Annotated in this window: 75 protein-coding genes (1 of these 75 running past the window's edge); 15 read left to right on the forward strand and 60 right to left on the reverse strand. The window is 55.5% G+C overall.

Annotated features, from left to right (window positions below):
• The first annotated feature begins 352 nt into the window (after window positions 1-352).
• A complete protein-coding gene (locus tag F3J41_RS16710) occupies window positions 353-907 on the forward strand; it encodes a gamma carbonic anhydrase family protein (RefSeq protein WP_150360726.1) in 555 nt (184 codons plus the stop codon).
• Here F3J41_RS16710 and F3J41_RS16715 read toward each other — a convergent pair.
• Genes F3J41_RS16715 through dprA form a run of 6 tightly spaced genes read right to left on the reverse strand, consistent with a single transcriptional unit; the run spans window position 883 to window position 4,669 of the window.
• Entirely contained in the window at window positions 883-1,131 is a 249-nt protein-coding gene (locus F3J41_RS16715) for a DUF1488 domain-containing protein (RefSeq protein WP_058759902.1), read from the reverse strand. The two genes, F3J41_RS16710 and F3J41_RS16715, sit on opposite strands and share 25 nt — an antisense overlap.
• Entirely contained in the window at window positions 1,128-1,946 is an 819-nt protein-coding gene (gene aroE / locus F3J41_RS16720) for a shikimate dehydrogenase (protein WP_058759901.1), read from the reverse strand. The genes F3J41_RS16715 and aroE overlap by 4 nt, the downstream gene beginning before the upstream one ends.
• A 2-nt stretch (window positions 1,947-1,948) precedes the next feature.
• Window positions 1,949-2,524, reverse strand: coding sequence for an L-threonylcarbamoyladenylate synthase type 1 TsaC (gene tsaC / locus F3J41_RS16725; RefSeq protein ID WP_166711838.1), 576 nt, complete (start codon window positions 2,522-2,524; stop codon window positions 1,949-1,951).
• A gap of 2 nt (window positions 2,525-2,526) precedes the next feature.
• Window positions 2,527-3,075 carry a type I DNA topoisomerase gene (locus F3J41_RS16730; RefSeq protein ID WP_166711840.1) on the reverse strand — a complete coding sequence of 183 codons (549 nt, stop codon included), beginning with the start codon at window positions 3,073-3,075 and terminating at the stop codon, window positions 2,527-2,529.
• A 24-nt stretch (window positions 3,076-3,099) separates the two neighbouring features.
• Window positions 3,100-3,573, reverse strand: coding sequence for a DUF494 family protein Smg (gene smg, locus F3J41_RS16735; protein WP_031279836.1), 474 nt, complete (start codon window positions 3,571-3,573; stop codon window positions 3,100-3,102).
• Window positions 3,545-4,669: a DNA-protecting protein DprA gene (gene dprA, locus F3J41_RS16740; RefSeq protein ID WP_166711842.1), complete on the reverse strand. Its 1,125-nt coding sequence runs from the start codon at window positions 4,667-4,669 to the stop codon at window positions 3,545-3,547. Before dprA ends, smg begins: the two co-directional genes overlap by 29 nt.
• A 115-nt stretch (window positions 4,670-4,784) precedes the next feature.
• On the opposite strand from dprA, the gene def reads away from it, so the two are divergent.
• From def to mscL, 5 genes are all read left to right on the forward strand, one after another.
• On the forward strand, window positions 4,785-5,297 hold the full coding sequence (gene def, locus F3J41_RS16745; RefSeq protein ID WP_021508231.1) for a peptide deformylase: 513 nt from the start codon (window positions 4,785-4,787) through the stop codon (window positions 5,295-5,297).
• Window positions 5,298-5,318: 21 nt separating this feature from the next.
• A complete protein-coding gene (gene fmt / locus F3J41_RS16750) occupies window positions 5,319-6,263 on the forward strand; it encodes a methionyl-tRNA formyltransferase (protein WP_166711844.1) in 945 nt (314 codons plus the stop codon).
• A 45-nt stretch (window positions 6,264-6,308) separates the two neighbouring features.
• Window positions 6,309-7,595 (forward strand): 16S rRNA (cytosine(967)-C(5))-methyltransferase RsmB, encoded by a 1,287-nt coding sequence (gene rsmB, locus F3J41_RS16755; protein ID WP_059011750.1) that lies wholly within the window; start codon window positions 6,309-6,311, stop codon window positions 7,593-7,595.
• 31 nt (window positions 7,596-7,626) lie between these two features.
• Window positions 7,627-9,003, forward strand: a complete 1,377-nt coding sequence (gene trkA / locus F3J41_RS16760; protein ID WP_021508228.1) for a Trk system potassium transporter TrkA — start codon at window positions 7,627-7,629, stop codon at window positions 9,001-9,003.
• A gap of 108 nt (window positions 9,004-9,111) precedes the next feature.
• Window positions 9,112-9,522: a large-conductance mechanosensitive channel protein MscL gene (gene mscL / locus F3J41_RS16765; RefSeq protein ID WP_021508227.1), complete on the forward strand. Its 411-nt coding sequence runs from the start codon at window positions 9,112-9,114 to the stop codon at window positions 9,520-9,522.
• A 19-nt stretch (window positions 9,523-9,541) separates the two neighbouring features.
• On the opposite strand, the gene F3J41_RS16770 is transcribed toward mscL, so the two are convergent.
• The 42 genes from F3J41_RS16770 to fkpA all read right to left on the reverse strand — a co-directional run bounded on the left by F3J41_RS16770 (window position 9,542) and on the right by fkpA (window position 32,956).
• Window positions 9,542-9,760, reverse strand: a complete 219-nt coding sequence (locus F3J41_RS16770; protein WP_021508226.1) for an alternative ribosome-rescue factor A — start codon at window positions 9,758-9,760, stop codon at window positions 9,542-9,544.
• A 50-nt stretch (window positions 9,761-9,810) separates the two neighbouring features.
• A complete protein-coding gene (zntR, locus tag F3J41_RS16775; RefSeq protein ID WP_166711846.1) occupies window positions 9,811-10,248 on the reverse strand; it encodes a Zn(2+)-responsive transcriptional regulator in 438 nt (145 codons plus the stop codon).
• 1 nt (window position 10,249) lies between these two features.
• Complete coding sequence (locus tag F3J41_RS16780; protein ID WP_166711847.1) at window positions 10,250-10,621, reverse strand: DUF1992 domain-containing protein; 372 nt, start codon at window positions 10,619-10,621, stop codon at window positions 10,250-10,252.
• A gap of 111 nt (window positions 10,622-10,732) precedes the next feature.
• Window positions 10,733-11,119, reverse strand: coding sequence for a 50S ribosomal protein L17 (gene rplQ / locus F3J41_RS16785; RefSeq protein WP_003850180.1), 387 nt, complete (start codon window positions 11,117-11,119; stop codon window positions 10,733-10,735).
• Between the two features lie 40 nt (window positions 11,120-11,159).
• Window positions 11,160-12,149 carry a DNA-directed RNA polymerase subunit alpha gene (gene rpoA, locus F3J41_RS16790; RefSeq protein WP_007891688.1) on the reverse strand — a complete coding sequence of 330 codons (990 nt, stop codon included), beginning with the start codon at window positions 12,147-12,149 and terminating at the stop codon, window positions 11,160-11,162.
• A 25-nt stretch (window positions 12,150-12,174) separates the two neighbouring features.
• On the reverse strand, window positions 12,175-12,795 hold the full coding sequence (gene rpsD / locus F3J41_RS16795; RefSeq protein WP_010618555.1) for a 30S ribosomal protein S4: 621 nt from the start codon (window positions 12,793-12,795) through the stop codon (window positions 12,175-12,177).
• Between the two features lie 33 nt (window positions 12,796-12,828).
• Window positions 12,829-13,218, reverse strand: a complete 390-nt coding sequence (rpsK, locus tag F3J41_RS16800; protein ID WP_004160563.1) for a 30S ribosomal protein S11 — start codon at window positions 13,216-13,218, stop codon at window positions 12,829-12,831.
• 16 nt (window positions 13,219-13,234) lie between these two features.
• Entirely contained in the window at window positions 13,235-13,591 is a 357-nt protein-coding gene (gene rpsM, locus F3J41_RS16805) for a 30S ribosomal protein S13 (protein ID WP_021508223.1), read from the reverse strand.
• A 146-nt stretch (window positions 13,592-13,737) separates the two neighbouring features.
• On the reverse strand, window positions 13,738-13,854 hold the full coding sequence (gene rpmJ / locus F3J41_RS16810; RefSeq protein ID WP_071813610.1) for a 50S ribosomal protein L36: 117 nt from the start codon (window positions 13,852-13,854) through the stop codon (window positions 13,738-13,740).
• 32 nt (window positions 13,855-13,886) lie between these two features.
• Window positions 13,887-15,218, reverse strand: coding sequence for a preprotein translocase subunit SecY (gene secY / locus F3J41_RS16815; protein WP_021508222.1), 1,332 nt, complete (start codon window positions 15,216-15,218; stop codon window positions 13,887-13,889).
• 7 nt (window positions 15,219-15,225) lie between these two features.
• Window positions 15,226-15,660: a 50S ribosomal protein L15 gene (rplO, locus tag F3J41_RS16820; RefSeq protein WP_021508221.1), complete on the reverse strand. Its 435-nt coding sequence runs from the start codon at window positions 15,658-15,660 to the stop codon at window positions 15,226-15,228.
• Window positions 15,661-15,663: 3 nt separating this feature from the next.
• On the reverse strand, window positions 15,664-15,843 hold the full coding sequence (gene rpmD / locus F3J41_RS16825; protein ID WP_013510758.1) for a 50S ribosomal protein L30: 180 nt from the start codon (window positions 15,841-15,843) through the stop codon (window positions 15,664-15,666).
• A gap of 5 nt (window positions 15,844-15,848) precedes the next feature.
• Window positions 15,849-16,349, reverse strand: a complete 501-nt coding sequence (gene rpsE, locus F3J41_RS16830) for a 30S ribosomal protein S5 (protein ID WP_010618560.1) — start codon at window positions 16,347-16,349, stop codon at window positions 15,849-15,851.
• Between the two features lie 14 nt (window positions 16,350-16,363).
• Complete coding sequence (gene rplR / locus F3J41_RS16835) at window positions 16,364-16,717, reverse strand: 50S ribosomal protein L18 (protein WP_013510760.1); 354 nt, start codon at window positions 16,715-16,717, stop codon at window positions 16,364-16,366.
• 9 nt (window positions 16,718-16,726) lie between these two features.
• Window positions 16,727-17,260: a 50S ribosomal protein L6 gene (gene rplF, locus F3J41_RS16840; RefSeq protein WP_007891676.1), complete on the reverse strand. Its 534-nt coding sequence runs from the start codon at window positions 17,258-17,260 to the stop codon at window positions 16,727-16,729.
• A gap of 12 nt (window positions 17,261-17,272) precedes the next feature.
• Complete coding sequence (gene rpsH, locus F3J41_RS16845; protein WP_021508220.1) at window positions 17,273-17,665, reverse strand: 30S ribosomal protein S8; 393 nt, start codon at window positions 17,663-17,665, stop codon at window positions 17,273-17,275.
• 32 nt (window positions 17,666-17,697) lie between these two features.
• A complete protein-coding gene (gene rpsN, locus F3J41_RS16850; protein ID WP_010618564.1) occupies window positions 17,698-18,003 on the reverse strand; it encodes a 30S ribosomal protein S14 in 306 nt (101 codons plus the stop codon).
• Window positions 18,004-18,017: 14 nt separating this feature from the next.
• Window positions 18,018-18,557 (reverse strand): 50S ribosomal protein L5, encoded by a 540-nt coding sequence (gene rplE / locus F3J41_RS16855; RefSeq protein WP_013510763.1) that lies wholly within the window; start codon window positions 18,555-18,557, stop codon window positions 18,018-18,020.
• Between the two features lie 14 nt (window positions 18,558-18,571).
• A complete protein-coding gene (gene rplX / locus F3J41_RS16860) occupies window positions 18,572-18,886 on the reverse strand; it encodes a 50S ribosomal protein L24 (RefSeq protein WP_021508218.1) in 315 nt (104 codons plus the stop codon).
• A gap of 10 nt (window positions 18,887-18,896) precedes the next feature.
• A complete protein-coding gene (gene rplN / locus F3J41_RS16865; protein WP_006120590.1) occupies window positions 18,897-19,268 on the reverse strand; it encodes a 50S ribosomal protein L14 in 372 nt (123 codons plus the stop codon).
• Window positions 19,269-19,436: 168 nt separating this feature from the next.
• The gene (rpsQ, locus tag F3J41_RS16870) at window positions 19,437-19,691 is read right to left on the reverse strand and encodes a 30S ribosomal protein S17 (RefSeq protein WP_010618568.1); all 255 of its coding nucleotides are present in this window, start codon (window positions 19,689-19,691) and stop codon (window positions 19,437-19,439) included.
• On the reverse strand, window positions 19,691-19,879 hold the full coding sequence (gene rpmC / locus F3J41_RS16875) for a 50S ribosomal protein L29 (protein WP_021508217.1): 189 nt from the start codon (window positions 19,877-19,879) through the stop codon (window positions 19,691-19,693). The genes rpsQ and rpmC overlap by 1 nt, the downstream gene beginning before the upstream one ends.
• Window positions 19,879-20,289: a 50S ribosomal protein L16 gene (gene rplP, locus F3J41_RS16880; protein WP_002438716.1), complete on the reverse strand. Its 411-nt coding sequence runs from the start codon at window positions 20,287-20,289 to the stop codon at window positions 19,879-19,881. Before rplP ends, rpmC begins: the two co-directional genes overlap by 1 nt.
• 12 nt (window positions 20,290-20,301) lie before the next feature.
• Complete coding sequence (rpsC, locus tag F3J41_RS16885; protein ID WP_021508216.1) at window positions 20,302-21,000, reverse strand: 30S ribosomal protein S3; 699 nt, start codon at window positions 20,998-21,000, stop codon at window positions 20,302-20,304.
• 17 nt (window positions 21,001-21,017) lie between these two features.
• Entirely contained in the window at window positions 21,018-21,350 is a 333-nt protein-coding gene (rplV, locus tag F3J41_RS16890) for a 50S ribosomal protein L22 (protein ID WP_007891659.1), read from the reverse strand.
• Between the two features lie 13 nt (window positions 21,351-21,363).
• A complete protein-coding gene (rpsS, locus tag F3J41_RS16895) occupies window positions 21,364-21,642 on the reverse strand; it encodes a 30S ribosomal protein S19 (protein ID WP_001138115.1) in 279 nt (92 codons plus the stop codon).
• A 16-nt stretch (window positions 21,643-21,658) separates the two neighbouring features.
• Entirely contained in the window at window positions 21,659-22,480 is an 822-nt protein-coding gene (gene rplB / locus F3J41_RS16900; RefSeq protein WP_010618573.1) for a 50S ribosomal protein L2, read from the reverse strand.
• 17 nt (window positions 22,481-22,497) lie between these two features.
• Window positions 22,498-22,800, reverse strand: coding sequence for a 50S ribosomal protein L23 (rplW, locus tag F3J41_RS16905; RefSeq protein ID WP_010618574.1), 303 nt, complete (start codon window positions 22,798-22,800; stop codon window positions 22,498-22,500).
• Window positions 22,797-23,402, reverse strand: a complete 606-nt coding sequence (rplD, locus tag F3J41_RS16910) for a 50S ribosomal protein L4 (RefSeq protein ID WP_021508215.1) — start codon at window positions 23,400-23,402, stop codon at window positions 22,797-22,799. The genes rplW and rplD overlap by 4 nt, the downstream gene beginning before the upstream one ends.
• A gap of 10 nt (window positions 23,403-23,412) precedes the next feature.
• The gene (gene rplC, locus F3J41_RS16915; protein WP_021508214.1) at window positions 23,413-24,039 is read right to left on the reverse strand and encodes a 50S ribosomal protein L3; all 627 of its coding nucleotides are present in this window, start codon (window positions 24,037-24,039) and stop codon (window positions 23,413-23,415) included.
• Window positions 24,040-24,071: 32 nt separating this feature from the next.
• A complete protein-coding gene (gene rpsJ / locus F3J41_RS16920) occupies window positions 24,072-24,383 on the reverse strand; it encodes a 30S ribosomal protein S10 (protein ID WP_006120582.1) in 312 nt (103 codons plus the stop codon).
• Window positions 24,384-24,689: 306 nt separating this feature from the next.
• Window positions 24,690-25,172: a bacterioferritin gene (bfr, locus tag F3J41_RS16925; RefSeq protein WP_058770982.1), complete on the reverse strand. Its 483-nt coding sequence runs from the start codon at window positions 25,170-25,172 to the stop codon at window positions 24,690-24,692.
• Window positions 25,173-25,275: 103 nt separating this feature from the next.
• The gene (bfd, locus tag F3J41_RS16930; protein WP_021508212.1) at window positions 25,276-25,470 is read right to left on the reverse strand and encodes a bacterioferritin-associated ferredoxin; all 195 of its coding nucleotides are present in this window, start codon (window positions 25,468-25,470) and stop codon (window positions 25,276-25,278) included.
• Window positions 25,471-25,646: 176 nt separating this feature from the next.
• Window positions 25,647-26,831, reverse strand: coding sequence for an elongation factor Tu (gene tuf, locus F3J41_RS16935; RefSeq protein WP_058770981.1), 1,185 nt, complete (start codon window positions 26,829-26,831; stop codon window positions 25,647-25,649).
• A 69-nt stretch (window positions 26,832-26,900) separates the two neighbouring features.
• A complete protein-coding gene (fusA, locus tag F3J41_RS16940; RefSeq protein ID WP_021507461.1) occupies window positions 26,901-29,015 on the reverse strand; it encodes an elongation factor G in 2,115 nt (704 codons plus the stop codon).
• Window positions 29,016-29,108: 93 nt separating this feature from the next.
• The gene (gene rpsG, locus F3J41_RS16945; RefSeq protein WP_007886246.1) at window positions 29,109-29,579 is read right to left on the reverse strand and encodes a 30S ribosomal protein S7; all 471 of its coding nucleotides are present in this window, start codon (window positions 29,577-29,579) and stop codon (window positions 29,109-29,111) included.
• Window positions 29,580-29,675: 96 nt separating this feature from the next.
• The gene (gene rpsL, locus F3J41_RS16950) at window positions 29,676-30,050 is read right to left on the reverse strand and encodes a 30S ribosomal protein S12 (protein ID WP_010616440.1); all 375 of its coding nucleotides are present in this window, start codon (window positions 30,048-30,050) and stop codon (window positions 29,676-29,678) included.
• A 124-nt stretch (window positions 30,051-30,174) separates the two neighbouring features.
• The gene (tusB, locus tag F3J41_RS16955) at window positions 30,175-30,462 is read right to left on the reverse strand and encodes a sulfurtransferase complex subunit TusB (protein WP_058759912.1); all 288 of its coding nucleotides are present in this window, start codon (window positions 30,460-30,462) and stop codon (window positions 30,175-30,177) included.
• A 9-nt stretch (window positions 30,463-30,471) separates the two neighbouring features.
• On the reverse strand, window positions 30,472-30,831 hold the full coding sequence (tusC, locus tag F3J41_RS16960) for a sulfurtransferase complex subunit TusC (protein ID WP_021507459.1): 360 nt from the start codon (window positions 30,829-30,831) through the stop codon (window positions 30,472-30,474).
• Window positions 30,831-31,217 (reverse strand): sulfurtransferase complex subunit TusD, encoded by a 387-nt coding sequence (gene tusD / locus F3J41_RS16965; protein WP_021507458.1) that lies wholly within the window; start codon window positions 31,215-31,217, stop codon window positions 30,831-30,833. Before tusD ends, tusC begins: the two co-directional genes overlap by 1 nt.
• Window positions 31,217-31,939, reverse strand: coding sequence for a transcriptional regulator (locus F3J41_RS16970; protein ID WP_104094141.1), 723 nt, complete (start codon window positions 31,937-31,939; stop codon window positions 31,217-31,219). Before F3J41_RS16970 ends, tusD begins: the two co-directional genes overlap by 1 nt.
• A 186-nt stretch (window positions 31,940-32,125) precedes the next feature.
• A complete protein-coding gene (gene fkpA / locus F3J41_RS16975; protein WP_021507456.1) occupies window positions 32,126-32,956 on the reverse strand; it encodes an FKBP-type peptidyl-prolyl cis-trans isomerase in 831 nt (276 codons plus the stop codon).
• Between the two features lie 280 nt (window positions 32,957-33,236).
• Here fkpA and F3J41_RS16980 point away from each other — a divergent pair, with 280 nt between their 5' ends.
• The gene (locus F3J41_RS16980; protein WP_010616434.1) at window positions 33,237-33,455 is read left to right on the forward strand and encodes a SlyX family protein; all 219 of its coding nucleotides are present in this window, start codon (window positions 33,237-33,239) and stop codon (window positions 33,453-33,455) included.
• 55 nt (window positions 33,456-33,510) lie between these two features.
• On the opposite strand, the gene slyD is transcribed toward F3J41_RS16980, so the two are convergent.
• The 4 genes from slyD to kefG all read right to left on the reverse strand — a co-directional run bounded on the left by slyD (window position 33,511) and on the right by kefG (window position 36,862).
• Complete coding sequence (slyD, locus tag F3J41_RS16985; RefSeq protein WP_021507454.1) at window positions 33,511-34,074, reverse strand: peptidylprolyl isomerase; 564 nt, start codon at window positions 34,072-34,074, stop codon at window positions 33,511-33,513.
• A 195-nt stretch (window positions 34,075-34,269) separates the two neighbouring features.
• On the reverse strand, window positions 34,270-34,464 hold the full coding sequence (locus F3J41_RS16990; RefSeq protein ID WP_021507453.1) for a YheV family putative zinc ribbon protein: 195 nt from the start codon (window positions 34,462-34,464) through the stop codon (window positions 34,270-34,272).
• Window positions 34,465-34,508: 44 nt separating this feature from the next.
• Window positions 34,509-36,311 (reverse strand): glutathione-regulated potassium-efflux system protein KefB, encoded by a 1,803-nt coding sequence (gene kefB, locus F3J41_RS16995; protein ID WP_125309842.1) that lies wholly within the window; start codon window positions 36,309-36,311, stop codon window positions 34,509-34,511.
• A complete protein-coding gene (gene kefG, locus F3J41_RS17000; protein ID WP_021507451.1) occupies window positions 36,311-36,862 on the reverse strand; it encodes a glutathione-regulated potassium-efflux system ancillary protein KefG in 552 nt (183 codons plus the stop codon). Before kefG ends, kefB begins: the two co-directional genes overlap by 1 nt.
• A gap of 114 nt (window positions 36,863-36,976) precedes the next feature.
• On the opposite strand from kefG, the gene F3J41_RS17005 reads away from it, so the two are divergent.
• On the forward strand, window positions 36,977-38,881 hold the full coding sequence (locus F3J41_RS17005; protein WP_166711849.1) for an ABC transporter ATP-binding protein: 1,905 nt from the start codon (window positions 36,977-36,979) through the stop codon (window positions 38,879-38,881).
• Between the two features lie 213 nt (window positions 38,882-39,094).
• On the opposite strand, the gene tauD is transcribed toward F3J41_RS17005, so the two are convergent.
• Genes tauD through tauA form a run of 4 tightly spaced genes read right to left on the reverse strand, consistent with a single transcriptional unit; the run spans window position 39,095 to window position 42,516 of the window.
• Complete coding sequence (gene tauD, locus F3J41_RS17010) at window positions 39,095-39,934, reverse strand: taurine dioxygenase (RefSeq protein WP_021507449.1); 840 nt, start codon at window positions 39,932-39,934, stop codon at window positions 39,095-39,097.
• The gene (gene tauC / locus F3J41_RS17015) at window positions 39,931-40,761 is read right to left on the reverse strand and encodes a taurine ABC transporter permease TauC (protein WP_166711851.1); all 831 of its coding nucleotides are present in this window, start codon (window positions 40,759-40,761) and stop codon (window positions 39,931-39,933) included. Before tauC ends, tauD begins: the two co-directional genes overlap by 4 nt.
• On the reverse strand, window positions 40,758-41,525 hold the full coding sequence (gene tauB, locus F3J41_RS17020) for a taurine ABC transporter ATP-binding subunit (protein ID WP_021507447.1): 768 nt from the start codon (window positions 41,523-41,525) through the stop codon (window positions 40,758-40,760). The genes tauC and tauB overlap by 4 nt, the downstream gene beginning before the upstream one ends.
• A 10-nt stretch (window positions 41,526-41,535) precedes the next feature.
• Entirely contained in the window at window positions 41,536-42,516 is a 981-nt protein-coding gene (gene tauA, locus F3J41_RS17025) for a taurine ABC transporter substrate-binding protein (RefSeq protein ID WP_040679688.1), read from the reverse strand.
• Window positions 42,517-42,751: 235 nt separating this feature from the next.
• Between tauA and F3J41_RS17030 the strand changes: the two genes are divergently transcribed.
• Complete coding sequence (locus F3J41_RS17030) at window positions 42,752-43,732, forward strand: LacI family DNA-binding transcriptional regulator (protein ID WP_021507445.1); 981 nt, start codon at window positions 42,752-42,754, stop codon at window positions 43,730-43,732.
• A gap of 1 nt (window position 43,733) precedes the next feature.
• Here F3J41_RS17030 and F3J41_RS17035 read toward each other — a convergent pair whose 3' ends face one another.
• Entirely contained in the window at window positions 43,734-44,336 is a 603-nt protein-coding gene (locus F3J41_RS17035) for a LysE family translocator (RefSeq protein WP_031279689.1), read from the reverse strand.
• 60 nt (window positions 44,337-44,396) lie between these two features.
• On the opposite strand from F3J41_RS17035, the gene F3J41_RS17040 reads away from it, so the two are divergent.
• The 3 genes from F3J41_RS17040 to F3J41_RS17050 all read left to right on the forward strand — a co-directional run bounded on the left by F3J41_RS17040 (window position 44,397) and on the right by F3J41_RS17050 (window position 46,565).
• Window positions 44,397-45,413, forward strand: coding sequence for a hydrolase (locus F3J41_RS17040; protein WP_021507443.1), 1,017 nt, complete (start codon window positions 44,397-44,399; stop codon window positions 45,411-45,413).
• A gap of 2 nt (window positions 45,414-45,415) precedes the next feature.
• A complete protein-coding gene (locus F3J41_RS17045; protein WP_021507442.1) occupies window positions 45,416-45,634 on the forward strand; it encodes a YheU family protein in 219 nt (72 codons plus the stop codon).
• Between the two features lie 61 nt (window positions 45,635-45,695).
• Window positions 45,696-46,565, forward strand: coding sequence for a phosphoribulokinase (locus F3J41_RS17050; RefSeq protein ID WP_021507441.1), 870 nt, complete (start codon window positions 45,696-45,698; stop codon window positions 46,563-46,565).
• 70 nt (window positions 46,566-46,635) lie between these two features.
• On the opposite strand, the gene F3J41_RS17055 is transcribed toward F3J41_RS17050, so the two are convergent.
• The gene (locus F3J41_RS17055) at window positions 46,636-47,040 is read right to left on the reverse strand and encodes an OsmC family protein (protein WP_021507440.1); all 405 of its coding nucleotides are present in this window, start codon (window positions 47,038-47,040) and stop codon (window positions 46,636-46,638) included.
• Window positions 47,041-47,344: 304 nt separating this feature from the next.
• On the opposite strand from F3J41_RS17055, the gene crp reads away from it, so the two are divergent.
• Both crp and F3J41_RS17065 read left to right on the forward strand, forming a co-directional pair.
• Window positions 47,345-47,977: a cAMP-activated global transcriptional regulator CRP gene (crp, locus tag F3J41_RS17060; RefSeq protein ID WP_000242755.1), complete on the forward strand. Its 633-nt coding sequence runs from the start codon at window positions 47,345-47,347 to the stop codon at window positions 47,975-47,977.
• Between the two features lie 58 nt (window positions 47,978-48,035).
• Entirely contained in the window at window positions 48,036-50,111 is a 2,076-nt protein-coding gene (locus F3J41_RS17065; protein WP_021507439.1) for a YccS/YhfK family putative transporter, read from the forward strand.
• Here F3J41_RS17065 and F3J41_RS17070 read toward each other — a convergent pair.
• Together F3J41_RS17070 and F3J41_RS17075 are read right to left on the reverse strand one after the other, a co-directional pair.
• Window positions 50,108-51,325: an aspartate aminotransferase family protein gene (locus F3J41_RS17070; RefSeq protein ID WP_058759292.1), complete on the reverse strand. Its 1,218-nt coding sequence runs from the start codon at window positions 51,323-51,325 to the stop codon at window positions 50,108-50,110. The two genes, F3J41_RS17065 and F3J41_RS17070, sit on opposite strands and share 4 nt — an antisense overlap.
• 87 nt (window positions 51,326-51,412) lie before the next feature.
• Entirely contained in the window at window positions 51,413-51,988 is a 576-nt protein-coding gene (locus tag F3J41_RS17075; protein ID WP_166711853.1) for an aminodeoxychorismate synthase component II, read from the reverse strand.
• A 154-nt stretch (window positions 51,989-52,142) separates the two neighbouring features.
• On the opposite strand from F3J41_RS17075, the gene F3J41_RS17080 reads away from it, so the two are divergent.
• Window positions 52,143-52,184 carry the 5' portion of a type II toxin-antitoxin system RelE/ParE family toxin gene (locus tag F3J41_RS17080; RefSeq protein ID WP_104189613.1) on the forward strand. 336 nt of this gene lie beyond the right edge of the window, so 42 of the gene's 378 nt are visible here — the first part of the coding sequence; the start codon lies at window positions 52,143-52,145; the stop codon falls past the right edge of the window.

Genomic DNA, 52,184 nt, shown 5'->3' on the forward strand with positions numbered 1-52,184 from the left:
GTCTGATAAATTGTTAAAGAGCGGTGCGACGCGGCGCTCGGCCTGCTGTCGCGAGGTGGCGTATATTACGCTTTCCTCCTTCAGAGTCAAACACTTTTTTCAGCGTTTTTCTCCGGCGGGGTGAATCACTTCACGCCCTGCTGAGCCGTCTGCGTTGCCGCTTTGCCGTCTCAGTGGTGGCGCATTATAGGGATCCGGATTTTTTGCACAACCCCTTTTTTCGATCTTTTTTATCGACTGGCGAGTTTTCACTCTTTTCGCTGCGATCGCGAGCGATCCGCGCAAAAATCAGCTTGTTTACCCGCACCGGAAGCCGCAGGCTAGCGGGAAACATCAGAAAAGGAGAAATAGAATGTCTGTAGCCCTGCGCCCTTATAAGCAACATATTCCTCATACCGGCGAGCGCGTGATGGTGGATAGCAGCAGCGTGGTCGTTGGCGAAGTCGAGCTGGCTGATGATGTCAGCATCTGGCCACTGGTAGCAATCCGCGGTGACGTGAATAAAGTGGTGATTGGTAAACGCAGCAATATCCAGGATGGCAGCGTGCTGCACGTTACGCATAAATCCAGCAGTAACCCAGACGGCTTTCCATTGATCATCGGTGAAGACGTGACGGTGGGCCATAAAGCAATGCTGCACGGCTGCACCATTGGTAACCGCGTGCTGGTGGGTATGGGCTCTATCCTGCTGGATGGCGCGATCGTCGAAGATGAGGTGATGATTGGCGCCGGCAGCCTGGTGCCACCCGGTAAACGCCTGCAAAGCGGCTATCTCTATTTAGGCAGCCCGGTGAAGCAGATCCGGCCACTAACCGAAGCGGAAATAGCCGGACTGCTTTATTCGGCCAGTAATTATGTCGGCTGGAAAGATGAATATCTGGCTCAGGGCAGCCACAGCCAGCCCTGATCGTCGGCCTGCTCCGCCCGGAGCAGCTGCTCGGCCTCTTCCTCCAGATCCCAGCGATGCGCGCTAAACAGCGCCATCGCCTCTCCGGCACCAAAGCGCTGCTGCAGCGCCGGCAGCGATATTGCGCAGGTCAGTCCCATACCATTCACCAAGACCGGGAACAGCACCGCCTGCCGGACTGCGTCCCAGCTTTCCCGATCGGGAAACTGGATTGCCTGATTCATGCCTGCATCGCCTGTTTAAGTTGATCAATGACCGGCGCGATCTCCGGCATAACGCCATGCCACAGCTGAAACGCATGCGCCGCCTGACCCACCAGCATGCCGAGTCCATCCGCCAGCTGCTGTGTGCCGTGCTGCTGGCACCACGCCAGAAATGGCGTCAGCCCCTGCTGATAAAACATGTCGTAACAGCGCACCTGCGCATCAATCAGCGTAACCGGCAGCGGCGGCACGTCGCCCGCTACGCCGCTGGAGGTGGCATTGATGATCAGATCAAAACGTTCGCCGGCCAGTTGATCAAAACTCATCGCCTGGATCGCTCCACTGTGCTGGAAAAGCTCAGCCAGCTGTTGCGCGCGTTCTGCCGTGCGGTTAACCACCACCAGCGCGCAGCCCGTCGAGAGCAGCGGCAGGATCACCCCACGCGCCGCGCCGCCCGCACCCACCAGCAGAATGCGATCGCCCGGCCGGATCAGCTGCAGCCGTTGCAGATCGCTCAGCAGGCCGATGCCGTCCGTGTTATCACCCAGAATCGAACCATCGGCTCTCTTCTTTAAGGTATTTACCGCGCCGGATAAGGCCGCGCGTTCGCTGAGCTCATCCGCGAATTCCCATGCCTGCTGTTTAAACGGCAGCGTAACATTGGCGCCTTTGCCACCAGCCGCAAAAAACGCCTCTATCGCCTGCGGGAACCCTTCCAGCGGTGCGCAGATGCGTCCGTAAGGATGTTCAATACCGGTCTGCTCAGCAAAAGCGGCGTGAATAAACGGAGATTTGCTGTGGGCGATGGGATGACCAAAAACGGCAAACTTTTCCATAATCAGCCCTGACGAATGAGTTCACCGCTAATAGCATCGCGGATTTCAGAAGGATTCAGGCGACCGCCGGTGGCCGCCTGCAACACCGGGAACTGCGAGCCAAACTGCTCTGCCACTTCGGCGGCGCTGCGGCACGGCGGCTGACCGGTTAAATTCGCGCTGGTTGAGACCAGCGGCTTGCCCAATCCGCGGCACAGCGCCTGAACCTGCGGATGATCGCTGACGCGAATCGCCAGCGAATCAAAGCGGCCGGTTAACCAGCGCGGCGTATGCGGCGAAGCAGGCACCACATAGGTGACCGGACCCGGCCAGCTGGCAAACATACGTTCGCGCTGCAGCACGGTGAGTTCGCGATCGGCAATATAAGGCTCGAGCTGCGCATAATCAGCGGCGATCAGGATCAGCCCCTTTTCTACCGGGCGCTGTTTCAGCTCCAGCAGGGCCATCACCGCGCTTTCGCTGTCCGGATCGCAGCCAAGGCCGAATACGGCTTCGGTAGGGTAAGCAATCACTTGCTGTTGCTGAAGTTGTTCGATGCAGAAGTCGAGGCTTCCGGGTGCATGCTGGCTCTGGTTCATGATCACTCTTCATCCTGGGCGATGGGCTTGCCGCAGCGTTTGCTGGCGCAGAAGCGCTTCATGCCCTGTGCGGTTTTCTTTTCTATTAATAACGGGAACTGGCAATGGGGGCAGACACCTTCCAGCGGCGTGGCGTTGATCGCGAACTGGCAGTCGGGATATCGATCGCAGGCATGGAAGGTTTTGCCATAGCGTGAACGGCGCTGCACCAGCTTGCCGCTGGCGCACTGCGGGCAGGCAATTGCGGTTTCGTCCGGCTTATCGATGGTTTCCGTGTAATCACACTCCGGATAGTGGCTACAGCCGACAAACATGCCGAATCGCCCCTGGCGCAGCACTTTGTCCGCACCACACTGCGGGCAGGCATGGCCTTCCAGCACTTTGACAATATGGCCATCACCCTGGCTTTTCAGCGGGCGGATATAGTCGCAGGCTGGATAATTCACACAGCCGAGAAAAGGCCCGTGTTTGCCGGCACGTATCACTAATTCTGCCCCGCAGGCGGGGCAGGGATCGTGTTTACGCACGGTAAATAGTGCTGGTTTACTCATATTACCGAATGCATTAATCGCAAATTAATGCAGCATACCTTCATTGACGTCGAATAACAGTTCTTCCATCTGCTGATAGGCATTTTCACACCCGGGGATGTTAAACAGCACCATCAGCACCACCCATTTGAGATCTTCCAGATCGAATTCCAGCGTATCAAGCGCCATAACCCGTTCGATGACCATTTCGCGCGTTTCCATATTCAGCACCTGGATTTGCTCCAGGAACAGAATAAAACCACGACACTCGGCATCTAAACGCTGGCTCTCTTCTTCCGTGTAGATTCGCATGGAGAGCGGATCGTTAGCCAGCAACACTGGCGCGACCAGACCATCCTGATAATCCGCTAACCGCTCAAGCCAATTCAACGCATTGTAGATATCTTCGCGATGAAAACCGGCATCGGTTAAGTCATCGGTCAATTTATCCTGGTCAACGCGCATTTCAGCCTCGTTGTGGATATACGTCTCAAACAAGTACATAAGTACGTCGAACATGGCATGCCCTCCTCAATCGGACATAGCCGCCGGGTACAGCTGCGATCCATCCTGCTAACTCCAGCTCCAGCAATTGCGCTGCGATAACTGGCACAGGTTGGCCGGCACGTTCAGCGACGACGTCAACAGGTGTAACCTCATCACCTACGTTAGCCAACACGCTGGGAAATGGCAATGGCACATCATCACTGAGTTGTGAATATATTGTTTCTGAGATGCTGGCCGGCAACCATTGCAGGGCAGAATGCAAATCCTCAAGGATATTGTTGGGATGCGCCACCAGCAGCGCCCCCTGCTGAATCAGCCAGTGCGTGCCTTCACAGCCAGGATTACCCAGCGCGCCAGGCAGCGCATACACGTTACGGTTTTGTTCCAGCGCATAGCGCGCCGTTACCAGCGAGCCGCTCTTCAGTGACGCTTCAACCACCAGCACGCCATGACTCAGGCCACTGATAATACGATTACGCCGCGGAAAATTTACCGCATGGGGCGCCATCGACAGCGGCAGTTCTGAAACCAGCGCGCCGCCGCTGGCGATGATCTCCTGTGCCAGCGGCTGATGGCTTTTCGGATAGAGATGATTCAGCCCGCTGCCCAGCACGGCCAGGGTTTTGCCCTGCACTTCCAGCGCGGCACGATGCGCCACGCCATCAATACCGCGCGCCAGCCCGCTGGTGATGGTCAAACCGCTTAGCGCCAGCTGCTGGGTAAACCAGCCGCCCCACTCTCTGCCATACGGCGAACAGTGACGACTGCCGACCACCGCCAGTTGCGGTGTCGCGAGTGCAGAGAGGTCACCCGCTATATAAAGGGCAGCCGGATAGCGGCTGATTTCCCGGAGCCGGGCGGGATAATGTGCGTCGCTGCAGGCGATCAGATGATGTTGCGCCTGTTGCAGCCAGCGCTGCGTTTTTTCCAGCTGGCGTGGACAGAGGGCGAGAAACTGTTGCCGCTGCGTGTCGTCCAGCCCGTGCTGCTGCAACCACGCGTCGTCAATGTGGCTGGCGGCCAGAAGCGCCATGATGAACTGACGGGCGCGCTCACCGCTTAAACCCCAGACGTAAGTCAGCCTGATAATCCTTTCACTGCGTTCCATGCTGCGCTCCCTGTCAGCCGTGCTCTGATGCGGCACAATGCTGTCAATCAGGCCCTAAAAAGTCTACAATATGAGGCAGTAATCTTTTCTTTAACGCATACAGATCTGGATATTTATGTCAGTTTTGCAGGTATTACATTTCCCTGACGATCGCCTTCGCAAAATTGCTGCACCCGTTGCGGCTGTGAATGCTGACGTTCAGCGTATTGTCGACGATATGTTTGAGACCATGTACGCCGAAGAAGGCATTGGTCTGGCGGCGACGCAGGTGGATATTCACCAGCGCATCATCGTGATTGATGTTTCTGAAAGCCGCGAAGAGCGCCTGGTGCTGATTAACCCGGAGCTGCTGGAAAAAAGCGGCGAAACCGGTATCGAAGAGGGTTGTCTGTCGATCCCGGAACAGCGGGCGTTTGTGCCGCGTGCCGAGCGGGTCAAAGTGCGCGCGCTGGATCGCGACGGTAACAGCTTCGAGCTGGAAACCGACGGTCTGCTGGCGATCTGCATTCAGCATGAGATCGACCATCTTGACGGTAAACTGTTTATTGATTATCTGTCGCCGCTGAAGCGTCAGCGTATTAAACAGAAACTGGAAAAACTGGCCCGCCAGAATGCGCGCGCATCCTGAGAGCGAACAGAAGGTTGAACTGTGTCTGCACCGTTAAAAATCATCTTTGCTGGTACTCCTGACTTCGCAGCGCGTCATCTCGACGCGCTGCTTGCTTCTGAGCATCAGGTGGTTGGCGTCTTTACTCAGCCCGACCGCCCTGCCGGACGTGGCAACAAACTCACGCCGGGCCCGGTAAAAGTGCTGACTCAGGCGCATGATATCCCCGTGTTTCAGCCAAAGTCCCTGAAGCCGGAAGAGAATCAGCAGCTGGTTGCCGGGCTGCAGGCCGATGTGATGGTGGTCGTCGCTTATGGTCTGATCCTGCCTCAGGCGGTGCTGACGATGCCGCGCCTTGGCTGTATCAACGTACATGGCTCGCTGCTGCCGCGCTGGCGCGGTGCGGCGCCGATTCAGCGCTCACTGTGGGCCGGCGATAACGAAACCGGTGTAACCATCATGCAGATGGACGTGGGTCTGGATACCGGCGATATGCTGCACAAAATAACCTGCCCGATTAATGCCGACGATACCAGCGCATCGCTGTACGACAAGCTGGCGCAGCTGGGCCCGCAAGGGATGCTGACCACGCTCAGTCTGCTGGCCACCGGCAGCGCGCAGCCCGAAGTGCAGGATGATACTCTGGTAACTTACGCGGAAAAGCTCAGCAAAGAAGAGGCACGTCTTGACTGGTCGCTCTCTGCAGTTCAGCTGGAACGGTGCATTCGCGCCTTCAATCCGTGGCCGGTGAGTTATTTCCTCATCGACGATCAGCCGGTTAAAGTCTGGCAGGCCAGCGTGTTACCGCACCGCACCGCCCAGCCGGGAGAAATTCTGCAGGCTGACAAACACGGCATCCAGATCGCGACCGCTGACGGCGTGCTGAATCTGCTCTCACTGCAGCCTGCCGGCAAAAAAGCCATGGCGGCGCAGGATCTGCTCAATTCGCGTCGTGAATGGTTTACACCCGGCACCGTTCTGGCCTGATTCTCCAGCCCGGTTTCCGCCGGGCTTTTTGTTTGATGAATGAATATGAAAAAAGCGACCAACCTGCGCAGCCTTGCCGCGCAACTGATTGAACGCGTTGTGGATAAAGGGGAATCGCTGAGCGCGATTCTGCCCGCTGCGCAAAAAACGCTGGCAAACAACGATGGCGCGCTGCTACAGGAGTTGTGTTTTGGCGTGACGCGCACGCTGCCGCAGCTGGAAGCGTTAATTAACAAGCTGATGGCGCGGCCGTTAACCGGCAAACAGCGCGTGCTGCACTATCTGATCATGGTGGGCCTGTATCAGCTGCTGTATACCCGCGTTCCGCCGCATGCCGCGCTGGCCGAAACCGTAGCCGGGGCTGAAGCACTGAAGCGGGCAAATCTGAAAGGCTTGCTTAACGGCGTGCTGCGTCAGTTCCAGCGCCAGCAGGACGCACTGCTGGCGGAGGTCAATCAGGGCCCGCAGCGCTACTGGCATCCGGGCTGGCTGCTGAAACGGCTGCAGACCGCGTGGCCGGAGCAGTGGCAGCAGATTGTGGAAGCCAACAATCAGCGACCGCCAATGTGGCTGCGCGTGAATCGTCAGCATCACAGCCGTGACGCCTGGCTGGCGCTATTAACCCAGCAGAATCAAAATGCGTTTAGTGCTGACGCGCCGGATGCGCTGCGTCTTGAAGCACCGGCTCCGGTCAGTCAGCTGCCAGGCTTTGAGCAGGGCTGGGTGACGGTGCAGGATCTCTCTGCTCAGCGTTGTGCCCTGCTGCTGGCGCCGGAAAACGGCGAAACCATTCTCGACCTGTGCGCTGCGCCCGGCGGCAAAACCACCCATATTCTCGAAATTGCGCCGCAGGCCCGCGTAATGGCGGTGGATATCGATGCGCAGCGCCTGTCGCGCGTGACGGAAAACCTGCAGCGTCTGGGGATGCAGGCTGACGTGCGTCAGGGCGATGGCCGCACGCCAGCAGCCTGGTGCGACGAGCAGCAATTCGACCGCATCCTGCTGGATGCGCCCTGCTCGGCCACCGGCGTTATTCGACGCCATCCGGATATCAAATGGCTACGCCGCGATCGTGATATCGACGAACTCGCCGCGCTACAGCGTGAGATTCTGGCGGCCATCTGGCCACGCCTGAAATCGGGCGGTACGCTGCTTTATGCCACCTGCTCAGTGCTGCCGCAGGAGAACCAGCAGCAGATCGATGCTTTCCTCGCGACGCATGACGATGCGGTGCCGCAGGCACTGCCACAGGGGCAACTTAACGGCTGGCAGGTTTTCCCTGCCATCGATGGCGGCGACGGTTTCTTCTACGCTAAGCTGATGAAAAAATAGTGCAGCGCACAGTGACAAGAGCAACGTATCCATGAAAATTATTATCCTCGGCGCCGGCCAGGTGGGCGGCACGCTCGCCGAAAACCTGGTGGGCGAAAACAATGACATCACCGTGGTTGATAGCGATCCCTCACGCTTACGCGTGCTGCAGGATAAGTTTGACCTGCGCGTGGTACAGGGCCATGGTTCGCACCCGCGCGTGTTGCGTGAAGCCGGCGCCGAAGATGCGGATATGCTGGTGGCGGTCACCAGTTCTGACGAAACCAACATGATTGCCTGTCAGATTGCTTACTCGCTGTTTAACACGCCAAACCGCATTGCCCGTATCCGCGCCGCCGATTATCTACGCGATGCGGAAAAGCTGTTTGTGCCGGAAGCGGTGCCCATCGACCATTTGATCTCGCCTGAACAGCTGGTGATCGACAACATCTATCGGCTGATTCAGTACCCTGGCGCGTTGCAGGTGGTGAATTTTGCCGAGGGCAAAGTCAGTCTGGCAGTGGTCAAAGCCTATTACGGCGGACCGCTGGTGGGCAATCCACTTTCGATCCTGCGTGAGCACATGCCGCATATCGATACCCGCGTAGCCGCGATTTTCCGTCAGGATCGCCCGATCCGCCCGCAGGGATCGACGATCGTCGAAGCTGGCGATGAAGTGTTTTTTATTGCCGCCAGTCAGCATATTCGAGCGGTGATGAGCGAGATGCAGCGGCTCGAAAAGCCCTATAAACGCATTATGCTGGTCGGCGGCGGCAATATCGGCTTTGGCCTGGCGCAACGGCTGGAGAAGCAGTACAGCGTTAAGCTGATTGAACGTAATCAGCAGCGCGCAGCTGAACTGGCTGAACATCTGCAGGATACCATCGTGTTCTATGGCGATGCCTCGGATCAGGAACTGCTGGCAGAAGAGCATGTCGATCAGGTCGATCTGTTTATCGCCGTCACTAACGACGATGAAGCCAATATCATGTCAGCGATGCTGGCCAAAAAGATGGGCGCGAAAAAGGTGATGGTGCTGATCCAGCGTCGCGCCTATGTCGATCTGGTGCAGGGCAGCGTGATCGACATTGCTATTTCTCCGCAGCAGGCCACAATTTCTGCGCTGCTTGGCCACGTGCGCAAAGCTGATATTGTCGGCGTCTCTTCACTGCGCCGCGGTATTGCGGAAGCCATCGAGGCCATCGCCCACGGTGATGAAACCACTTCGCGCGTGGTCGGACGGCTGATTGAAGATATTAAACTGCCGCCGGGCACAATTATCGGCGCAGTGGTGCGTGGTGATGACGTGATCATCGCCAATGACAATGTGCGTATTGAGCAAGGCGACCACGTGATCATGTTCCTCACCGACAAAAAGTTTGTGCCGGACGTTGAACGTCTGTTCCAGCCGAGCCCGTTCTTCCTGTAACGGGTTATGATTGGGCTGACGTGAGAGTGGTGTTTAATCCATTGTTATAATGGCAATTACACGAAGGTTTGTTAGACTTTAGCCATTGGCCAAGGCAAGGAGATAACAATGAGTTTATTCAAAGAGTTTCGTGATTTTGCGATGCGCGGCAACGTAGTGGACCTGGCGGTCGGTGTGATCATCGGTGCTGCGTTCGGTAAGATCGTATCGTCACTGGTTGCGAACATCATTATGCCACCGCTCGGTTTACTGATTGGCGGCGTCGACTTTAAGCAGTTTAAATGGGTACTCAAGCCAGCAGAAGGCGATATCCCAGCGGTGGTGATGGAATACGGTAACTTTATTCAGACGGTATTTGACTTCATCATCGTGGCGTTTGCTATCTTCATTGCCATCAAAGTGATGAATAAACTGTATAAAAAGAAAGAAGTGGAAAAACCAGCGCCTAAACCGACTAATGAAGAAGTGCTGCTGACCGAGATTCGCGATCTGCTTAAGCAACAAAATAATAAAGTGTGATGAATAAAAGCCGCCAGTTTCAGGCGGCTTTTTTGTCACTAAAGCAGAAGGCCAGAGGTAAACACTGTTGCTTACCGCTGGCCTCCTGATTCGCTCCCTTCGCGTGTTTATCTTTACGCCGGTAGCTGCCTTTCCCCTTCTGATTGCGCTCAACACGCTGGCGATACAGCGGATCGTGTAACAGGGCTTCCAGGGCGTTATCGTTAATTTTGCCTTTTCGATGCTGATAGTGACTCATATCTTCCTCCGGTTAGTGATGGCGCAACTATAGTCCCTGCGCGCCAGAATTCAATCCTTGCTACAACAAATTTCAGGATGCGGATCTTCCCCGGTTTCCAGCGCCTCGAGGATCGAACAGCAGGCGCTACTGTGGCGGTCGCCACAACAGGTTTCCGCCAGCCGTTGCAGTGAGCGCTGAATGGTTTGCAGTTCGCCAATCATACCGTTCACCTCATCCAGCCGTTTCGCCACGATCGCTTTTGACTCTTCACAGGTATGATGCTCTGGATCGATGCGGATCGACAGCAGGTCGCGGATCGATTCCAGGCTGAAACCAAGCTGCCGGCCGTAACGGATAAAACGCAGGCGCTGCAGATCGTTATCGCTGTACAGGCGGAAGCCGCCCTCGGTGCGTACCTCATGATCCATCATCTGCTGCTTTTCATAAAAGCGGATGGTATCCGGCGTGACGTCCGCCAGTTTTGCCAGCTGGCCAATGCGATACATACTATTTCTCCTGCTGTAGCGGCTGACCGATCGCCGGGCGGTATTCGCCACGCAGAAAATCGGTGCTAATGCCAGCCTGCTGTAGCTTCATCTCCAGCAGCGTCAGGCGTTTGGCCAGTTCGCGCGCCTCGCTGTCGTCAGGATCGAGTTCACGAAGCAGATCGCTCAGTGCCAGCGCGTCGCGGCGCATCTCCAGTTCCGGAGGGAGATAGCCGGCGTTTTTCAGCAGTCGCCAGGCGCTGCGCAATTCCGCCGGCACACCACTGTCATCGTCCAGCGTGAGCGGCGCACCTTCACCAGGCAGATTGCTCAGCTCGCCCTTTTCCTGAGCGGCGCGGATGTGTTGTTCAGCCAGCTGATCGATAAGCCACATAGAAACCTCCTGCAGGCATGTCTGCCAACAGCATAGCGAATGGAGGGGAAATGGGAAGAAATGACAGGCAATAAAAAACCCGCCGAAGCGGGTTTTTTACGTTACTGCAAATTACTCTGCAGCAGCTTCTGCTTGAGCTTCTGGACGATCAACCAGCTCGATGTATGCCATCGGAGCGTTGTCACCAGCACGGAAGCCACACTTCAGAATGCGAGTGTAACCACCGGCACGGCTCGCGAAACGCGGGCCCAGCTCGTTAAACAGTTTTGCCACGATCTCGTTATCACGAGTACGGGCGAATGCCAGACGACGATTAGCTACGCTGTCGGTCTTGGCAAGAGTAATCAGCGGCTCAACTACGCGACGCAGCTCTTTGGCTTTCGGCAGAGTCGTCTTAATGATCTCATGACGAACCAGAGAACCAGCCATGTTGCGGAACATAGCCTGACGATGGCTGCTGTTGCGGTTCAGTTGACGACCACTCTTACGATGGCGCATGACCTTATCCTTCTCAGTGAAACCTTAACCTGCGATCCGGTTATTCATCAGCAATGCTTGCCGGTGGCCAGTTTTCCAGGCGCATGCCCAGAGACAGACCACGTGATGCGAGCACGTCTTTAATCTCGGTAAGAGATTTTTTACCCAGGTTAGGCGTTTTAAGCAGCTCAACCTCGGTACGCTGTACCAGATCACCGATGTAGTGGATAGCTTCTGCCTTGAGGCAGTTAGCAGAGCGGACAGTCAATTCCAGATCGTCAACAGGGCGCAGCAGGATCGGATCGAATTCTGGTTTCTCTTCTTTGACTTCCGGCTGACGTACATCACGTAAGTCAACGAAAGCTTCCAGTTGTTCTGCCAGGATGGTTGCCGCACGACGAATCGCCTCTTCAGGATCGATTGTGCCGTTGGTTTCCATTTCGATGACCAGCTTGTCCAGGTCGGTGCGCTGTTCTACACGCGCTGCTTCAACATTGTAGGCGATACGGTCTACAGGGCTGTAGCAAGCGTCAACCAACAGACGGCCGATTGGGCGCTCATCTTCTTCCGAATGAATTCGGGCAGAAGCCGGCACATAACCACGACCACGCTGAACTTTGATACGCATGCTAATAGACGCGTTTTCATCGGTCAGATGGCAGATCACATGCTGCGGCTTGACGATTTCGACATCACCGTCGTGGGTAATGTCGGCTGCAGTCACAGGGCCAATGCCAGATTTATTCAGCGTAAGGATGACTTCATCTTTACCCTGAACTCTTACCGCCAGCCCTTTCAGATTGAGCAGGATTTCCAGGATATCTTCCTGTACGCCCTCTTTGGTGGAGTACTCGTGCAGCACGCCATCAATCTCAACCTCGGTCACCGCGCAACCCGGCATGGAAGAAAGCAGAATACGGCGCAGTGCGTTACCAAGAGTATGGCCAAAGCCACGCTCTAACGGCTCAAGGGTCACCTTGGCGTGCGTCGAACTCACTTGCTCGATATCTACCAGGCGCGGTTTTAGAAACTCTGTCACAGAACCCTGCATTGTGTCCTCTCTTTGGTACTAAGCTTTACTTAGAGTAAAGCTCGACGATCAGGTGTTCGTTAATGTCCGCAGACAGATCGGTACGCTCAGGAATACGCTTGAACACACCTTCCATCTTAGTCGCATCAACTTCCAGCCAGGTTGGCTTTTCACGCTGCTCAGCCAGCTCCAGAGCGGCCTTCACGCGAGATTGCTTTTTGGCTTTCTCACGGATGCTTACGACATCATTCGGAGATACCTGATAAGAAGCGATGTTAACAACGCGACCGTTTACCATTACAGATTTGTGGCTAACCAGCTGACGTGCTTCTGCACGAGTGGCACCAAAGCCCATACGGTAAACTACGTTATCCAGACGACCTTCCAGCAGAGCTAACAGGTTTTCACCGGTGTTGCCTTTCAGACGCGCTGCTTCTTTATAGTAGTTACGGAACTGACGCTCCAGCACGCCGTAGATACGACGAACTTTTTGCTTTTCACGTAACTGGCCGCCGTAATCAGACAGACGCGGTTTACGCGCACCATGCTGACCAGGGGCTTGTTCAATTTTGCACTTGGAATCAATCGCGCGAACGCCAGACTTAAGGAATAAGTCGGTGCCCTCACGACGGCTCAGCTTGAGCTTAGGACCCAAATATCTTGCCATTTTCTTTCTCCAACTAACCTAAAAAACGGAACGTTAAACGCGACGTTTTTTCGGCGGACGACAACCGTTGTGAGGGATCGGAGTCACATCAGTAATATTAGTGATGCGGAAACCAGCGGCGTTCAGAGCACGAATAGTAGATTCGCGGCCTGGACCCGGACCCTTAACCATAACTTCCAGGTTCTTAATACCGTAATCTTTCACGGCTTCTGCACAGCGCTCTGCAGCGACCTGAGCAGCAAACGGAGTAGATTTACGTGAACCGCGGAAACCGGAACCACCGGCGGTTGCCCAACCCAGTGCGTTACCCTGACGATCAGTAATAGTAACGATGGTGTTGTTAAAAGACGCATGGACATGAGCCACGCCATCTGAGACTTGTTTTCTTACACGCTTACGTGCACGAACTGGTGCCTTTGCCATTATTTACTCACCCCGATTATTTCTTGATCGGTTTACGCGGACCCTTACGGGTACGTGCGTTGGTCTTAGTACGCTGACCGCGCACCGGCAGACCACGACGATGGCGTAAACCACGGTAGCAACCAAGGTCCATCAGACGCTTGATGCTCAGGGTGATTTCACGGCGCAGATCACCTTCAACAACGAATTTACCAACTGCTTCACGCAGCTGATCAATTTGTTCTTCAGACAGCTCACTGATCTTAACATTTTCAGCGATGCCCGTTTCAGCACAGATGGCTTTAGAACGGGTTTTGCCGATACCGAAGATCGAAGTTAATGCGATAACGGTATGTTTTTGATCAGGAATGTTAATGCCTGCTATACGGGCCACTATGCACTCCTATAATTAAATAAATGCGTACCATGCTGAAAAGCCCGTTTTCAGGATACTCAAATGGAAACGCATCGACATACAAAAGATTGGCTGGCTAATCTAGCCAGCTCAACCCGACTTTGCAAGAAAAATATGTGACTTAATCAGCCCTGGCGCTGTTTATGCTTAGGCTCGGAGCTGCAGATCACACGTACGACACCGTCGCGACGAATGATTTTGCAGTTACGACATAATTTCTTGACGGAAGCACGAACTTTCATTTTTACTCTCCGTAACTTCTCAAGCTACTGAATTAACGGCCATAGCCTTTCAGGTTAGCTTTCTTCAATGCAGACTCGTACTGACTGGACATCATCAGAGTTTGCACTTGAGCCATAAAGTCCATGATGACAACCACTACAATCAGCAGCGAGGTGCCGCCAAAGTAGAAGGGAACCTTCATGGCATCACGCATGAACTCCGGGATCAGGCAGATAAAAGTAATATACAGTGCGCCGATTAAGGTCAGACGTGTCATTACTTTATCGATGTACTTCGCCGTTTGCTCTCCCGGACGAATTCCCGGTACGAATGCACCAGACTTCTTCAGGTTATCTGCTGTTTCACGCGGGTTGAAAACCAACGCCGTGTAGAAGAAACAGAAGAAGATGATTGCAGTCGCATAGAGTAGCACATAAAGCGGCTGTCCTGGCTGCAAATACAGCGAAATTGTTGTCAGCCAGTTCCAACCGGTACCGCCCCCGAACCAGGATGCTATCGTCGCCGGGAACAGGATAATGCTGGAAGCAAAGATGGCTGGGATTACGCCCGCCATGTTCACTTTCAACGGTAAATGTGTGCTCTGTGCAGCATATACACGACGACCTTGCTGACGTTTAGCGTAGTTGACCACAATGCGGCGCTGGCCACGCTCAACGAAAATAACAAAGAACGTCACTGCAAATACAAGAACTGCAACCAACAGCAACAGAAGGAAGTGCAGGTCGCCTTGCCGCGCTTGCTCGATGGTATGGCCAATGGCCGGCGGTAAACCCGCAACAATACCCGCGAAGATAATGATTGAAATACCGTTACCGATACCTCGTTCAGTAATCTGTTCGCCCAGCCACATCAGGAACATAGTTCCGGTAACCAGACTTACAACAGCGGTAAAGTAGAAAGCAAAGCCTGGATTTAATACCAGGCCCTGCATTCCAGGCATATTCGGCAGACCGGTAGCAATACCGATCGACTGGAATATAGCCAGAACCAGTGTGCCGTAGCGAGTGTACTGGCTGATCTTACGACGACCAGCTTCACCCTCTTTCTTAATCTCGGCCAACGCGGGATGAACCACCGTCAGCAGCTGGATAATAATAGAGGCCGAAATATACGGCATAATACCCAGCGCGAAGATTGAGGCACGACTGAGAGCACCACCAGAGAACATGTTAAACATTTCAATGATGGTGCCACGCTGTTGCTCAAGCAGTTTGGCAAGTACAGTGGCATCGATACCGGGGATTGGAATAAAAGAGCCAATACGGAAGACAATCAGTGCACCGATTACAAACAACAGTCTGCGCTTCAGTTCACCAAAGCCACCTTTGGCACTTTGAAAATCTAATCCCGGTTGCTTTGCCATCTGCTACTTATTCCTCGATTTTACCGCCAGCAGCTTCGATTGCAGCACGAGCACCTTTGGTGACACGCAGACCACGAATCGTAACAGGTGCAGATACTTCACCAGACAGGATCACTTTCGCGAACTCAATCTGTACACCGATGATGTTAGCTGCTTTCAGCGTGTTCAGGTCGACGATACCGCCTTCCACTTTCGCCAGATCAGACAGACGCACTTCTGCAGTCACGAATGATTTGCGCGAGGTGAAGCCGAACTTCGGCAGACGACGGTACAGAGGCATCTGACCACCCTCGAAACCACGACGTACGCCACCGCCAGAACGAGACTTCTGACCTTTGTGACCACGACCGCCGGTTTTACCGAGGCCAGAACCGATACCACGGCCCAGACGCTTGGAAGCGTGTTTAGACCCTTCGGCCGGAGACAGAGTGTTTAAACGCATCTCTTACTCCTCCACTTTCAGCATGTAAGAAATCGCGTTGATCATACCGCGTACAGCTGGCGTGTCTTCACGCTCAACGGTGTGACCAATACGACGCAGACCCAGACCAACCAGAGTGGCTTTGTGCTTAGGCAGGCGGCCGATTGAGCTACGGGTTTGTGTAATTTTGATTGTCTTAGCCATCGTGATTACCCCAGAATTTCTTCAACGGATTTACCACGCTTGGCAGCAACCATATCCGGAGACTTCATATTGCCCAGGCCGTCGATAGTTGCACGAACCACGTTGATCGGGTTGGTGGAACCATAGGCTTTAGCCAGAACGTTATGAACTCCAGCGACTTCCAGAACGGCGCGCATTGCACCGCCGGCGATGATACCGGTACCTTCAGAAGCCGGCTGCATGAACACACGAGAACCCGTGTGCGCACCTTTAACCGGGTGCTGCAGGGTGCCGTGAGTCAGCGCGACATTAACCATATTGCGACGAGCTTTTTCCATCGCTTTCTGGATCGCTGCTGGAACTTCACGCGCTTTACCGTAACCAAAACCAACGCGGCCGTTACCATCACCCACTACAGTCAGAGCGGTGAAGGAGAAAATACGACCACCTTTCACAGTTTTAGAGACACGGTTTACCGCGATCAGTTTTTCCTGCAGGTCGCCAGCTTGTTTCTCGATGTGTGCCATCTTAGACCTCTACCTTAGAACTGAAGGCCAGCTTCACGAGCAGCATCTGCAAGTGCCTGGACGCGACCATGATATTGGAAACCGGAACGGTCGAAAGAAACATCTTTGATGCCTTTTTCGATAGCGCGCTCAGCCAGAGCTTTACCTACAGCTGCAGCGGCGTCTTTGTTACCGGTATACTTCAGTTGTTCAGCGATAGCTTTTTCTACAGTAGAAGCAGCAACCAGAACTTCGGAACCGTTCGGGGCGATTACCTGTGCGTAAATGTGACGCGGGGTACGATGTACCACCAGGCGAGTAGCACCCAGCTCTTTGAGCTTGCGACGTGCACGGGTCGCACGACGGATACGAGCAGATTTCTTATCCATAGTGTTACCTTACTTCTTCTTAGCCTCTTTGGTACGCACGACTTCGTCGGCGTAACGAACACCCTTGCCTTTGTAAGGCTCAGGACGACGGTAGGCGCGCAGATCAGCTGCAACCTGACCAATCAGCTGTTTATCAGCGCCTTTCAGCACGATCTCAGTCTGAGTTGGACATTCAGCAGTGATGCCGGCCGGCAGTGCATGGTCAACCGGGTGAGAGAAGCCCAGGGCCAGACTCACAGAGTTGCCTTTAACAGCTGCACGATAACCAACACCAACCAGTTGCAGCTTCTTGGTGAAGCCTTCGGTAACACCGATAACCATGCCGTTCAGCAGCGCACGGGCAGTACCTGCCTGTGCCCAACCATCCGCATAACCTTCGCGCGGAGCGAAAGTCAGGGCGTTGTCTGCATGCTTAACTTCTACAGCACTGTTGATAGTACGAGTCAGCTCGCCGTTTTTGCCTTTGATCGAAACTTCCTGACCGTTGAGTTTTACCTCTACGCCGGCAGGAACAACGACAGGTGCTTTTGCAACACGAGACATTTTATCCTCCGATTACGCTACGTAGCAGATAATTTCGCCACCAAGACCAGCCTGGCGCGCTGCACGATCAGTCATGACACCTTTAGAGGTAGAAATTACAGCAATGCCCAGACCGGCCATAACTTTTGGCAGCTCATCTTTTTTCTTATAGATGCGCAGACCTGGACGGCTAACACGCTGAATGCTTTCTACAACAGCTTTACCCTGGAAGTACTTAAGAGTCAGTTCCAGTTCCGGCTTGATGTCGCCTTCGATTTTAAAATCTTGAATATAGCCTTCTTCCTTCAGCACGTTGGCAATTGCCACTTTCAGCTTGGAGGAAGGCATAGAGACCGCAACTTTGTTCGCGGCCTGACCGTTACGGATACGGGTCAGCATATCCGCGATCGGATCTTGCATGCTCATCTGTGTTACTCCCGTGATTCAAATGGTGACAATTACCAGCTAGCCTTTTTCAGACCCGGGATTTCACCGCGCATTGCGGCTTCACGGACCTTGATACGGCTCAACCCAAACTTCCGCAGGAAACCGTGCGGACGACCTGTCTGACGGCAGCGGTTACGCTGACGTGAAGGGCTGGAATCACGCGGCAGACTCTGCAGCTTGAGAACGGCGTTCCAACGGTCTTCGTCGGATGCGTTCACATCAGAAATGATCGCTTTCAGTTCAGCGCGTTTTGCGAAGAACTTGTCTGCTAATTTCACACGCTTAACTTCGCGTGCTTTCATAGATTGCTTAGCCATTAAGTAACCCTACCTTACTTGCGGAACGGGAAGTCAAAGGCAGCCAGCAGAGCACGGCCTTCATCATCAGATTTCGCAGTAGTGGTAATGGTGATATCCAAACCACGAACGCGATCGACTTTGTCGTAGTCGATTTCTGGGAAGATGATCTGCTCACGAACGCCCATGCTGTAGTTACCACGACCGTCGAAAGACTTCGCGGACAGACCACGGAAGTCACGGATACGCGGTACAGCAATAGTGATCAGACGCTCAAAGAACTCCCACATGCGCTCGCCACGCAGAGTTACTTTACAGCCGATCGGATAGCCCTGACGGATTTTGAAGCCTGCAACTGATTTGCGTGCTTTGGTGATCAGCGGTTTTTGACCGGAGATTGCTGCCAGGTCAGCTGCTGCGTTATCCAGCAGTTTCTTGTCAGCGATCGCTTCACCAACACCCATGTTCAGGGTGATCTTCTCGACCCGAGGGACTTGCATGACAGAATTGTAGCCAAACTCTGTCATGAGTTTCTGGACTACTTCGTCTTTGTAGTAATCATGCAGTTTCGCCATCGTACTACTCCAAATTACTTGATAGTTTCGCTGTTAGACTTGAAGAAACGGACTTTTTTACCGTCTTCGAATCTAAAGCCTACACGGTCAGCCTTGCCGGTTGCCGCATTGAAGATTGCAACGTTAGAAACCTGAATAGCAGCTTCTTTTTCAACGATGCCGCCTGGTTGGTTCAGAGCCGGAACCGGCTTCTGGTGTTTCTTAACCAGGTTGATACCTTCAACGATGACCTTACCAGAAGTCAGGACATTCTTTACTTTACCGCGTTTACCTTTGTCTTTACCGGTAAGCACGATAACTTCGTCGTTACGACGGATTTTCGCTGCCATTGTTCGCTCCTTAGAGTACTTCTGGTGCCAGAGAGATAATTTTCATGAACTTTTCAGTACGAAGTTCACGAGTTACCGGCCCAAAAATACGCGTTCCGATAGGCTGCTCGCTGTTATTGTTCAGAATAACGCATGCATTACCATCGAAGCGAATGACAGAACCGTCCGGGCGACGAACACCCTTCCTGGTGCGCACCACTACCGCTTTCAGGACATCACCTTTTTTCACCTTGCCACGCGGAATTGCTTCCTTGATGGTCACTTTGATGATATCGCCGACGCCTGCGTAGCGACGGTGCGAGCCACCCAGAACCTTGATACACATTACGCGACGTGCACCGGAGTTGTCGGCGACGTTCAGCATAGTCTGTTCTTGGATCATTTTAGTGCTCCGCTAATGTCAACTACTACTTCGGGACCCAAACCTCAGGTCGTTAAAAAGCCCCATAATTGAGGGCGCGGCATTATAACACCGGTTCTCGCAGATGGGTAGAAAAAATGAACGGCTCCATAGAGCCGTTCATTTTGTTTTTAGAGGAAGCGGATTCTATTACAGAATCGCTTTCTCTACAACGCGAACCAGAGTCCAGGACTTAGTCTTGGACAGTGGACGGGTTTCGCGGATTTCAACCACGTCACCAATACCACACTCGTTGTTCTCGTCATGGATGTGCAGCTTAGTCGTACGCTTAATGAATTTACCGTAGATCGGGTGCTTCACGAAACGCTCGATAGCAACAACAGCAGATTTCTGCATTTTGTCACTAACAACACGACCCTGCAGAGTACGGATTTTATCGGTCATTACGCCGCCTTCTCAGTCAGTAAAGTCTTAACGCGTGCAACATCACGGCGAACTTGCTTCAGCAGATGGGTCTGCTGCAGCTGGCCAGATGCTGCCTGCATGCGCAGGTTAAACTGCTCGCGCAGGAGGTTAAGCAGCTCAGTGTTCAGCTCTTCAACGCTTTTTTCACGCAGCTCAGTTGCTTTCATTACATCACCGTCTTAGTTACAAAGGTGGTTTTGATAGGCAGTTTTGCTGCTGCCAGCTTGAATGCTTCACGGGCCAGCTCTTCCGGTACACCGTCCATTTCATACAGGACTTTACCAGGCTGGATCAGGGCAACCCAATACTCCACGTTACCCTTACCTTTACCCATACGCACTTCCAGCGGCTTCTCGGTGATTGGTTTGTCCGGGAATACACGGATCCAAATCTTACCTTGACGCTTAACTGCACGGGTCATAGCACGACGTGCTGCTTCGATCTGACGAGCAGTCAGACGACCACGGCCAACAGCTTTCAGACCGAAAGTACCGAAGCTAACATCCGTACCCTGCGCCAGACCGCGGTTACGGCCTTTGTGCACTTTACGGAATTTCGTACGCTTTGGTTGTAACATCAGCGACTCTCCTTACTTACGGCCTTTACGCTGCTGCTTTTTAGGTTGAGCAGCCGGTTCCGGTTGTTCAACAGCAGCCATACCACCCAGGATCTCACCTTTGAAGATCCATACCTTAACGCCGATTACACCATAAGTGGTGTGCGCTTCAGAGGTGTTGTAGTCAATGTCAGCACGCAGAGTGTGCAGCGGTACACGACCTTCACGGTACCATTCGGTACGTGCGATCTCAGCACCGCCCAGACGGCCGCTAACTTCAACTTTGATACCTTTAGCGCCCAGACGCATTGCGTTCTGTACAGCACGCTTCATCGCACGACGGAACATCACACGACGCTCCAGCTGTGAAGTGATGCTGTCAGCAACCAGTTTTGCGTCCAGTTCCGGTTTACGGACTTCGGCGATATTGATCTGTGCAGGAACGCCAGCGATGTTCGCTACGACCGTGCGCAGTTTTTCAACGTCTTCACCTTTTTTACCGATAACGATACCCGGGCGAGCGGTGTGAATGGTCACACGGATGCTCTTAGCCGGACGCTCGATAACGATGCGAGATACAGACGCTTTTGCCAGTTCTTTGTTCAGGAACTGACGTACTTTAAAGTCGCTGTCCAGGTTGTCAGCGAATTCTTTGGTGTTCGCAAACCAGGTAGAGTTCCATGGTTTTACAATACCCAGGCGAATACCATTAGGATGTACTTTCTGACCCATTGCTAGTCTCCAGAGTCTCAGCGATCGGACACAACCACAGTAATGTGGCTGGTGCGCTTCAGGATGCGATCTGCACGACCTTTAGCACGCGGCATAATGCGCTTCATGCTAGGGCCTTCATCTACGAAAATTTTCGCAACTTTCAGATCGTCGATATCAGCGCCATCGTTGTGTTCGGCGTTAGCAATGGCAGATTCCAGGACTTTCTTAACCAGTACAGCCGCTTTCTTGTTGGTGTAAGTCAGAATATCCAGAGCCTGCGACACTTTCTTACCGCGAATCAGGTCAGCAACAAGGCGAACCTTCTGAGCAGAAGAACGAGCATGGCGATGTTGAGCAATAGTTTCCATCTCTTCCTCCTACTTATTTCTTCTTGGCTTTCTTATCAGCAGCGTGGCCGCGATAAGTACGTGTCGGTGCAAATTCACCCAGCTTGTGGCCGACCATTTCGTCGGAAACAAAGACAGGAACGTGCTGACGACCATTATGGACAGCGATGGTCAAACCGATCATGTTAGGGAAGATCGTTGAACGACGGGACCAAGTGCGCAGGGGCTTCTTGTCACCGCTTTCCACCGCTTTCTCTACCTTCTTCAGCAAGTGCAGGTCAATAAAAGGACCTTTCTTGAGAGAACGTGGCATGGCTTATCCTCTAAAATTATTTGCTACGGCGACGTACGATAAATTTATCAGTACGCTTGTTGCTACGGGTCTTCTTACCTTTGGTCTGAACGCCCCACGGAGTTACCGGGTGCTTACCAAAGTTACGACCTTCACCACCACCGTGCGGGTGATCGACTGGGTTCATCGCAGTACCGCGAACGGTAGGACGAACACCACGCCAACGGGTTGCACCGGCTTTACCCAGAACGCGCAGCATGTGCTCAGCGTTACCGACTTCGCCCAGGGTTGCGCGGCAGTCAGCTTCGACTTTACGCATTTCGCCTGAACGCAGACGCAGGGTAACGTAGGAACCTTCACGCGCAACGATCTGCACGTAAGCACCAGCAGAACGGGCAATCTGACCGCCTTTACCTGGTTTCATTTCTACGTTATGCACGGTTGAACCAACCGGGATGTTACGCATCGGCAGGGTGTTACCTGCTTTGATCGCAGCATCAACGCCAGACTGAATCTGGTCGCCAGCTTTCAGGCCTTTAGGGGCCAGGATGTAACGGCGCTCGCCATCTTTGTACAGAACCAGTGCGATGTTCGCAGAACGGTTCGGATCGTACTCAAGACGCTCAACAACTGCCGGGATACCATCTTTGTTGCGTTTGAAGTCAACAATACGGTAAGCCTGCTTGTGACCACCACCGATATGACGGGTAGTGATACGACCATTGTTGTTACGACCACCGGATTTGCTGTTTTTTTCAACCAGCGCGGCAAAAGGCTTGCCTTTGTGCAGCTCAGGGTTCACCACTTTAACAACGTGACGACGACCCGGAGATGTCGGTTTACATTTAACAACTGCCATTGTCTTTCTCCTCCGACTTACTCAGCGCCGCCGACGAAGTCCAGGTTCTGGCCTTCTTTCAGGGTGACGTAAGCTTTTTTCCAGTCGCTACGACGACCGATACGCTGTCCGTGACGCTTAACTTTACCCTTAACAACCAGGGTGTTTACGTCTTTCACTTCTACTTCGAACAGTTTCTCAACAGCAGCAACGATCTCTGCTTTGGTCGCGTCTTTGGCAACTTTGAGAACGATGGTATTGGTTTTTTCCATCGCGGTTGATGCTTTTTCAGATACGTGCGGCGCGCGCAGTACTTTCAGCAGACGTTCTTCACGGATCATGCCAGCATCTCCTCAACTTGCTTAACTGCTTCTGCAGTCATAACGACTTTGTCGAAGGCGATCAGGCTAACTGGGTCGATACCCGCTGCATCACGCACGTCAACCTTGTACAGGTTACGCGCAGCCAGGAACAGATTCTCATCCAGTTCACCGGTGATGATCAGCACGTCTTCCAGCGCCATGTCTTTCAGTTTCTGTACCAGCAGCTTAGTTTTAGGCGCTTCAACAGAGAACGACTCGACAACGATCAGACGGTCCTGACGTACCAGCTCGGACAGGATGCTTTTCAGCGCGCCGCGGTACATCTTTTTGTTAACTTTTTGACTGTGGTCCTGTGGACGCGCAGCGAAGGTCACGCCACCTGAACGCCAGATCGGGCTCTTGATAGAACCTGAACGCGCACGGCCGGTGCCTTTCTGACGCCATGGCTTTTTGCCTGAACCAGTTACTTCAGCACGAGTTTTCTGCGCGCGAGTACCCTGACGAGCACCTGCAGCGTAAGCAACAACAACCTGGTGAACCAGCGCTTCGTTGAAATCACGACCGAAGGTAGTTTCGGAAACAGTCAGCGCGCTCTGCGCGTCTTTCAGTACTAATTCCATTGCTATCCCCTTACGCCTTCACAGCTGGTTTAACAATCAGGTCGCTGCCGGTTGCACCCGGGACAGCACCTTTGACCAGCAGCAGGTTGCGCTCAGCGTCAACACGTACTACTTCCAGGCTCTGAACGGTTACGCGCTCATTACCCAGCTGACCAGCCATTTTCTTGCCTTTGAACACTTTGCCCGGAGTCTGGTTCTGACCGATAGAACCCGGAACGCGGTGAGACAAGGAGTTACCGTGTGTAGCGTCCTGGGTACGGAAGTTCCAGCGCTTAACGGTACCTGCGAAACCTTTACCTTTAGAGGTACCGGTAACGTCTACTTTTTTAACGTCAGCGAAAATTTCAACACTGATGCTCTGGCCAACAGAGTATTCTTCACCTTCGGTGCGGAATTCCCACAGACCACGGCCAGCTTCAACGCCAGCTTTAGCAAAATGACCTGCTTCCGGCTTACCAACACGGTTTGCTTTTTTCGCACCGGTGGTAACCTGGATCGCCTGGTAACCATCGTTTTCCAGACCTTTGACCTGGGTAACGCGGTTTGCTTCAACTTCGATTACGGTTACTGGGATTGAAACGCCTTCTTCAGTGAAGATGCGCGTCATGCCCACTTTTTTACCGACTAAACCAATCATTGTATCAACCTCTCAATCGCTCGATGACCTGATTAACCCAGGCTGATCTGCACGTCAACACCGGCAGCCAGATCCAGACGCATCAGAGCATCAACGGTTTTTTCAGTTGGCTCAACGATGTCTACCAGACGCTTGTGAGTGCGGATTTCGTACTGATCACGCGCATCTTTGTTAACGTGCGGAGAGATCAGAACGGTGAAGCGCTCTTTGCGAGTCGGCAGCGGGATCGGACCACGTACCTGCGCACCAGTGCGCTTGGCAGTCTCGACGATTTCCGCGGTTGATTGATCGATCAGGCGATGATCAAACGCTTTAAGACGGATACGGATTCTTTGGTTCGACATGAGACCAAGGCTCCAAACATTTTATAAACGAAAAAAATTACTACCCGCACCCATTACGATTGATGGGGGAGTGTAATCGTTCAGCATATAACTCCCCAATCGGGAGTATTGTCAGGCGATACACTAATCGCTATCGCCTGCGATTCTGCTCGAATCGCGCCACACCAATATCGGCAGGCCCGCGCATTATACGCAAATCTGTTCAGGAAGCAACCCATGCTGCGTTTTTAACCGCAAAAGCGCGCGCCAGTAAAAAAGCCCGCACGGGGCGGGCTGCAATCAACAGGTGGAACGGCACGGCAAACGCTACTTATCGCCCTCTTCTTTCAGCTGGGCCTGCAGATAGTTTTGCAGACCCAGTTTCTGAATCAGGTTGAGCTCAGTTTCCAGCCAGTCGATATGGTGCTCTTCATCCGCCAGAATCTCGATCATCATGTCGCGGCTGACGTAATCATGAACTTTATCGGCGTACGCAATCGCCTCGCGTAAGTCTTTCGCCCCTTCCAGTTCGAGCGTCAGGTCCGATTGCAGCATTTCCGGTACGTCTTCACCAATGCGCAGCCGGCCGAGATCCTGCAGATTAGGAATGCCTTCGAGAAACAAAATGCGTTCGATGTACTTATCCGCATGTTTCATTTCATCAATGGATTCATGGTATTCGACATCGTTGAGGCGTATCAGGCCCCAGTTTTTGAACATGCGCGCATGTAGAAAGTACTGGTTGATTGCAACCAGTTCATTTCCCAGCAATTTATTGAGGTGAGTAATGATTTTGCCGTCGCCCTTCATTTTGCTTCCTCCGCTTGCAGATAAATAGAGCGTAGATGCGGATAAAAAGAAGTCAAAAAAACGCGACAGTTTTTGGGGTTATTCAGGCGAAGCGGATGCGCAGTTACGCTATCTCTTTGTAAAGCGGCACGTTTTGCATTTCATCATCCATAATCTCGCGCGCCACGCGAATACACTTGCCGCACTGCTTGCCGATAGGCACCAGCTGGCGCAGTTGCTGAATCGATTTGGGTTGATAACGGCGGACAACTTCACGCAGGGTTCGGTCGCTTACGGCATTACACAGACAGACGTACATTTACAGCCCACTCCAGTACAATTTCTGATCAAAGTGTAAATGAGAATGGTTTTTATTTCAACGTAGCTTTTGTGTGGGATTAGGCGTGCCGGTCAATGCAGAGCAAAAAAAAGAGCACCGAAGTGCTCTTTTTCATGCTGCGGTGGCAACCGGAGTTACCACCGTTATTAACGCAATTAAGCGAGAACTTCAGCAACAACGCCCGCGCCAACGGTACGGCCGCCTTCGCGGATTGCGAAACGCAGACCCTGGTCCATCGCGATTGGGTGGATCAGCTCAACGGTCATTTTGATGTTGTCGCCTGGCATTACCATCTCAACGCCTTCTGGCAGTTCGATGTTGCCGGTCACATCAGTAGTACGGAAGTAGAACTGTGGACGGTAGCCTTTGAAGAACGGAGTATGACGGCCGCCTTCGTCTTTAGACAGTACGTACACTTCTGATACGAACTTGGTGTGTGGCTTGATGGTGCCTGGCTTAGCCAGAACCTGACCACGCTGGATCTCTTCACGCTTGATACCGCGCAGCAGAACACCACAGTTCTCGCCTGCCTGACCCTGGTCCAGCAGTTTGCGGAACATTTCAACACCGGTACAGGTAGATTTAGCAGTCGCTTTGATACCAACGATTTCTACTTCGTCGCCCACTTTCACGATGCCGCGTTCAACACGACCGGTAACAACGGTACCACGGCCAGAGATTGAGAATACGTCTTCGATTGGCAGCAGGAACGGCAGATCGATAGCACGTACTGGATCTGGAATGTAAGTATCCAGGTGACCAGCCAGCTCAACGACTTTCGCTTCCCACTCAGCGTCGCCTTCCAGCGCTTTCAGCGCAGAACCGCGTACGATTGGGGTATCGTCGCCTGGGAAGTCGTACTGAGACAGCAGATCGCGAACTTCCATCTCAACCAGTTCCAGCAGCTCTTCGTCATCAACCATGTCGCACTTGTTCAGGAACACGATGATGTAAGGAACGCCAACCTGACGGCCCAGCAGGATGTGCTCACGGGTCTGAGGCATTGGGCCATCAGTCGCAGCAACAACCAGGATCGCGCCGTCCATCTGCGCAGCACCGGTGATCATGTTTTTCACATAGTCGGCGTGGCCTGGGCAGTCAACGTGTGCGTAGTGACGGGTCGGGGTTTCATATTCAACGTGAGAGGTGTTGATGGTGATACCACGAGCCTTCTCTTCTGGCGCGTTATCGATCTGATCGAATGCACGAGCCTGGCCGCCGTAGGTTTTAGCCAGAACGGTGGTGATGGCTGCAGTCAGGGTGGTTTTACCGTGGTCAACGTGACCGATGGTGCCCACGTTTACGTGCAGTTTGTTACGTTGAAATTGCTCTTTCGCCATGGCGATAATCCTTACGTTATGCCTTCATCAGTGATGAAGGCATCAGTTCACAATTTTTAAACCGTAGCCTTATTTGCTACGAGCTTCAATAACGGCCTGAGCGACGTTGTTCGGCGCATCATCGTACTTCAGGAACTCCATGGAGTAAGAAGCACGGCCTTTGGTCAGAGAACGCAACTGAGTCGCGTATCCGAACATTTCAGACAGCGGAACTTCAGCGTGAATCTGAACGCCAGTCGCGTTAGATTCCTGACCTTTCAGCATACCACGACGGCGGCTCAGGTCACCGATAACGTCACCGGTGTTCTCTTCTGGGGTTTCTACTTCAACCTTCATGATTGGCTCAAGCAGAACCGGCTGTGCTTTCTTAAAGCCATCTTTGAAGGCGATAGAAGCGGCCAGTTTAAACGCCAGCTCAGAGGAGTCAACGTCATGGTAAGAACCGAAGTGCAGGCGCACGCCCAGATCAACTACCGGGTAACCGGCCAGTGGACCAGACTTCAGCTGCTCCTGGATACCTTTATCAACCGCAGGGATGTATTCACCAGGAATCACACCACCTTTGATATCGTTGACAAATTCGTAGCCTTTCGGATTCGAACCCGGCTCCAGTGGGTACATGTCGATAACAACATGACCGTACTGACCACGACCACCAGACTGCTTGGCGTGTTTACCTTCGATATCGGTAACTTTAGAGCGAATCGCTTCGCGGTAAGCAACCTGAGGTTTACCGACGTTCGCTTCAACGTTGAATTCACGCTTCATGCGGTCAACGATGATGTCGAGGTGCAGCTCACCCATACCAGCGATGATGGTCTGGTTAGACTCTTCGTCAGTCCATACGCGGAATGACGGGTCTTCTTTCGCCAGACGACCCAGAGCCAGACCCATTTTTTCCTGGTCAGCTTTGGTTTTCGGCTCAACGGCGATAGAAATTACCGGCTCAGGGAATTCCATACGCTCCAGAATGATCGGGTTAGATGGATCACACAGAGTATCACCGGTGATCACGTCTTTCAGACCGATTGCTGCAGCGATGTCGCCTGCGCGAACTTCGCTGATCTCTTCACGTTTGTTGGCGTGCATCTGAACGATACGACCGAAACGCTCACGTGCAGATTTCACGGAGTTCAGTACGGTATCGCCCGAGTTAACCACACCTGAGTAAACGCGGAAGAAGGTCAGGTTACCTACGAACGGGTCGTTGGCAATTTTGAACGCCAGCGCAGAGAACGGCTCGTCGTCAGTTGCGTGACGCTCAGCCGGGGTATCTTTACCGTCGTCCAGGATACCGTTGATCGCCGGAACGTCAGTTGGTGCTGGCAGATATTCAACGACTGCATCCAGCATCGCCTGAACACCTTTGTTCTTAAATGCAGAACCACAGGTCACGAGGATGATCTCGTTGTTCAGTACGCGCTTACGCAGAGCAGATTTGATCTCTTCTTCAGACAGTTCTTCACCGCTAAAGAATTTCTCCATCAGCTCTTCAGAAGCTTCAGCAGCTGCTTCAATCAGCTTGCCACGCCACTCTTCAGCCAGTTCCTGCAACTCAGCACGGATATCTTCGTAAACGAAGGTAGTACCCTGATCGGCGTCGTTCCAGTTGATCTCTTTCATCTTGATCAGGTCAACAACACCGGTGAAGTTCTCTTCTGCGCCGATAGCCAGCTGCAGTGGAACCGGAGTTGCGCCCAGACGTGATTCGATCTGACCAACAACTTTCAGGAAGTTCGCACCCATACGGTCCATTTTGTTAACGAACGCGATACGTGGAACTTTATATTTGTTTGCCTGACGCCATACGGTTTCAGACTGCGGCTGCACGCCACCTACTGCACAGTAAACCATTACTGCGCCGTCGAGCACACGCATAGAACGTTCTACTTCGATGGTGAAGTCAACGTGTCCCGGGGTGTCGATGATGTTGATGCGGTGCGGCTCAAACTGCTTCGCCATACCTGACCAGAACGCAGTGGTCGCTGCAGAGGTGATGGTAATACCACGCTCCTGCTCCTGCGCCATCCAGTCCATGGTTGCAGCGCCATCGTGCACTTCACCGATTTTGTGGTTAACACCGGTGTAGAACAGGATACGCTCGGTGGTAGTGGTTTTACCGGCGTCAATGTGTGCGCTGATACCGATGTTACGGTAGCGCGCAATGGGTGTTGTACGAGCCATTTGATTCCTCTGATTCTCGGACGTTCAATGTAAGTCGACCCCAGCGGGTTGGCTGAATGAGCGCCCGCTGGTTTAACAACAACTACGTGGCGATTACCAGCGGTAGTGTGCGAACGCCTTGTTGGCTTCAGCCATACGGTGAACGTCTTCACGTTTCTTCACTGCAGTACCTTTGTTTTCTGCAGCGTCAGAAAGTTCGTTCGCCAGGCGGAGAGCCATCGATTTATCACCGCGTTTACGAGCAGCTTCTACGATCCAACGCATTGCCAGGGCATTACGACGAACCGGACGGACTTCAACTGGAACCTGGTAGGTTGAACCACCAACGCGACGTGACTTAACTTCGACAGTCGGACGTACGTTTTCGAGTGCAACTTCGAAAGCTTCCAGACCATCTTTACCAGCACGTTGAGCCAGGGTATCAAGTGCGGTATAGACGATTGATTCAGCAGTAGATTTTTTACCATCTACCATCAGGATATTTACAAATTTAGCCAGCAGCTCTGATCCGAACTTAGGATCCGGCAGAATTTTACGCTGACCAATGACGCGACGACGTGGCATGGAAATACTCCGTTGTTAATTCAGGATTGTCCAAAACTCTACGAGTTTATTTTGACATTAAAGTTAAAACGTTTGGCCTTACTTAACGGAGAACCATTAAGCCTTTGGCTTCTTCACGCCGTACTTGGAGCGAGCCTGCTTACGGTCTTTAACACCTGAGCAGTCCAGCGCGCCACGAACGGTGTGGTAACGCACACCTGGCAGGTCTTTTACACGACCGCCACGGATCAGGATCACGGAGTGCTCCTGCAGGTTATGACCTTCACCGCCGATGTAGGAGGTGACTTCAAAACCGTTAGTCAAACGCACACGGCAGACTTTACGCAGTGCGGAGTTTGGTTTTTTCGGGGTAGTGGTGTAAACACGAGTACAAACACCACGTTTTTGCGGGCAAGCTTCCAGCGCCGGCACGTTGCTTTTAGCAACCTGACGAACGCGTGGTTTGCGAACCAGCTGGTTAACTGTTGCCATTAAATAGCTCCTGGATTTAGCTTTTGCTTCGTAAACACGTAATAAATCGCCTCGTATTACTACGAGGAGGCAGAATTTTAGGGCTGTGCCCATAGGGTGTCAAGAAATAACCAGGTTTTACCCTTCACCAGGCCACTTGTTGTGGATGCTTCGTCGTCAGCGTAACGAAACCAGTATAGTTCAGACGCGACACATTGGTCGAAATTTGCGCAGTCAGCCCGCGCGCCATCACGTCTTCTTCTAATACCCACAGCGTGGCGGGCGACGCCAGCAGCTGCTGCAGCTTCTCACTGCCTGCCAGCGCGGCCGTCACACCATCCTGTAACAGCAGCACGTCATCGCCCTCCTGTAACAGCAGCAGCAGGCTATCGAAATCGCATTGCCAGGGAGAGTGCAGCAGGGTGTAGAGCATGGTCAGTTCTCAGAAACGGAGGATACGGTCATAAGTTGCCAGCGTCTGGCGCAGCGCGGCAGGTTCCAGCAGCTGCGCATCCAGCACGCGCGCTGCCGTGAGACTCTGGCCACGTGCCAGCAGTGACGCCTGACAGATATAGCAGCGATCGATGTCGTATAGTGCCAGCACGCCAAAGGTCGCAATATAGTCACGCGCCAGAATCTGCGCCGGCTGCTGATCGCGATTGAGCTGCAGTACGCCGTCGCCAATAAAGAACAGGCCGATATCCTCGCTCAGCGCGCCGGTCGCCAGCACGGCATCCAGCCCTTCCCGGCCAGCACTGCTGCCGTGCGGAGCCTGTGTAAACAGAAACGCCACGCGGTTCATCAGAACTGCACCAGGCGATCGCAGCTCAGCGCGGCTTCCGCCAGCGCGCCCAGGCCGCTAAGGGTAAATCCGGGCTGCAGATTGCTGCCCGCCAGCTGCAGGCGCGCCGCCTCCTGCGCATCGGTCACGCCGCGCCGCAACGCGGCTGCCACACAGATATTCAGCGCCGCGCCACTGTCGTCGCGCAACTGCTGCCAGGCGCGCACCATGTCCACTTCATCGCTGGCCGGCGCGCTGAGCTGGTTAGCATTCAGCACTCCCTCGCGGTAAAAGAACACGCTTTCCAGCTGATGTCCCTGTGCCAGCAGCGCACGGGCAAACAGCAGCGCGCTACTGGCGTGCTGTGTGCCGTAAGCCGGCCCGGTGACCAGCAGCGTGTAGCGCATTAGCGTTCCTGCCCCTGCAGATCGCCACTCTTAAACTGGCGGATATACAGATACACGGTGTGCTTAGAAATATTGAGGCGATCGGCCACCTGGTTAATGGCGTCCTTAATATCGAAAATGCCCTTCTCGTACAGATTGAGGACTATCTGGCGATTCTTGGCGTTATTCGACACGTTGCGGTCGGCGCTCACCTCTTCAATAGTGAACTCCAGCGTCTGGGTGACCAGATCCTCTACCGAGCTGGCAAAGTTGACGTTGGAATCCACCTGCTGCGTCTCCGGCGGCATGAAAGTCGACATAATCTGCGAAAACGGTACGTCCAGGTTCATATTGATGCACAGCAGGCCAATCACCCGCTGCTGCCGGTTACGAATCGCAATGGTTACCGACTTCATCAGCACGCCACTTTTGGCCCGGGTGAAGTAGGCGCGCGACACATTGCTCTCCGCGCCGTGCATATCATGCAGCATGCGCAGCGCCAGATCGGTAATCGGGGAACCCACTTTGCGGCCGGTATGTTCGCCGTTGGCGATACGCACGGCGGAGCATTTAAGATCTTCCAGAGAGTGCAGCACGATTTCGCAGTGCGAGCCAATCAGCATCGCCAGACCGTCGACCACCGCTTCGTAGGATTTAAGAATATCGTAGTCTGCTTGTTCGAACGGACGCTGCTCCAGTAAATCGAAGTCAGTCAGTTCGCCGGGATTGAATGGATTAGACATCGAAGACATTACCCTAAATGGCTGGAGCCTGTCTCGACAGCATTGGGGCAGACTCATCTTATGATCATTGTGCAGGCGCTAGTCTGGCAAATGTCGCCGTTTTTAGCCAGACCTTTACTCATCGCGCCGCAAATTCAGGATGAGCGAAAACAAAACCACCGCCCGAAGGCGGCGGTGCAAGTCAGCTTACTGCGCTTTCTTGTCAGCAGCGGCCGGAGCCTGCGCTTTCTCATCGGCTTTCGGCGCCGGCTTGATGTCGAGCAGCTCAACATCGAACACCAGCGTTGAGTTGGCCGGAATACCCGGCACGCCGTTTTTGCCGTAAGCCAGGTTCGGTGGGATCACCAGCTTGATCTTACCGCCTTTCTTCACGTGCTTCAGACCTTCGGTCCAGCCCGGGATTACGCCGTCCAGACGGAACGACAGCGGCTCGCCGCGCGTGTAAGAGTTGTCGAACTCGGTGCCGTCAATCAGCGTACCTTTGTAGTTAACCACCACGGTATCGCTGTCTTTCGGGGTTTCACCGCTGCCCTCTTTCTCTACCTGATACAGCAGGCCAGATTCGGTTTTCTTCACGCCCTTCTCTTTGGCGAACTTGTCTGCGTAAGCGGTGCCTTTGTCGGCATTCTCTTTCGCGTCTTTTTCCATCTTCGCCTGAGCGGCCCCTTTCACGCGGCCTTCAAACGCCTGCAGCGTCTGCTCAATCTCTTCGTCAGACAGCTTGCTCTTGCCGCCAAACGCATCCTGAACACCGGCAATCAGCTGGTCTTTGTCCAGTTTGATACCCAGTTTCTCCTGCTCCTTCAGAGAGTTGTCCATGTAGCGACCCAGGGAGGCGCCTAGCGCATAGGCTGACTGCTGGTCTTCGTTTTTGAAGGCAGCATTTTTCGGCGCCTGTGGCGCAGCCTGCGCTGCGTCAGCCGGTGCCGCAGTGGTTTCTGCTGCCATTGCCAGCGGTGCATTCAGCGCGACGGCCATGGTGGTAGCTAACAATGTGACTTTAAACAGTGATTTCATCCTTTCTCCAAAACCGAAGCTTCAAAACCTCGGGAATCATTGCGGACAGTGGCCCACACTATAACTTTACGTGGCAGTGGCGAACACTCCCACAGTGTAATTACCCGGTCAACCTCCGACCTTTTTTGCTTCAGGAAGTTTCATCAGAGATATAGGCGCAACGCGGGAATTCAATGCATACGCCAGACCGAAGGTGAAATATCAGGTGATTCTGACACGAAAGACCGTAGAATCACGCCCGACAAGATCAACGCGCAGCACCGTGACAGGAGGAGTGATGATGCAACAACCAGAATGGGATCAACGCCTTGAGGCGCTGGAGAGCAAGCTGGCTTTCCAGGAACATACCATTGAGCAGCTCAATCAGACGGTGGTTCAGCACGAGCTGGAAATGAGTAAACTGCGTGAGCAGGTGCGTCTGCTGGTGGATAAAGTGAAGGCCGCCGCCCCGTCCATGGTCGCTTCGCAAGCGGAAGAGACCCCGCCGCCGCACTATTAATATCGCGTGCTTTGCTGCCCAATAAAAAGGCCACCCGCAGGTGGCCTTTTTACGCTTAGTGGTTGCAGCCGCAACCACCGTGGCCGCCGCAGCCGCCGTGACCGTGCTCATGATCGTGACCATGGTCGTGGTCGTGGTCATGATGATGGCCGTCAGCGCCATGAACGTGGCCGTGAGCGATCTCTTCTTCCGTGGCTTCACGGATAGCAACCACTTCCACATTGAAGTTCAGGTTCTGACCCGCCAGCATGTGGTTACCGTCAACCACCACGTGCTCATCTTCCACTTCGGTGATCTCGACCGGCACCGGGCCCTGGTCGGTTTCTGCCAGGAAGCGCATGCCAACCTGCAGCTCGTCAACGCCCATGAACACGTCTTTTGGTACACGCTGCACCAGGTTGTCATCGTACTGGCCGTACGCATCGTTTGCCGGGATATGCACGTCAAACTTGTCGCCGACCGCGTGATTTTCCAGCGCTTTTTCCAGACCAGAAATCAGGGAACCATGACCGTGCAGATAATCCAACGGCGCACTCACCGGTGACTCGTCAACCAACACACCGTCTTCGGTACGAACCTGATACGCCAGGCTCACCACCAGGTCTTTTGCTACTTTCATGATATCTCCTAACCGTTGAGAACAAAGAATCCCGTCTCATTGGTCTATTCTCGCGTGCAATAACCAACCAGAAAGGTTCAGTACTGAGGATGCCAACAGCGCTGTTGGACCATACTGCTCAGCGTTAATGGCGCCGATTGTAGCGGAATTCAATACCGCTGTAAGGCTAAGCTTAAAAAAAGCTGCGCCATCGCGCTACTCCGGATGAAAAATGCCAATCACTTGCTCAGTGCTGCGAACCTGATCGCGCGCCTGCTTGTCCGCCTCACGCATCTGGTGGCCGCACTTCACGCACTCCACCACATCGACATTGTTTTCACGCCACATCGCCAGCGTGTCTTTCTCCTGACAGTGCGGACAGACCGCACCGGCAATAAAACGTTTACGCATAGTCTTTCCTGCCCGTTATCAGAACGGATACGTTAAGTGTAGCCCTACTCATCATCCCAGCCGTCAAACTGCCGTTTTTCATGCTGCATTTCACGCTGGAAAATGTCCTCCAGCTCGCGTCGCGCCTCACGCACGCGTGAAACCTGCACGCTGTCGTCGTGGCTCGGCACCAGTTCACGCAGCATGCGCATATCCAGCCGGCGGAAGTGCTGCTGCGCGCGCTGCGCCTGATGCGGATGCATGCCCAGCGATATCAGCGCTTTGCGGCCTAACTCCAGCGCGCTGGAGAAGGTTTCACGCGAGAACAGCGTGACGCCCGCCTGCAGCAGCTCATGCGCCTCGACACGACCGCGCGCCCGCGCCAGAATCTCCAGCTGCGGGAAGTGCTGCTGGCACAAGTGCACGATGGTCATCGAATCTTCCGGATCGTTACAGGTGATGACGATCGACTGCGCATTCTCCGCCCCGGCGGCACGCAGCAGCTCGAGCTCAGTGGCATCGCCATAGTAAACCTTGTAGCCATATTTGCGCATCAGGCTGACCGCCGAGATATCGCGCTCCAGCACGGTGATGCGCTTGTTGTTGGCCATCAGCAAACGCCCGACCACCTGACCAAAACGGCCAAAGCCCACCACAATCACCTGGGGCTGATCGTCCTCGACAAACGGCTTTTCACCGTCCTCTTCCGGTTCGTTGAAGCGGCGCGCCAGAATCTTATCCACGCCCTGCATCAGCAGCGGCGTGGTCATCATCGACAGCGTCACCGTGACCAGCAGCAGCGGCAGCTGATCGCCGCTGAACAGTTTTGCCGACGACGCCGCCGAAAACAGCACGAAGGCGAATTCACCGCCCTGACTCAGCACGCCGGCAAACTGCAGACGCTCCGAACTGCGCAGACCATAAATGCGCGCCAGCACGTAGAGCACCAGCGTTTTCACCGCCACCAGCAGCACCACGCCGATCAGAATTTCGAGGATGTGGGTATAAAGCACGCCGAGGTTGAGCGCCATGCCCACCGAAATAAAGAACAGCCCGAGCAGCAGCCCTTTAAACGGTTCAATGGCGACTTCCAGTTCGTGGCGATACTCACTCTCTGCCAGCAGAATACCGGCGATGAACGTCCCCAGCGCCATCGACAGGCCCAGCGCATCCATAAACAGCGCCGAACCGAGTACCAGCAGCAGCGAGGCGGCGGTAAACACTTCCCGCACGCCGGACGCGGCGATGAAACGGAAAATCGGTCGCAGCAGATAGCGTCCGCCCACCAGCATACCGGCGAATGCCAGCACCTTCATGCCCACCTTGAGCCAGTCGACATGGCCACTGTCGCTGCCGGCCAGCAGCGGCACCAGCGCCAGCGCCGGAATCACCGCCAGGTCCTGGAACAGCAGCACCGAGAAGCCCAGCTGGCCCGCTTCGCTGCGGTTCATGCCTTTGTCGCGCATCAGCTGCAGCGCCATGGCGGTCGAGGACATCGCCAGGCCAATACCGCCAATCACCGCGGCCTGCCAGCTGAAGTCGGTCAGCCACAGCAGCACGCCGAGAATCGCTGCCGATACCAGCACCTGAGCGGCACCGACGCCAAAAATAGAGCGCCGCAGCGCCCACAGCTTGGCCGGGTTCAGCTCCAGTCCGATGATGAACATCAGGAACACCACGCCAAGCTCCGAGAAGTGCAGAATCTCGTCCACATCACTGATGAAGCCCAGCCCCCACGGGCCGATGGCGATACCGGCCAGCAGATAGCCCAGCACCGCACCAATGCCGATCCGGGCGGCAATCGGCACCACCAGCACCGCCGCCACCAGATAAATCACGCCAGCGGTGAGTAACGTTTCGCCTTGCATCACACTCCTCCGTTCGGCAGCGGTGACGCCAGCCAGTCGCCATAGGCGCGCGCAAAGTTGCGCAGCACCTCGGGTGTCTGACGACGCGCCCAGTAAATCACCATCGGCGTCAGCCAGTGCATGCGACACATCTGCGCCGTCAGCTCAAACGGTCGCATAATGTCGCTCATCGGGTAGCGATTGAGGCCGCTGTGGTGATACGCCGTCTCCGGCTCACCGGTGGTTACCACGCTGCGCCAGTATTTACCTTCCAGCGCATTACCGTCCTGACCGCTGGCAAAGCCGCGCGACAGTACGCGATCCAGCCACTCTTTCAGCAGTGCCGGACAGCTATAGGTATAAAGTGGATGCTGAAACACCACGATTTGATGGTCGCGCAGCAGTTGCTGCTCGTAATGAATATCAATAAAGAAATCCGGATAGTGGGCGTATAAATCGTGCACCGTGACGTGGTCCAGTTCCATAGCCGACTGCAGCAAAACCCGATTAGCAATCGAATCCTGTGATTCCGGATGGGCGTAAAGCAGCAATATTTTGGGCGGCTGCGACATCGTTCCCCTCCAAAGCGTCGTCACCGCGGCGGAATTCCGCTACCATGCTCGACGCAACAAACATTATCGAATTATGTTGCCGATAAATTAACATATTCTGACGATACGGCGCTTATGATTGTCTTTTCCGCATTACAAATCCGTCGCGGCACTAATGTGCTGCTGGATAACGCAACGGCCACCATTAACCCGGGGCAAAAAGTCGGCCTGGTGGGTAAAAACGGCTGCGGTAAATCCACGCTGCTGTCCCTGCTGAAGGGTGAAATCAGCAGCGATGCCGGCACCGTGACCTTTCCCGGCAACTGGGCGCTGGCATGGGTCAACCAGGAAACCCCGGCGCTGAGTAAAGCCGCGCTGGAATATGTTATCGACGGCGACCGCGAATATCGTCAGCTCGAATCCGAATTAGCGGCGGCCAATGCGCGCGACGATGGCAACGCTATCGCGCTGCTGCACGGTAAGCTGGACGCTATTCAGGCGTGGAGCATACACGCGCGCGCCGCCAGTCTGCTGCACGGATTGGGCTTCAGCCAGGAACAATTAATGCGGCCGGTGAGCGATTTCTCCGGCGGCTGGCGCATGCGTCTCAACCTTGCTCAGGCGCTGGTATGCCGTTCCGACCTGCTGCTGCTCGATGAACCGACCAACCACCTCGATCTCGACGCGGTGATTTGGCTGGAGCGCTGGCTGAAGAGCTATACCGGCACGCTGATCCTGATCTCGCACGACCGCGACTTCCTCGACCCGGTGGTGGACAAAATCATCCATATCGAACAGCAGACGATGTTCGAATACACCGGCAACTACAGCTCGTTCGAGCGTCAGCGCGTAGCCAAACTGGCGCAGCAGCAGGCGCTGTACCAGAGCCAGCAGGAAAAAGTCACGCACCTGCAAAAGTACATCGATCGCTTCCGCGCGCAGGCCACCAAAGCCAAACAGGCGCAGAGCCGCATCAAGATGCTGGAGCGTATGGAGCTGATTGCCCCGGCGCACGTCGATAACCAGTTCAGCTTCAGCTTCCGCGCGCCAGAAAGCCTGCCTAACCCGATCCTGAAAATGGAGCAGGTTTCGGCGGGTTACGGTGAGCGGGTGATTCTGGATGCCATCAAACTCAACCTGGTGCCGGGTTCGCGCATCGGCCTGCTGGGGCGTAACGGCGCCGGTAAATCCACGCTGATCAAACTGCTGGCGGGCGAGCTGGAGCCGCTGGCGGGCAAAGTGGGTCTGGCGAAAGGGATCAAGCTGGGTTACTTCGCGCAGCATCAGCTTGAGTATCTGCGCGCCGATGAGTCGCCGCTGCAGCATCTGGCGCGCATCGCCCCGAAAACGCTGGAGCAGCAGCTGCGTGACTACCTGGGCGGCTTTGGTTTCCAGGGCGATAAAGTCAGCGAAGCCACCGAGCGTTTCTCCGGCGGCGAGAAAGCGCGACTGGTGCTGGCGCTGATCGTCTGGCAGCGGCCGAATCTGCTGCTGCTCGACGAACCAACCAACCACCTCGATTTGGATATGCGCCAGGCGCTGACCGAAGCGCTGATCGACTTTGAAGGCGCACTGGTGGTGGTGTCGCACGATCGTCATCTTCTGCGTTCGACCACCGACGATCTTTACCTGGTGCACGACCGCAAAGTGGATGTGTTCGAGGGCGATCTGGATGATTATCAGCAGTGGCTGAGCGACCTGCAGAAGCAGGAAACGCAGCAGGATGCCGCGCCAAAGCAGGACAACGCCAACAGCGCGCAGTCCCGCAAAGATCAAAAGCGCCGCGACGCCGAACTGCGTGCGCAGACGCAGCCGCTGCGCAAAGAGATCGAAAAGCTGGAGAAGCAGATGGCCAAATGGCAGACACAGCTCAGCGAAGCCGAAGCACAGCTGGCCGACAGCGCCATTTACGAGCAAAACCGTAAGGCCGATTTAACCGCCGCCCTGCAGCGCCAGGCGGAGAGCAAATCGGCGCTGGAAGAGGTCGAAATGGCGTGGCTGGAGGCGCAGGAGCAGCTTGAGCAGATGCTCGCGGGGTAAAGGAGCGCGATGATGTCATAGAGGGTGCGCGATGATGCCCTCACCCTGACCCTCTCCCATAGGGAGAGGGAACAAACCTTACTCCCGCGCTGGAACAGCCTCCTCCCACAGGAGAGGGAACAAACCTTAATCCGCCTTACCTGCTACGCACGGTCGGCCCCCCTCTCCCGCTGGCGGGAGAGGGGTGGGGTGAGGGCAATCAACGCTCCGAAATCACACCGGCACATCCCCTAACACCGTCGCGCGATGCATCACGCGCCGCGCCGGATAATAATCCGCGTTGGCATAATGCTGCGTCACGCGGTTATCCCAGATTGCCACGTCATTCGGCTGCCAGCGCCAGCGCACCTGAAACTCCGGCTTGGTGGCGTGCGCAAACAGATAGCCCAGCAGCGCCTCGCTCTCCTTCTCGCTTACGCCCAGCAGCCTGGTGGTAAAACCTTCATTAACAAACAGCGCCTTGCGTCCGCTCACCGGATGGGTGCGGATCACCGGATGCTGCACCGGCGGATGCTTCGCCACGGCCTGCTGCCAGCGCTGATGCTCCTCTTCCGTCTTACGGTACTTATACTCCTGGAACGATTTCTTAAAGTCGTGCTCCGCCTGCAGGCCACTCAGCAGCTGTTTGAACGGCTCTGACAGCGCCTCGTAAGCGGCAATTCCGCTGGTCCACAGCGTATCGCCACCGCTCTCCGGCAGCAGCTTTGAGGCCAGAATAGCGATCGCCGGCGGCGTCTGAATAAAGGTGACGTCGGTATGCCAGTTATCGTTGTCCGGCGGATTATCCTGATGCGTATCCAGCACGATAATCTCTTCCACGCCTTCGGCATGCGGATAAACCGGATGAATGTGCAGATCGCCGAAGCGGATCGCCAGCGCGCGCTGCTGCTCCGGCGTAATGCGCTGATCGCGCAGAAACAGCACCTGGTGACGCAACAGACCATGGTAAAGCTGCTCAAACTGCGCGTCACTCAGCGGACGGCTGAGGTCGACATCGCTGACCTGCGCCCCGATATACGGACCCAGCGCGGTAAAATTCACTCGTTCGTTCATTGCTGTTCTCCATTCCAGGGCGTCAGTCGGCGCTGTAGCGCACGTAAACCCAGTTCTAAACTAAAGGCAATCAGGGCGATCACCGCGATGCCCGCCAGCACCACATCGGTGGCGAGAAACTCCCCAGCCGACTGCACCATAAAGCCCAGTCCGCGCGTCGCGGCAATCAGTTCGGCCGCCACCAGCGTGGACCAGCCCACGCCAAGACCGATGCGCAGGCCGGTGAGAATCTCCGGCAACGCTCCGGGCAGAATGACAAAACGCAGCAGCTGCCCGCGCGTCGCCCCCAGCGCCTGAGCCGCACGGATCCGCACCTGCTGCGTATTCTTCACGCCGGCCAGGGTGGATAAAGTCACCGGCGCGAAAATTGCCAGATAAATCAGTAAAATCTTTGAGGTTTCGCCAATGCCAAACCAAATCACCATCAGCGGCAAATAGGCCAGCGGCGGTACCGGTCGATAGAGTTCAATCAGCGGATCGAGCAGCCCGCGCACCGCCGGGCTAAGCCCCATGGCAATGCCCACCGGAATGCCGATCAGCGCGGCAAAGAACAGCGCCACCAGCATGCGCGTCAGGCTTGCACCAAGGTGCTGCCATAGCGTGGCATCCATAAAGCCCTGCGGACCGGCAATAACCAGCAGCTTATGCAGCATCTGCTGTGGTGGCGGCAGGAACAAGGGCGCAATCAGCCCCAGCGCGGTCACGCCCCACCACAGCAGCAGCAGCACGGCTACGCTCAGCAGGCTCAGCGACAGCTGGCGGGAAAACGGCCAGCGCAGGCGACGAACGCGGGACGTCCGGCGCTTGTCATCAATAACGGCACTCATACAAACGCCTCCCGCTGCGCGAACACCTGGTTCAGGACATACTCACGTCGTTCGATAAATGCCGGATCGGATTTGATGCTGCGGCACGGCTCGCCCGCGGCGAAGCGCTGACCAAAGTCGAGCTTCAGCCGCTCCACCACGCGACCCGGACCCGGCGACAGCAGCACCAGTTCGCTGGCGAGAAAGACGGCTTCTTCGATGTCATGGGTGATCAGCAGAATCTGCTTGCCGGTATCGCGCCATAACGTCAGCAGCAGCGTCTGCATCTGCTCGCGCGTGAAGGCATCCAGCGCACCGAACGGCTCATCTAACAGCAGCAGCTGCGGATCAGCGGCCAGCGCACGGGCAATCCCCACACGCTGACGCTGACCCCCAGAGAGCTGCCAGATAAAACGCTTTTCTGCGCCCTCGAGCCCGACCTTACGGATCAGACGGCGGGCGATAGCGTGCCGTTCAGCTTTTGCCATGCCCGCCAGCTGCAGGCCAAACGCCACGTTATCGATGACGTTACGCCACGGCAGTAGCCCTTCGTTCTGAAAGACCACGCCGCGCTCTGCGCCCGGTCCGCGTACCGGCTTGCCATCCAGCGTGATACTGCCGGACTCCAGCGGCAGAAAACCGGCGATCAAGTTCAGCAGCGTGGTTTTGCCACAGCCGGACGGCCCCAGCACCACCAGCAATTCGCGGCTGGCCAGCTGCAGATTGATATCCTGCAGCGCCGGTTGCCCGGCGTAACGTGCGTTGAGATGGGTGATGCTGAGCATAAGGCCTCCGTTATTTGGCTAAGGGGGCAACAAAGCGCGTGGTGACAAAGCTGCTGTAGTCACTGGCGGCATCCGGCACTTTGCCCTGCTCTTTCAGAAACTGTGCGGTATCGACAATCGCCTTGTTGACCGGTTTGCCCAGCTGTTCCACCTGCTGCTGCGCCGTCAGGTAGGTGTTGCCTTTCACCAGTCCGGGAACGTCACTTTCCGGCACGCCGCTCAGGCGCGACAGCTTGCTGAGGTTATCCGGCTGCTGCAGCCACTGTTCCGGATTGGCGATATAGGCCTGCTGCGCGGCAATCGCGCTGCGGGCGAAAGCGGTGACCACTTCAGGATGCTGCCGGGCAAAATCCTTGCGCACCACCCAGACGTCGAGCGTCGGTGAGCCCCACTGCCCGACCTGCGACGAGTCGGTCAGCACCTTGCCGTCTTTCTCCAGTTCATTGACGGCGGGTGCCCAGACGTAAGCGCCGTCGATATCACCGCGCTGCCAGGCAGCAATGATCGCCGGCGGCTGCAGATTGACCAGTTGCACCTGGGTGGGTTTGATGCCCCAGTGTTTCAGCGCGGCCAGCAGGCTGTAATGGGTGGTGGAGATGAAGGGAACGGCAATGCGTTTGCCGATCAAATCTTTGGGCGAGCTGATGCCTTTTTTCACCACCAGCGCTTCAGAATTGCCCAGCTGTGAAGCCAGCAGGAAAGCTTCAATCGGCAGCTGTTGCGTGGCGGCCACCGCCAGCGGGCTGGAACCGATGTTGCCAATTTGCACATCGCCCGAGGCTAACGCGCGCAGGACGCTGGCGCCGCTGTCGAATTTGCGCCAGTCAACCGTGGCACCGCTCTCTTTGGCAAAGGTATTGTCAGCCTGCGCCACTTTGGCCGGTTCCGCCGACGTCTGATAAGCCACGGTCACATTGACCGCCTGCGCCTGAAAGGTCATCAGCGCTAACGCGGCTGCTACCGCGCTTATTGTTTTGGTTACTGCCATCATCATGCACCCCAATGTTGAGTCGTGACGGCAGTGTCGCCAGCAGCAATGATTTCATAAAGGAATTAAAAATTATCCCTAATAAAAATCGGTTCTTAGATCAACATCGGTTAACGCTATGCAAAAAGTGCAAATACAAAACCGCTGGTTCGGAATAAATATGTCAGGCGCTCACATGCCGACTGTGGTATTGATCTCGTCTTGATTTTTTCCCCCTTTTACAGCGGTACTGGCCTCCATGTCGATTGAGAAAGTTGCGCGCCTCGCGGGCGTGTCGAAAGCCACGGTTTCACGGGTGTTAAACCAGCATCCTGGCGTCCGACCAGATACGCGTAAACGGGTGCTGGCCGCCATTAATGTGTGCGAATACCAGCCCAACCTGCTGGCGCGCCAGCTGCGTACCGCGCAAAGCAACATGTTGCTGGTGCTGATTTCCGATATCACCAATCCGTTCTGTTCCCGGGTGGTGCAGGGCATTGAGGCGGAGGCCGAAGCGCACGGCTATCACATCCTGTTATGTAATTCCGCGTCACAGCTGCGGCGCGAAACCGCCTATCTGGCACTGCTGGCCGGCAAAGTGGTAGATGGGGTGATCACCATGGACGCCGCGGCCTGCCTGCAGGGACTGAAAGAGTTGATTGGTGATGCGCCGTGGGTGCAGTGTGCGGAGTACGATCCCTCGGTGAACGCCTCCAGCGTCACCATCGATAACCGTCAGGCGGCCTATGACACGGTGCATTATCTGGCCGGCAAAGGGCGTCAGCGCATTGCGCTGGTCAACTGTGATATGCGCTATCTCTATTCGCACCAGCGCGAAAGCGGCTATCGCGACGCCATCACGCAGCTGGGGCTTGACTGGCACGGCGTCGCTTACGCCAGCGACATCTCCTGCGAAGCGGGCAGCGCGGCGCTGCGCGAACTGCTAACGCAGCCAGAGCGGCCGGATGCGGTGTTTGCGGTATCAGACGTGCTGGCGGTTGGTGTGATTCACGCTGCTCTGGAAGCCGGACTGCGCGTGCCGGAGGATCTGGCGGTGGTCGGCTTTGACGGCATTCCGTTCACCAGCAGCATCAACCCGCCGCTGACCACCATTGCCCAGCCGATGAACCAGATGGGTGCCCGCAGCGTGCAGCTGCTGCTGGCGCGCATCCGTCAGCGCCAGGCGGCAGTGGTGCATGAAGTGCTGCCGTGGACGCGCATTGAGCGCGCCTCCAGCTGACTCAGTGCCAGATCAACAGCACGCAGGCTGCGGTCAGCGCACCCATGGCGAGGTTGAAGATTTTCCACGCGCGCGGGCTGCGCAGCAGGCGGCCAATCAGCGAGCCGAAACCCATCCAGATCACGCCGGAAACCACGTTCACCAGCGCCATACCGATGCTGATCGCCACCACGGAATGCAGATAGGCGCTGCCGGCAAGGCTAAAGCTGGCGACCGCACCCAGCGCCATCAGCCACGCTTTCGGGTTGATCAGTTGCAGTAACCCGCCCTGCCAGAAAGGCATCTGCTTCACGCTGGCATCGTCGGTCTCCAGCGTTTCGTATTCGGCGGTGGCAATTTTCCACGCCAGCCACAGCAGGTAGAGGCTACCGGCCACTTTCAGTACCAGATGCAGTGAGGGATAGAGCAGAATCAGGCTGCCGATGCCAAACGCCACCATCAGCAACATCACCTGCATGCCAATCATGATACCAATCAGCAGTGGAAAGGTGCGCAGGAAGCCAAAATTAGCACCTGAGGCGGTAAGTAACATATTATTGGGCCCTGGCGTGATGGCCGCGACCCAGAGAAAGCCCAGCATTGATAAAAAAAGACTCAGTTCCATGTATATTCGGGTGCTCCTCACCCAGAAAAGCGAACAACCCATCGAAGCTATCAGCGAGTTATGCATCAGACAAGTACTATCCCAGGCTATTTTGATCGCCCGAGCGGCGAGCGCTTTACCCCGCTGCGCGGCTTCGGCAATGCGCATCTGCAAACGCTGCTGCCGCGCCTGCTGCGCCGGCGCGTCACGCTGCGCCCGCACTGGCAGCGCCTCGATCTGCCGGACGGCGACTTCGTCGATCTGGCGTGGAGCGAAAATCCGGCACAGGCACGTCACAAGCCGCGCATGGTGCTGTTCCACGGGCTGGAAGGCAGTTTCCGCAGCCCGTATGCCCATGGGCTGATGCAGGCGTGTCAGGCGCGCGGCTGGCTGGCGGTGATCATGCACTTCCGCGGCTGCAGCGGCGAGCCGAACCGTCTGCAGCGCATCTATCACTCCGGTGAAACTGAAGATGCCACCTATTTTCTGCACTGGCTGCAGCGCGAATGGGGCACGGTGCCGACTGCGGCGGTCGGCGTTTCGCTTGGCGGCAATATGCTGGCCTGTCTGCTGGGGCTGCAGGGCACGTCGGCCCCGCTGGATGCCGCGGTCGCCATCTCCGCGCCGCTGGCGCTTGAGCCATGCAGCCAGAAGCTGGACGTGGGCTTTTCACGCTTTTATCAGCACTACCTGCTGACCCAGCTGAAGAAAAACGCCACGCGCAAACTGCGCGCCTGGCCGGGCACGCTGCCGGTCGATCTGACGCAGCTGCGCGCCTTCCGCCGGCTGCGTGAGTTTGATGATGCGATTACCGCCCGCGCCCACGGTTTTATTGATGCGCGCGACTATTATCAGCGCGCCAGCGCCATGCCATTGCTGACCGGCGTGCGCAAGCCGCTGCTGATCATCCATGCTAAAGATGATCCCTTCATGACCGATGCGGTGATCCCGCAGCCGCAGCAGTTGTCTGCCACAATTGAGTATCAGCTGACGCAGCAAGGCGGTCACGTCGGCTTCGTGGGCGGCAGCCTGCTGCGACCCAAAATGTGGCTGGAGCAGCGCGTGCCGGACTGGCTCTCAACTTATCTGGATATGTAATTGTGATTATTCCCTGGCAAGAACTCGACCCGACAACGCTGGAAAACCTGATAGAAAGTTTTGTGCTGCGTGAAGGCACCGATTATGGCGAGCAGGAGCGCAGCCTGACGCAGAAAGTGGCCGACGTGCGCCGCCAGCTCGAGCAGGGCGAGGTGGTACTGGTGTGGTCAGAATTGCATGAATCGGTCAATATTATGCCGCGGCGGGAATTTCGCGGCTGATGCGTCAGGCGGCAATTCGTGGTAACAATGCTCATCGCCGGACTTCACAGGGAGCGCTGTTATGTCAGCCAGGCATCCAGTCATAGCCGTTACCGGTTCCAGCGGCGCCGGAACCACCACCACCAGTCTCGCCTTCCGTAAAATTTTCCAGCAGCTGGATCTGCACGCGGCGGAAGTAGAAGGCGACAGTTTCCATCGCTATACCCGTCCGGAAATGGACATGGCGATTCGTAAGGCGCGCGACCTCGGGCGTCACATCAGCTACTTTGGCCCGGAAGCCAACGACTTCGGCCTGCTGGAGCAGACTTTCCGCGACTATGGTCAGAGCGGACTCGGCCAGTCGCGCAAATATCTGCACACCTACGATGAAGCGGTGCCGTGGAATCAGGTGCCGGGCACCTTTACACCCTGGCAGCCGCTGCCGGAAAACACCGATGTGCTGTTCTATGAAGGCCTGCACGGCGGCGTGGTGACGCAGCAGCATAACGTGGCGGAACACGTCGATCTGCTGGTTGGCGTGGTACCGATTGTCAATCTGGAGTGGATTCAGAAACTGGTGCGCGACACCAGCGAGCGCGGCCATTCGCGCGAAGCGGTGATGGATTCGGTGGTGCGTTCGATGGAAGACTACATCAACTACATCACGCCGCAGTTTTCCCGCACGCACCTCAACTTCCAGCGCGTGCCGACCGTGGATACCTCGAACCCGTTTGCCGCGCGTGAGATCCCGTCGCTGGATGAGAGCTTTGTGGTGATCCATTTTCGCGGCCTGGAGGGCATCGCTTTTCCTTATTTACTGGCGATGATCCAGGGCTCGTTTATTTCCCACATGAATACGCTGGTGGTGCCGGGCGGCAAGATGGGACTGGCGATGGAGTTGATCATGACGCCGCTGGTGCAGCGGTTGATTGAAGGAAAACGCATCGAATAGCGCAGGCTAACGCGCCAGTTTCGCCGGGAGGAACTGAGATCGGGAGCGCAGGGCCGCGCTCCCGGCTGGATTACAGCTCCACCACTTCGTAGCTGTGCGTTATCTCGACGCCCTTGCCCAGCATGATCGCCACCGAGCAGTACTTCTCCGCGGACAGATCCACCGCGCGCGCTACCGCTTTATCGCTCAGCGCTTTGCCGCTGACAATAAAATGCAGATTGATATGCGTAAAAATGCGTGGCGCTTCTTCGCGGCGTTCCGAGGTCAGTTTGACTTCACAATCGGCGACATCGTTGCGCCCCTTTTGCAGAATCGACACCACGTCAATCGCGCTGCAGCCGCCCGCAGCCATCAACACCATTTCCATCGGGCTGGGCGCTTTATCACCGGAATTGCCGTCCATTAATACCTGATGACCGGATGAGGATTCTCCGAGAAAGGTCAGCCCTTCCACCCATTTCACTCGTGCCTGCATTATTCTTTCTCCTGAAGCGGCGGTTTTGCCGCCAGAGTACGCTTTCACCTGACAAACAGCAATGCAGACGCATCCCCCACCTGCTGAAGCGAGACAACAGGAGACAGGTTGCAAAAGCTATGCTACAAACAGTGCTGAAAATATTTTCGTCACGAAAGACGAAAGCGGGACGAATCAAAAGCATCGCTTACGAATCCACCCCCGAATAACTGTCCCTCACGGGAAACGCTGGACGATTTCACCGCCTGACAGGGAAAACTGCCCCCTGTATTTTGGGCACGATTACAACAGAGGATAATAGCGAATGGTTCTCGGCAAACCGCAAACAGACCCTACACTCGAATGGTTCCTGTCCCATTGCCATATTCACAAATATCCATCCAAAAGCACCCTCATCCATCAGGGTGAGAAAGCGGAAACGCTGTACTACATCGTGAAAGGTTCCGTCGCGGTACTGATTAAAGATGAAGAAGGCAAAGAGATGATACTCTCCTACCTCAATCAGGGGGATTTCATCGGTGAGCTCGGCCTGTTTGAAGAGGGCCAGGAGCGTAGCGCCTGGGTACGTGCGAAAACCGCCTGCGAAGTGGCTGAAATTTCCTACAAAAAATTCCGTCAGCTGATTCAGGTCAATCCGGATATTTTAATGCGCCTGTCGGCGCAGATGGCGCGTCGCCTGCAGGTTACATCTGAAAAAGTCGGCAACCTTGCCTTCCTTGATGTGACCGGCCGTATCGCGCAGACGCTGCTCAACCTGGCGAAACAGCCTGATGCCATGACCCACCCGGACGGTATGCAGATTAAAATCACCCGTCAGGAGATTGGTCAGATCGTGGGCTGCTCACGCGAAACCGTGGGTCGTATCCTGAAAATGCTGGAAGATCAGAACCTGATCTCCGCACACGGCAAAACCATCGTCGTTTACGGCACCCGCTGATTTCTTCTCACCCACGGCGTGATGGCAACATCGCGCCGTTTCTGTTTACGATGAGCTGATGTGGCGTCGAATCATCTATCATCCGGAAGTTAACTATGCGCTGCGGCAAACGCTGGTGCTGTGCCTGCCTGTGGCGCTCGGCTGGCTGTTTGGCGATCTGCAAAAAGGGCTGCTTTTCTCCCTGGTGCCGGCCTGCTGCAACATCGCCGGTCTGGATACGCCACACAAGCGGTTCTTCAAACGGCTGATTGTCGGCGGCGCACTGTTCGCCAGCGGCAGTTTTCTGATTCAGTACCTCACGGCTTACGCTGTGCCGCTGCCGCTGATTCTGCTGGTGTTGCCGCTGCTGGTGGGCGTGACCGGTGAAATCAGCCCGCTGCATGGTCGTTTGCTGCCCGGCACGCTGATCGCCGCCATCTTTACCTTAAGCCTCGTCGGCCGTATGCCGATGTGGGTCCCGCCGCTGCTGTATATCGGCGGGACGCTGTGGTACGGGCTGTTTAACTGGTTCTGGTTCTGGCTGTGGAAAGAGCAGCCGATGCGCGAGACACTCAGCCTGCTGTACCGCGAGCTGGCCGATTACTGCGACGCCAAATACACCCTGCTGACGCAGCTGACCGATCCGGAAAAAGCGCTGCCGCCGCTACTGGCGCGCCAGCAGAAAGCGGTCGATCTGATCACCACCTGCTACCAGCAGATGCATATGCTGTCCGCCAGCCGTGATAACAGCCATAAACGCCTGACGCGCGCTTTCCAGGTCGCGCTCGATCTGCAGGAACATATCTCGGTCAGCCTGCACCAGCCGGAAGAGGTGCAAAAGCTGGTGGAGCAGAGCCACGCCGAGGCGGTGATCCGCTGGAACGCGAAAATCATTTCGGCACGGCTGCGCGTGCTGGCCGATGCCATTCTCTATCACCAGCTGCCGGAACGCTTCCACATGGAGAAGCCGCTCGGCGCGCTGGAGAAAATTGCCCGGCAGCACCCGGATAATCCGGTCGGTAATTTCTGCCTCTACCATTTCAGCCGCATCGCCCGCGTGCTGCGCACGCAGAAGCCACTGTACACCCGCGACCTGATGGCCGATCGCCAGCGCCGCCTGCCGCTGCTGCCGGCGCTGCGCAGCTACCTGTCGCTGAAATCTGCCGCGCTGCGGACGGCGGCGCGCTTCGCGGTGATGCTAATGTTCGGCAGCGCGCTGGCGCTGTTCTTCAATATTCCCAAGCCTTACTGGATTCTGATGACCATCATGTTTGTCAGCCAGAACGGCTACAGCGCCACGCGCGTGCGCATTCAGCACCGGGCGCTCGGCACCTTCGCCGGCTTGCTGATCGCCGCGGCGTCGCTGCGCTTTGCTGTTCCGGAGTCGATTGCCCTGCTGACCATGCTGGTCATCACCCTCGCCAGCTATCTGATCACGCGTAAATATTATGGCTGGTCGATGATTGGCTTTACGGTGACGGCGGTGTATTCGCTGCAGCTGCTGTCACTGAATGGCGCGCAGTTCCTGCTGCCACGCATGATGGATACGCTGATGGGCTGTCTGATTGCCTTCGCCGGCATGATCTGGCTATGGCCGCAATGGCAGAGCGGGCTGCTGCGCAATAACGCGCACGATGCGCTGGAGGCGTATCAGGAGGCGCTGCGCCTGCTGCTCGGTCCGGAGCAGGCGCCGGAGAAGCTGGCGTATCAGCGCGTCAAGGTTAACCAGGCGCACAACGCGCTGTTTAACTCGCTCAACCAGGCGTCCACTGAGCCGGGCTTTAACTTCCAGTATCTGAAAGATATGCGCCTGTGGGTGACTCACAGCCAGTTTATCGTCGAGCACATCAACGCCATGACCATTCTGGCGCGCGAGCACACCATGCTGACGCCAAAGCTGGCAGAGCGCTATTTGCAGTCCTGTGAAATTGCGCTGCAGCGCTGTCAGCAGCGGCTGGCTTACGACGGGCCGGGCAACGACAGCAATATTCTGGAAGCGCCGGAGAATCTGAATGAGGGGCCGGTGACGATTGTCGAACAGCATGTGAAGCGCATTCTGCAGCACCTCAATGTGATGCACACCATTTCTTCACTGGCGTGGAGCCAGCGCCCACATCACGGCCGCTGGCTCAGCGTGCTGAAGCCGAAAGGTTAGTTCAGGACTTTCGCGATCGCCCGGGCGAAGCGCGCCATGCCTTCTGCGATATCGGTCGGCTCAATCACCAGCGACGGCACAAAGCGAATCACATCGCTGCCGGCGGTCAGTACCATCAGGCCTTCAGCGGCGGAAGCGTTGAGGATATCGCGCGCTTTGCTGGCGTGCTGCGCGTTGAGCACGGCACCCAGCAGCAGCCCTTTGCCCCGAATTTCACTGAAGATGTCGAACTGCTGATTGATCTTCTGCAGCGCCGAGACAAACTGCTCACGGCGCGCGTCAACACCATTCAGTACCTCGGGCGTATTGATGATATCCAGCGCGGTTTCGGCAATCGCACAGGCCAGCGGGTTGCCGCCGTAGGTGGTGCCGTGCACGCCTGGCGCCATCACCGAGGCGATTTCATGGGTGGTCAGCATCGCGCTCACCGGGAAACCGCCGCCCAGCGCTTTAGCGGTGGTGATGATATCTGGCTTGATACCATAGTGTTCGTAAGCAAACAGCTTACCGCTGCGGCCCATGCCGCTCTGCACTTCATCCAGCACCAGCAGCGCGTTGTGCTGATCGCACAGCGCACGCAATCCCTGCATAAATTCCGGCGTTGCCGGCATCACGCCGCCTTCCCCCTGAATCGGCTCCACCACAATCGCGCAGGTGTGGTCGTCAATTACCGCTTTCACCGCTGCCAGATCGTTAAACGGCACATGGACGATATCCGCCGGCTTCGGACCAAAGCCATCGGAGTATTTCGGCTGACCGCCCACCGAGACGGTGAACAGCGTGCGGCCGTGGAAGGCGTTGTGGAAAGCGATAATTTTGCTTTTGAACGGGCTGTGCTTTTTGCAGGCGTAGTAGCGCGCCAGTTTGAACGCCGCTTCGTTCGCTTCGGCACCGGAGTTACCGAAGAATACCCGCTCGGCGAAGGTCGCCGCGATCAGTTTACTGGCGAGGCGCAGTGCCGGCTCATTGGTGAACACGTTACTGGTGTGCCACAGGGTTTCGCCCTGGCTTTTCAGCGTTTCCACCAGCGCCGGATGACAATGGCCAAGCGCAGTGACCGCGATACCACCGGAGAAGTCGATATACTCTTTGCCCTGCTGATCCCACACGCGGCTGCCTTTGCCTTTGACCGGCACAAACTGCGCAGGTGCATAAACAGGCAAAATAACGTTATCGAACGTTTCCCGGCTTACCGCTAGATTTTCCGCTGCCATTGATGACCTCATCGGGTTATTTGTTGAGCTGATGTGAAATTATAATCACAAAATATGCATAAAAAATCATGCAATGGCAAACGGAAGTTACGTATTGAGGAAATTCGCCAGCAGCTGATGCCCCTGCTCGCTGAGAATACTCTCCGGATGGAACTGCACGCCCTCCAGCGGCAGCGTACGATGGCGGAAGCCCATGATCTCATCGGCAACACCGTCGCGCAGGCTCCAGGCGGTGACTTCAAACTCCGGCGGCAGCGTGTCGCGCGCCACAATCAGCGAGTGATAGCGCGTGACGGTCAGCGGATTATTCAGGTTGCGGAACACGCCCTGGCCGGAGTGCTGCACCGCAGAGGTTTTGCCGTGCATTACCTGGCGCGCGCGCACCACCTGCCCGCCGTAGGCCTGGGCGATGGCCTGATGGCCCAGGCATACCCCGAGAACCGGCAGCCGTCCGGCAAAGTGGCGAATGGCTTCGAGCGAAATGCCGGATTGATCCGGCGTACAGGGGCCCGGCGAGATCACCAGATGACTCAGCGGCAGCGCCGTCATCTCTTCCAGCGTCATCGCATCGTTGCGCACCACGCGCACCTGCGCGCCCAGTTCACAAAAGTACTGGTAGAGATTCCAGGTAAAGGAGTCGTAGTTATCAATTAGCAGCAGCATACATTAGAGATGAATTAAGTGGGTGCTGTCGGTGGGCGACAAGCAAGAAAGGTCGCAAAAAAGTAATATTACCACCTTCGGCCTCAATCCCCGCTAGCTGTCAAAAAAGAATCTGATTACTCTCGCACCAGGTGCTATATTGTGGAGAGTAACGATGTCAGTAACAAGCCGCGTATTTAAAACGAAATGGTTCAGC

The sequence above is a fragment of the Pantoea sp. Ap-870 genome (genome assembly GCF_011752515.1).
Lineage (GTDB): Bacteria > Pseudomonadota > Gammaproteobacteria > Enterobacterales > Enterobacteriaceae > Pantoea > Pantoea dispersa.

Coding starts and splice junctions, on each gene's coding strand:
- F3J41_RS17065 (WP_021507439.1), top strand. CDS start 48,036: ATGTGGCGTCGAATCATCTATCATCCGGAAGTTAACTATGCGCTGCGG.
- def (WP_021508231.1), top strand. CDS start 4,785: ATGTCAGTTTTGCAGGTATTACATTTCCCTGACGATCGCCTTCGCAAA.
- F3J41_RS16715 (WP_058759902.1), bottom strand. CDS start 1,131: ATGAATCAGGCAATCCAGTTTCCCGATCGGGAAAGCTGGGACGCAGTC.
- rpsC (WP_021508216.1), bottom strand. CDS start 21,000: ATGGGTCAGAAAGTACATCCTAATGGTATTCGCCTGGGTATTGTAAAA.
- F3J41_RS17005 (WP_166711849.1), top strand. CDS start 36,977: ATGATTGTCTTTTCCGCATTACAAATCCGTCGCGGCACTAATGTGCTG.
- rplR (WP_013510760.1), bottom strand. CDS start 16,717: ATGGATAAGAAATCTGCTCGTATCCGTCGTGCGACCCGTGCACGTCGC.
- tusC (WP_021507459.1), bottom strand. CDS start 30,831: ATGAACCGCGTGGCGTTTCTGTTTACACAGGCTCCGCACGGCAGCAGT.
- aroE (WP_058759901.1), bottom strand. CDS start 1,946: ATGGAAAAGTTTGCCGTTTTTGGTCATCCCATCGCCCACAGCAAATCT.
- F3J41_RS16990 (WP_021507453.1), bottom strand. CDS start 34,464: ATGCGTAAACGTTTTATTGCCGGTGCGGTCTGTCCGCACTGTCAGGAG.
- F3J41_RS17070 (WP_058759292.1), bottom strand. CDS start 51,325: ATGGCAGCGGAAAATCTAGCGGTAAGCCGGGAAACGTTCGATAACGTT.
- bfd (WP_021508212.1), bottom strand. CDS start 25,470: ATGTACGTCTGTCTGTGTAATGCCGTAAGCGACCGAACCCTGCGTGAA.
- smg (WP_031279836.1), bottom strand. CDS start 3,573: ATGTTCGACGTACTTATGTACTTGTTTGAGACGTATATCCACAACGAG.
- bfr (WP_058770982.1), bottom strand. CDS start 25,172: ATGAAGGGCGACGGCAAAATCATTACTCACCTCAATAAATTGCTGGGA.
- rpsE (WP_010618560.1), bottom strand. CDS start 16,349: ATGGCACACATCGAGAAACAAGCTGGCGACCTGCAGGAAAAACTGATC.
- tauA (WP_040679688.1), bottom strand. CDS start 42,516: ATGATGGCAGTAACCAAAACAATAAGCGCGGTAGCAGCCGCGTTAGCG.
- kefG (WP_021507451.1), bottom strand. CDS start 36,862: ATGTCGCAGCCGCCCAAAATATTGCTGCTTTACGCCCATCCGGAATCA.
- crp (WP_000242755.1), top strand. CDS start 47,345: ATGGTTCTCGGCAAACCGCAAACAGACCCTACACTCGAATGGTTCCTG.
- trkA (WP_021508228.1), top strand. CDS start 7,627: ATGAAAATTATTATCCTCGGCGCCGGCCAGGTGGGCGGCACGCTCGCC.
- rplF (WP_007891676.1), bottom strand. CDS start 17,260: ATGTCTCGTGTTGCAAAAGCACCTGTCGTTGTTCCTGCCGGCGTAGAG.
- fkpA (WP_021507456.1), bottom strand. CDS start 32,956: ATGAAATCACTGTTTAAAGTCACATTGTTAGCTACCACCATGGCCGTC.
- F3J41_RS16970 (WP_104094141.1), bottom strand. CDS start 31,939: ATGTCTAATCCATTCAATCCCGGCGAACTGACTGACTTCGATTTACTG.
- F3J41_RS16770 (WP_021508226.1), bottom strand. CDS start 9,760: ATGAGTCACTATCAGCATCGAAAAGGCAAAATTAACGATAACGCCCTG.
- secY (WP_021508222.1), bottom strand. CDS start 15,218: ATGGCAAAGCAACCGGGATTAGATTTTCAAAGTGCCAAAGGTGGCTTT.
- slyD (WP_021507454.1), bottom strand. CDS start 34,074: ATGAAAGTAGCAAAAGACCTGGTGGTGAGCCTGGCGTATCAGGTTCGT.
- rplE (WP_013510763.1), bottom strand. CDS start 18,557: ATGGCGAAACTGCATGATTACTACAAAGACGAAGTAGTCCAGAAACTC.
- rplC (WP_021508214.1), bottom strand. CDS start 24,039: ATGATTGGTTTAGTCGGTAAAAAAGTGGGCATGACGCGCATCTTCACT.
- rplD (WP_021508215.1), bottom strand. CDS start 23,402: ATGGAATTAGTACTGAAAGACGCGCAGAGCGCGCTGACTGTTTCCGAA.
- rpsJ (WP_006120582.1), bottom strand. CDS start 24,383: ATGTCGAACCAAAGAATCCGTATCCGTCTTAAAGCGTTTGATCATCGC.
- rpsL (WP_010616440.1), bottom strand. CDS start 30,050: ATGGCAACAGTTAACCAGCTGGTTCGCAAACCACGCGTTCGTCAGGTT.
- tauD (WP_021507449.1), bottom strand. CDS start 39,934: ATGAACGAACGAGTGAATTTTACCGCGCTGGGTCCGTATATCGGGGCG.
- rpmC (WP_021508217.1), bottom strand. CDS start 19,879: ATGAAAGCAACTGAGCTGCGTGAAAAAAGCGTTGAAGAGCTGAACACT.
- F3J41_RS16730 (WP_166711840.1), bottom strand. CDS start 3,075: ATGAGTAAACCAGCACTATTTACCGTGCGTAAACACGATCCCTGCCCC.
- dprA (WP_166711842.1), bottom strand. CDS start 4,669: ATGGAACGCAGTGAAAGGATTATCAGGCTGACTTACGTCTGGGGTTTA.
- rplB (WP_010618573.1), bottom strand. CDS start 22,480: ATGGCAGTTGTTAAATGTAAACCGACATCTCCGGGTCGTCGTCACGTT.
- tsaC (WP_166711838.1), bottom strand. CDS start 2,524: ATGAACCAGAGCCAGCATGCACCCGGAAGCCTCGACTTCTGCATCGAA.
- tusB (WP_058759912.1), bottom strand. CDS start 30,462: ATGCTCTACACCCTGCTGCACTCTCCCTGGCAATGCGATTTCGATAGC.
- rpsS (WP_001138115.1), bottom strand. CDS start 21,642: ATGCCACGTTCTCTCAAGAAAGGTCCTTTTATTGACCTGCACTTGCTG.
- rplQ (WP_003850180.1), bottom strand. CDS start 11,119: ATGCGCCATCGTAAGAGTGGTCGTCAACTGAACCGCAACAGCAGCCAT.
- tauC (WP_166711851.1), bottom strand. CDS start 40,761: ATGAGTGCCGTTATTGATGACAAGCGCCGGACGTCCCGCGTTCGTCGC.
- F3J41_RS17040 (WP_021507443.1), top strand. CDS start 44,397: ATGCATCAGACAAGTACTATCCCAGGCTATTTTGATCGCCCGAGCGGC.
- rpoA (WP_007891688.1), bottom strand. CDS start 12,149: ATGCAGGGTTCTGTGACAGAGTTTCTAAAACCGCGCCTGGTAGATATC.
- rpsQ (WP_010618568.1), bottom strand. CDS start 19,691: ATGACCGATAAAATCCGTACTCTGCAGGGTCGTGTTGTTAGTGACAAA.
- F3J41_RS17050 (WP_021507441.1), top strand. CDS start 45,696: ATGTCAGCCAGGCATCCAGTCATAGCCGTTACCGGTTCCAGCGGCGCC.
- rplW (WP_010618574.1), bottom strand. CDS start 22,800: ATGATCCGTGAAGAACGTCTGCTGAAAGTACTGCGCGCGCCGCACGTA.
- F3J41_RS17055 (WP_021507440.1), bottom strand. CDS start 47,040: ATGCAGGCACGAGTGAAATGGGTGGAAGGGCTGACCTTTCTCGGAGAA.
- tusD (WP_021507458.1), bottom strand. CDS start 31,217: ATGCGCTACACGCTGCTGGTCACCGGGCCGGCTTACGGCACACAGCAC.
- F3J41_RS16980 (WP_010616434.1), top strand. CDS start 33,237: ATGCAACAACCAGAATGGGATCAACGCCTTGAGGCGCTGGAGAGCAAG.
- rpsN (WP_010618564.1), bottom strand. CDS start 18,003: ATGGCTAAGCAATCTATGAAAGCACGCGAAGTTAAGCGTGTGAAATTA.
- tuf (WP_058770981.1), bottom strand. CDS start 26,831: ATGGCGAAAGAGCAATTTCAACGTAACAAACTGCACGTAAACGTGGGC.
- rpsH (WP_021508220.1), bottom strand. CDS start 17,665: ATGAGCATGCAAGATCCGATCGCGGATATGCTGACCCGTATCCGTAAC.
- rpsG (WP_007886246.1), bottom strand. CDS start 29,579: ATGCCACGTCGTCGCGTCATTGGTCAGCGTAAAATTCTGCCGGATCCT.
- fusA (WP_021507461.1), bottom strand. CDS start 29,015: ATGGCTCGTACAACACCCATTGCGCGCTACCGTAACATCGGTATCAGC.
- rpsD (WP_010618555.1), bottom strand. CDS start 12,795: ATGGCAAGATATTTGGGTCCTAAGCTCAAGCTGAGCCGTCGTGAGGGC.
- F3J41_RS16780 (WP_166711847.1), bottom strand. CDS start 10,621: ATGTGGCTTATCGATCAGCTGGCTGAACAACACATCCGCGCCGCTCAG.
- mscL (WP_021508227.1), top strand. CDS start 9,112: ATGAGTTTATTCAAAGAGTTTCGTGATTTTGCGATGCGCGGCAACGTA.
- rplP (WP_002438716.1), bottom strand. CDS start 20,289: ATGTTACAACCAAAGCGTACGAAATTCCGTAAAGTGCACAAAGGCCGT.
- F3J41_RS17030 (WP_021507445.1), top strand. CDS start 42,752: ATGTCGATTGAGAAAGTTGCGCGCCTCGCGGGCGTGTCGAAAGCCACG.
- zntR (WP_166711846.1), bottom strand. CDS start 10,248: ATGTATCGCATTGGCCAGCTGGCAAAACTGGCGGACGTCACGCCGGAT.
- rplX (WP_021508218.1), bottom strand. CDS start 18,886: ATGGCAGCGAAAATCCGTCGTAACGACGAAGTTATCGTGCTTACCGGT.
- rpmD (WP_013510758.1), bottom strand. CDS start 15,843: ATGGCTAAGACAATCAAAATTACACAAACCCGTAGCTCAATCGGCCGC.
- rpmJ (WP_071813610.1), bottom strand. CDS start 13,854: ATGAAAGTTCGTGCTTCCGTCAAGAAATTATGTCGTAACTGCAAAATC.
- rplN (WP_006120590.1), bottom strand. CDS start 19,268: ATGATCCAAGAACAGACTATGCTGAACGTCGCCGACAACTCCGGTGCA.
- F3J41_RS17035 (WP_031279689.1), bottom strand. CDS start 44,336: ATGGAACTGAGTCTTTTTTTATCAATGCTGGGCTTTCTCTGGGTCGCG.
- tauB (WP_021507447.1), bottom strand. CDS start 41,525: ATGCTCAGCATCACCCATCTCAACGCACGTTACGCCGGGCAACCGGCG.
- F3J41_RS17075 (WP_166711853.1), bottom strand. CDS start 51,988: ATGCTGCTGCTAATTGATAACTACGACTCCTTTACCTGGAATCTCTAC.
- rsmB (WP_059011750.1), top strand. CDS start 6,309: ATGAAAAAAGCGACCAACCTGCGCAGCCTTGCCGCGCAACTGATTGAA.
- rpsK (WP_004160563.1), bottom strand. CDS start 13,218: ATGGCAAAGGCACCAGTTCGTGCACGTAAGCGTGTAAGAAAACAAGTC.
- kefB (WP_125309842.1), bottom strand. CDS start 36,311: ATGCAAGGCGAAACGTTACTCACCGCTGGCGTGATTTATCTGGTGGCG.
- rplO (WP_021508221.1), bottom strand. CDS start 15,660: ATGCGTTTAAACACTCTGTCTCCGGCCGAAGGGTCTAAACACGCTTCC.
- F3J41_RS16710 (WP_150360726.1), top strand. CDS start 353: ATGTCTGTAGCCCTGCGCCCTTATAAGCAACATATTCCTCATACCGGC.
- rplV (WP_007891659.1), bottom strand. CDS start 21,350: ATGGAAACTATTGCTCAACATCGCCATGCTCGTTCTTCTGCTCAGAAG.